The organism is Clostridium sp. KNHs205 (assembly GCF_000702945.1).
Classification (GTDB): Bacteria; Bacillota; Clostridia; order Lachnospirales; family Lachnospiraceae; genus Anaerocolumna.
On record NZ_JNLE01000003.1, the window covers coordinates 2,419,288 to 2,476,958 of the forward strand.

The 57,671-nt window shown below is 40.3% G+C and carries 17 protein-coding genes (1 of these 17 running past the window's edge); all 17 read left to right on the forward strand.

Annotated elements, in window-relative coordinates:
* The first annotated feature begins 238 nt into the window (after positions 1-238).
* Positions 239-988 carry a 4'-phosphopantetheinyl transferase superfamily protein gene (locus tag BR73_RS0110385; RefSeq protein WP_033165467.1) on the forward strand — a complete coding sequence of 250 codons (750 nt, stop codon included), beginning with the start codon at positions 239-241 and terminating at the stop codon, positions 986-988.
* A 23-nt stretch (positions 989-1,011) separates the two neighbouring features.
* On the forward strand, positions 1,012-3,336 hold the full coding sequence (gene fabD, locus BR73_RS0110390; RefSeq protein WP_033165468.1) for an ACP S-malonyltransferase: 2,325 nt from the start codon (positions 1,012-1,014) through the stop codon (positions 3,334-3,336).
* Between the two features lie 17 nt (positions 3,337-3,353).
* Positions 3,354-3,599, forward strand: coding sequence for an acyl carrier protein (locus tag BR73_RS0110395; protein WP_033165469.1), 246 nt, complete (start codon positions 3,354-3,356; stop codon positions 3,597-3,599).
* Positions 3,596-4,909, forward strand: coding sequence for a beta-ketoacyl synthase N-terminal-like domain-containing protein (locus BR73_RS0110400; protein ID WP_051685115.1), 1,314 nt, complete (start codon positions 3,596-3,598; stop codon positions 4,907-4,909). The genes BR73_RS0110395 and BR73_RS0110400 overlap by 4 nt, the downstream gene beginning before the upstream one ends.
* 559 nt (positions 4,910-5,468) lie before the next feature.
* The gene (locus BR73_RS0110405; RefSeq protein ID WP_033165470.1) at positions 5,469-10,670 is read left to right on the forward strand and encodes a beta-ketoacyl synthase N-terminal-like domain-containing protein; all 5,202 of its coding nucleotides are present in this window, start codon (positions 5,469-5,471) and stop codon (positions 10,668-10,670) included.
* A gap of 26 nt (positions 10,671-10,696) precedes the next feature.
* A complete protein-coding gene (locus tag BR73_RS27330) occupies positions 10,697-15,298 on the forward strand; it encodes a type I polyketide synthase (RefSeq protein ID WP_051685116.1) in 4,602 nt (1,533 codons plus the stop codon).
* Between the two features lie 96 nt (positions 15,299-15,394).
* A complete protein-coding gene (locus BR73_RS26760) occupies positions 15,395-24,187 on the forward strand; it encodes an SDR family NAD(P)-dependent oxidoreductase (protein WP_051685117.1) in 8,793 nt (2,930 codons plus the stop codon).
* Entirely contained in the window at positions 24,180-29,663 is a 5,484-nt protein-coding gene (locus tag BR73_RS0110415; protein WP_051685118.1) for an SDR family NAD(P)-dependent oxidoreductase, read from the forward strand. Before BR73_RS26760 ends, BR73_RS0110415 begins: the two co-directional genes overlap by 8 nt.
* Positions 29,664-29,688: 25 nt before the next feature.
* Positions 29,689-40,131 (forward strand): SDR family NAD(P)-dependent oxidoreductase, encoded by a 10,443-nt coding sequence (locus BR73_RS0110420; protein ID WP_033165471.1) that lies wholly within the window; start codon positions 29,689-29,691, stop codon positions 40,129-40,131.
* Positions 40,132-40,178: 47 nt separating this feature from the next.
* Positions 40,179-43,283, forward strand: a complete 3,105-nt coding sequence (locus tag BR73_RS27335; RefSeq protein ID WP_051685119.1) for a beta-ketoacyl synthase N-terminal-like domain-containing protein — start codon at positions 40,179-40,181, stop codon at positions 43,281-43,283.
* A gap of 101 nt (positions 43,284-43,384) precedes the next feature.
* Positions 43,385-52,330 (forward strand): SDR family NAD(P)-dependent oxidoreductase, encoded by an 8,946-nt coding sequence (locus BR73_RS0110430; protein WP_033165472.1) that lies wholly within the window; start codon positions 43,385-43,387, stop codon positions 52,328-52,330.
* Between the two features lie 143 nt (positions 52,331-52,473).
* A complete protein-coding gene (locus tag BR73_RS0110435) occupies positions 52,474-53,367 on the forward strand; it encodes a hypothetical protein (RefSeq protein ID WP_033165473.1) in 894 nt (297 codons plus the stop codon).
* Positions 53,361-54,617 carry a 2-phospho-L-lactate transferase CofD family protein gene (locus BR73_RS0110440; protein ID WP_033165474.1) on the forward strand — a complete coding sequence of 419 codons (1,257 nt, stop codon included), beginning with the start codon at positions 53,361-53,363 and terminating at the stop codon, positions 54,615-54,617. The genes BR73_RS0110435 and BR73_RS0110440 overlap by 7 nt, the downstream gene beginning before the upstream one ends.
* The gene (locus tag BR73_RS0110445; RefSeq protein WP_033165475.1) at positions 54,598-55,248 is read left to right on the forward strand and encodes an HAD family phosphatase; all 651 of its coding nucleotides are present in this window, start codon (positions 54,598-54,600) and stop codon (positions 55,246-55,248) included. The genes BR73_RS0110440 and BR73_RS0110445 overlap by 20 nt, the downstream gene beginning before the upstream one ends.
* 144 nt (positions 55,249-55,392) lie before the next feature.
* The gene (locus tag BR73_RS0110450; protein WP_033165476.1) at positions 55,393-56,685 is read left to right on the forward strand and encodes a glycosyltransferase; all 1,293 of its coding nucleotides are present in this window, start codon (positions 55,393-55,395) and stop codon (positions 56,683-56,685) included.
* On the forward strand, positions 56,651-57,412 hold the full coding sequence (locus BR73_RS0110455) for an enoyl-CoA hydratase/isomerase (protein ID WP_033165477.1): 762 nt from the start codon (positions 56,651-56,653) through the stop codon (positions 57,410-57,412). The genes BR73_RS0110450 and BR73_RS0110455 overlap by 35 nt, the downstream gene beginning before the upstream one ends.
* Positions 57,413-57,546: 134 nt before the next feature.
* Positions 57,547-57,671: the 5' portion of a hydroxymethylglutaryl-CoA synthase family protein gene (locus BR73_RS0110460; RefSeq protein ID WP_033165478.1), read on the forward strand. 1,135 nt of this gene lie beyond the right edge of the window; 125 of the gene's 1,260 nt are visible here — the first part of the coding sequence; its start codon is at positions 57,547-57,549; its stop codon lies beyond the right edge, outside the window.

The following is a 57,671-nucleotide window of genomic DNA, read 5'->3' on the forward strand; positions in this document are numbered from 1 at the left end:
GCTGCCTTCTATCACAATTAGAAGAAATACTGTTAGTTATTATCAAAGGCTATCAAAAAGAGATGAAAAATATCAATCTATGTTTCGGCTAGTTGATATTAAAATCTTTGTATAAGAAGAATGGGGATATTAAAAATATCCATGGCGAAGCTATGTCTTTCACCAAAAGGCATGAAACTGCCAGTAAGCTAAATAAAACAATTGGTAAGCAATCCTTGAAAGAAGGGTTGTTTTTATTTTGACCCGGGAGGTGAAAACAATCAATGGGAAGAAGGACTTTTCTGTAAATTATTATTTGGAAGGAAAAGCTCAGGAACGCAGATATGAGGTCGTTTTAAATCTTACATATATGAACGGGAACGAGAGCCATCAGCTTATTCCATTTTTAACTTCCGAAGAACAGGATTACTTGAAATTTATCAAAAGTGATAAAAGGCTTAAAAGTTACCTGTACGGAAGGTATTCATTAAAAAAAGCAGTTTCTCAGTATAGTAAGGAAGTTCAGTTTAAAAATATTAATATTAAAAATGGTATTTTCGGGCAACCGGTAATAGAATTGGAAGCTTTAAGAAGTCCGGGGGGAAGTCTTTCTCATTGTGAAACCTGCGCAGCCTCCCTGGTTTACGATGAAACGCTTATTATGGGAATTGACATTGAGGAAGTAAATCGAAATGTAAAAAAAGTATTGGAAAATAATATAACAGCCCATGAAGCTTCTCTGATAAAAAATCAGGCAATGCAGGAAGCCTTAGCTTTTGTTATTTTATGGACTGCCAAGGAAGCCCTGGCTAAATGCCTGAAGACCGGGCTGACGGTTCCGCTGGAATTATATGAAGTGGAAAAGATAGAGAATCAGGATAAGTATTTTAAGCTTTCCTTTACCCATTTTATGCAGTATTCGGCATTCACCTTTGTTTTTGATACTTATGTCTGTTCCATAACCTATCCAAAGTTAATTGAGCTATCGTTAGATATTACAAATATATAAGATTAGTAGAAAGAAGGTAAAATATGAAGGCATATGTATTTCCAGGTCAAGGCGCTCAGTATAAGGGCATGGGAAAAGAGTTATTTGAAGAATTCCCGGAGCTTGTATCCCGCGGGGATAAAATATTAGGCTATTCCATAAAGGAACTGTGTCTGGAGGATCCTGAGTCGAAATTAGGTTTTACAGAATATACACAGCCGGCTTTGTATACGGTAAATGCTCTGACCTATCTTAAGAAACGAAAGGAAACACAGGAAAGCCCTGATTTTGTAGCCGGACATAGTCTGGGGGAATACAATGCCCTCCATGCAGCGGGAGCCTTTGATTTTGAAACCGGCTTAAAACTCGTTAAAAAAAGAGGAGAATTAATGGGCCAGGCAAGGGGCGGTGGAATGGCAGCGGTTATCGGTCTGAAGGAAAAAGAAATATCCCATATATTGCAAGCAGAAGGTCTAAGTCAGATTGATATTGCAAATTATAATTGCCCCTCACAAATCGTGATATCAGGTCCAAAAGAAGCTATTCTTCAGGCGAAAACTGTTTTTGAGGGCAACTCAGAGGTTAAGTTATTTTCAATACTGAATGTCAGCGGAGCTTTTCATTCCAGGTATATGAAAGACTCAGGGGAACTGTTTGAACAGTTCCTGAAAGATTTTGAATTTGGAGAGTTAAAAGTACCGGTAATATCCAATGTATCTGCCAGACCTTATAAGCAAAACGAGCTTAAAGCTAATTTAATCAAGCAGATAACCCACTCCGTTCGGTGGACAGATACAATCCGGTTGCTGCTGGGGTTAGGTGAGATAGCTTTTGAAGAAATCGGAATCGGCAGAACCCTTACCGGACTTATCAGACATATAAAGGCAGAAGCAGAGCCTATTAGGATTGACCGTGATGAATATAAGGAATATTTTATGCAGAAGGAGACAGATAAGAAAGACGAGAATTTCAGCAATGAATGTTCTGATACAGGCAAGGATAACGGTGAAAACAAGTCAGCTACAGATATCACCTATGCTTCTCTGGGCAGCGAGGAGTTTAAGCGGGATTACAATCTGCGTTATGCATATGTTACCGGTGCTATGTATCGAGGTGTTTCTTCAAAAGATATGGTAGTCAGAATGGGAAAAGCCGGGATGTTAGGATTTTTGGGCACTGGTGGTTTATCACTGGAAGAGGTTGAGGCTTCCATAAATTATATTCAGAAAAATTTAAGTCAGGGACAGGCTTATGGTATGAATTTTCTATATGATCCCAATAACCCGGAAAAAGAAGAAAGGATCATCGATTTATATTTTAAATATCAGGTGAAAGTAATTGAAGCTTCGGCCTTTATGGGAATTACGCCTGCTCTTGTACGATACAAAGCGAAAGGCCTGTTAAGGAATGAAAAGGGAGATATCGAAAGTACCAATAAGATTATTGCAAAGATATCAAGGCCAGAAGTAGCAGAGGCTTTTATGAGTCCGGCACCGGTTCGAATTATTGACAGGTTATTAAATGAAGGAAAGATTACTGCTTCCGAGGCTGAAATGCTTCAAAGTGTACCTGTTGCCAATGACCTGTGCGTGGAAGCAGATTCAGGAGGGCATACGGATTGCGGAGTAACCTATACCCTTCTTCCTGCCATTATTAAACTCAGAGATGAAATGATGGAGAAGTTCCGTTATAAAAGAAAAATCCACATTGGAGCAGCCGGCGGTATCGGTACCCCGGAGGCAGCAGGAGCCTCCTTTATTCTGGGTGCAGATTTTATTGTTACCGGCTCCATTAATCAATGTACGGTAGAAGCAGGCACCAGTGAAGCGGTAAAGGAGTTGTTGCAGCAGATGAACGTTCAGGATACGGACTATGCTCCTGCGGGAGATATGTTTGAATTCGGAGCGAAAGTGCAGGTACTTAAAAAAGGCCTGTTTTTCCCTGCAAGAGCCAATAAGCTCTATGATTTATACCGTCAGTTCAATTCCATTGATGAAATTGATAGCAAAACCAAGGACCAGATACAGGAAAGATACTTTAAGCGCAGCTTTGACAGTATCTATGAGGAGCTGAAAAACTATTATTCTCCGGAAGAAATAAGCAAAGCAGAAAAAAATCCCAAAAATAAAATGGCAATGATTTTTAAATGGTATTTTCATTACAGCACAAAAAGTGCCTTAGCCGGAGATGCTGATTCCAAAGTAGATTATCAGGTACACTGCGGACCCGCCCTGGGAGCTTTTAATCAATGGATAAAGGGTACCAAATACGAGCCCTGGAAGAACCGGCATGTGGATGAGATAGCTTTGCTGATGCTTGGAGAAACTGCTGCATTTCTAAACAATCGTTTTCGATTATTGAAAGCATAAAATAAAGGGAGAATCTTATGGATAAGAGTGAAATTTTTATGATAATGAAAGAAATAATAGCTGAAATATTGCCGGAGGTTTACCCCGGTCAAATTACCATAGAAGACAGTTTAAAGGAGCTTGGAGCAAATTCGGTAGACCGGATGGATATTATTATCGAGCTGATGGAAAGACTGGGGGTAAAAATTCCTCTTGTGGAATTCGGGCAGCTTAAAAATATCCAAGGTATTGTTGATCTGGTATATTCAAAAAAAGTGTCATGATACCGGGAGGGGAAATTCTTATAGATCATGGAAAGAAAGAACCTGTCTATGTAACCGGTATGGGAGTGGTAAATGCGATTGCAGACTCAATTCCTGAATTTGAACATGGTTTAAGAAACGGTCACCAGGGCTTTCGGTATCTTGAAGGTAAAAAGGTTAATAATGTAAGTATCATAGGAGCTGATATTAATTCCTTTTCTTTTGACAATAGAATGGATTATTATGGGGCTTCAGCCAGCGTACCCACGGCTTTTATTGATAGAGCCGGAAAAACTGCCCGCAGAGCTCCTCTTACCATGAAAGCAGCATTATCCTGTGTTCTGGAGGCATATTGTCAGGCTGAGCTTTTTAATAGAGCTATTTCCGGTGACAGAATTGCGATTATAGTGACAGGCAGTAATCTTACATACAGTGTCAGAGAGGGTTATTTTGATAAGTTTCAAAAGGATCCGGAATATCTGACACCCCAATATGCCCTGCAGTTTATGGATACGGACTATATCGGCACCTTAAGTGAACTTTTTGGTATCTTCGGTGAAGGGTTTACGGTAGGAGGAGCCTCAGCCAGCGGGAATGCAGGTATTATTAAGGCCTGGCAGTTACTGCAGCTGGGGCTTGCTGATGCCTGTGTGGTAGTGGGGGCATTAACGGAGCTGACGAATATGGAACTTCAGGGCTTTTATAATATAGGAGCCATGGGCGGAAGAAAGTATTACTGCGAGCCTGAGAAGGCCTGCCGTCCATTTGATGAAGAACATGAAGGATTTCTCTATGGGCAGGCTTCCGGCTGCTTGATTTTAGAATCCGGAAGGTCGGCAGAACAAAGAGCTGTAAGACCTCTTGCCGAAATTCTTGGAGGCGTGATAAATCTTGATGGTAACAGGTCCAGTAATCCAAGTCTTGCCGGTGAAATAAAAGCAATGGCAAGGACCCTGGAGACAGCGGGAATAAAACCGGAGGAAGTGGATTATATCAATGCACACGGAAGTTCTTCTCCTCTGGGGGATGATACGGAACTAGAGGCTATAAAAGGAGTTTATAAAGAGAATATTTCCAGGATAATAATCAACTCTACAAAAGGGTTAACCGGTCACTGTTTATTTTCAGCCGGAGTTGTGGAAGCTATAGCTGTTATCCTCCAAATGAATTCCGGTTTTATTCATCCAAATGCTAATTTAGAGAAACCCAGCTGCCACGAGTTCTTATTTGCAGGAAAAATAGCGGTGCCAGCTTCTATAAGGCTGGCTATGAGTAATTCCTTTGGTTTTGGGGGGATTAATACGAGTATCTTAATAAAGGGTGTGAGATGAAACTTCAAAAGGAAGTTTTTCACAAGGGGACGGCAATGTGCGCAAAACCGAAAGACTCATACTTCAATTTCAAGGTATAAGAAGTCCTGGTTCTATGAATATTTTGTGCTTGACATCTTATAAACCAGATAACTCGCTGCGCTCAAACAATCTGCTTTATAAGATAGCACAAAATTTTCATAGAAAGGACTTCTAAATACCTTTCAATAGGCGTATTCGTTCTTTCGGTTTTGCGCAAATTGCCTGATACGTTTAATGAAAGAATCATGATGGATGGATGCTGGAATGATCCAAGCAGATCCAAGCAGGCTGCACCGAAATGTATCACTGGAAAGGGAATACCAGGGATAGGCTTTTAAAATAGGATTTTTCTTTTGGGTGATGTTATTTACCTGGATATATAAGATAGCTTAGAGAGTGTTTATAGAATGCTTGTGCCGTGCTGGGTGGTTGGAACGGACAAGCATTTTTCAAATTATTTCATAGGTTTGTAAGGCTAGTCATTGTAACTGTTTAGAATGCAAAGGGTTTTTAAGATATATCGGTAAGGAGGGAAGTCATGATAGAAAATCAATCAGATAACATGAATATTCTTGGGGTTAGAACTTCAGATATTGCAATAATAGGTATGGCTTGCCGCTTTCCGGAGGCTGATAATTACAATGAATTTTGGAGTCACCTGGAAAAGGGTGATAACTTAATCAAAGAAATTGATGAAAAGCGGTGGGATATCAAACAGTATTATTCTTCTCTTATGGAAGCGGATAAAAGCATCAGTAAATGGTGTGGAAGAGTGGAACGAATGGAGTATTTTGATAATCATTTTTTTAAAATATCACCCCGTGAAGCCGTTGTGATGGACCCCCATCAGAGACAACTACTGGAAATAGCCTGGCAATGTATAGAAGATGCCGGTTTAAATATAAAACAACTGCAAAGAGGTAAGGCCGCTGTTTATATGAATGCTTCCCATAATGATTATGGGCTTAGGGCATATGCGGTTGACAAGGCTGTTGACAGCTATACGAATTTAGGAAATTACCAATGTATTTCTGCAAACAGGATATCTTATGCCTTTGGACTGACGGGACAAAGTCTGTCGGTAGAGGCTGCCTGTGCTGCCTCTTTAGTTGCTGTTAACGAAGCGGTAAGAGTATTAAAGAGCGGTGAATGTGATTATGTTCTGGTAGGAAGTGCTAATTATGTTTTGCACCAGGGACGCTATATTTCTTATTCAAAGGCAAGGATGCTAAGTCCGGAGGGACAATGTAAAACCTTTGATGCCAATGCGGATGGTTATGTTCCGGGAGAGGGAGCAGGAGTCTTGCTTTTGCAGCGTTTGGAAGATGCCGTTGCGCAAAGAAATCATATCCATGCTGTTATCAAGGCTGTCAAAGCAAGTCATATCGGAGAGCATATTTCAATCACAGCCCCTAAGGTAAGCGAACAGAAAAAATTAATTTTATCAGCATATTCAGAAGCCGGGTTTACCCCGGAGACAGTAAGTTATGTAGAAGCTCACGGTACCGGCACTCCCCTGGGAGATCCTATTGAGGTGGAGGGGCTGACCAGAGCTTTCAGGGAATACACAAAGGCCTCCGGGTATTGTAAAATCGGCTCTGTTAAAACCAATATCGGTCATTTGGAAGGGACTTCGGGGCTTGCAGGTTTGATAAAAACTGTGCTTATGATGAAGAATCATAAAATAGCTAAAACTCTAAATATCAAACAACTGAATCCTATTATAGATTTTAAGGCGACTCCTTTTACTCCGGCGGATAACTTAAGTGACTGGAAGCGTTTAGAGGAAACAATACCTTTACGTGCAGGAATAAGTTCATATGGATTCGGCGGTGCCGGCTGTCACGTTCTGTTAGAGGAATATCAGACAGAGAAAAAGGCAGAAGCTTCAGGGAATATCAATGTATTTTTATTATCGGCAAAAAGTTCAAAAAGCCTTGCAATGCTTATGGATAGCTGGAGAAGCTTTGTTACCACCCGGGAATTTCAGGCTTTAAGCTTTTATGATATTCTTGGAACTGCAAAGGCAAGCCGTTCCGGTTTCCGTTTTCGTTATGGAATAAAGGTTAAGAATAAAAAAGAGCTTATAGAAAGTTTAAAGGAACCGGTCTTAAAACCTAATGTAGTAAGCTTTGATAAACGGTTATTGCACCTGTGTGATTTGAAGCTGACAGGGTTTGGCGATTTTAAAAAGTTATATGAAAAACAACCAGGCTTTCACACTTGCCTGGAAGGTTTTAGAAAGTTTATGAAAGCCGGGGAGTGGAATGGCCTGCTTAAGAGAAAATGGAAAGAGGCTGATAAAAAGCTGTATTCCTTTATGGTATCCTATTCTTTTGCGGTAACTTTACAAGAACTGGGCATTCAGTTTGATTCCATTTCTTATAGCGGTATGGGATTCTGGGCTGCACTTGGAGTTAGCGGAATATTAGAACCGGAAGATATCCTTCATTATCTTATGGGAAAAAGTGAAAGCAGCAGCTTAAGCTTTCACAGACCCAGTGTTACTTTCCTTTATTACACGGGGGACCTTGATTATAGGGCAGAGCAAAATCTTTTGCAAGAGATTTTGCCATATCAAATCACAGGAAGAAATATAAAAAAATTAGTGGATGGTATACAGATAGAATTTAGCGGCTTTATCAAATACCTGCAAAAAGCAAGGGTCTTGTATCATAGTGTTCCTTCTTTTCGCAAGTTATTAGAGGAATGGAATAATGCGTTAACACAAACCGGTATGAGTATAGAAGAACTTTTATTTTCTGAGTATCGTGATTTTCAAAGATCAAAAGAGCAATTGCTGGCGATTGTTCTTATTAGCAGTTCTCTTAGAAGGTTAAACCAGAAATGGGATTTAAGGATGGAAGAGCTTAATTGTACCCGTCAATTAACAGAGCTTCTTAATTTAGTAGAGGATAATCTGGTTAGAAAAGAAGAACTTGTTCAGTTGTTCGGAGCCCATGAACCGGATTTCGAAACAATTGCAGGGAATATCAGCAAGAGACTTCAAGGTGCAGGGAAAAGATATGAATTAACTGAAGTAATTAATCATGAACTGTCTGAGATTAAAGATTATGAAACCTGGCTGAAGCTTGGAGATGCCATTGAATCTGCCAATGTAAAAGAACCAGAAGAAAATGCAGAATATATTCTTGTAGAACCAGAAGAACAAAAAGAACTGAGTGAGCTTCTTACAGATCTGGTACTTAAAGCCTGGCTTAAGGGAGCTGATATTAATTGGGAGAAGGTATTTCCGGAAGAAATGTATTATAAAGTTCCGTTACCGGTATATGAATTTGATCAAAGTCCATTTTTATTACCTTTGAACGGAAAAAAACTCGTAATTGATAAAACAGAGCCTTTAAGAGTTAAATCTACAGGCTTTGAAATGAAAGATATGAAAGTTTCAGAAATTAAAACAGCAGAGATGTCAGTATTTACAGATACACCTATCATTTTAACGACTGAAGATACCATAATCAGAGATCATATAATCACCGGCAAAAACCTTATCCCCGGAGCTTTTATGCTCGAACTCCTTGTGGATAAGCTTAAAACGGAAACGCAGAAATCTATCATAACACTTAAGAATATATATTTTACGAAGCCTGGCATTGTTATTAATAAAAAAGCAGTAATCCCCCAGTTAGAGAATAACCGGTTTCGACTTGTTTCGGAGGAGGAAGTATTGTCAAAAGGGGAATATTTGGTGATAGATTATGTTCCTCAGATACCGGTTAATATAACATCTATTGATTCCTATCCCAAAATAGATTTTAAAGAACTCTACCCTTTTTTATTCTCCAGGGGATATCAATACGGAGAGAGTTTACAAGTTATTCAGAAGATTTGGAAGATAAACAATGGTTATTTTATCAACTTAATGGAACAGAAAGCCAGGAAAAGCAGGCAGCTAAGTGCAGAACTTTTAGATGGAGTAATACAATCAGTATTGGCAGTGGAATATCTGGAAGGAAATTTAAACTTAACGAATACCATCTGCATTCCTTTTAAAATATCTAAAATAACCATTATGGGTGAGCTGAAAGGAACCTGTTACGCTGCAATTGATAAAATAAATATTCGTAAACAAGACGGGAATATCATCGCTTCCTTAGAAGTATTTAATGGGGTGGGAGTTCCTGTTATTTCTATTGAGGGTCTCTGTTTAAAAGCTTGCCCTAAAGATTTTATGCATAAAGCAGTCAATTATAAAAAAGATGTATCCGCCTTATATCATTACAAACCTGTCTGGGTTGAAGAAAAACTGGAAGTTGATGCGGAAGATACAGGCAGGAATCGCAAATGTGCTGTAATCTTTGCTAATGATGAGATGATAATTAATGGAACTAACAGAACAATAGGAATTTTAGAGAAAAGCTATGAAAAGGTGTATTTTATTTTTAAAGGAAGCTGTTTGAAGGAACAGGATAATGTATTTAGCATTAACCTTAAGCTGCAAAGTGATTATATTGCCTTATTGGAATCCCTGGAAAATCATTCTTATGGTACTTTGGATTACGATATGTATTATCTGTGGGGAAACCAAAAGGATGGAATAACTGAATACAATACCTCTCCCAATAGATTAGAGAAAACAGAAGAAGAGCATATACAGGGAATATTTAACTTGCTCCAAGCCCTGTTAAAAAGAAAATCCGGTAAAATTACCAACCTTATAATTGGCGTAAAAGACAGTAAGATTGTAGTTAACAAGGATAAAGGAAATAATTTTATCTACGGTGGTCTTGAAGCCCTGGTACGGTCAATAAGTCAGGAAATGCCAAGATTATCTGTTACCATCGTTGATTTTGAGACGGAAATAAACAAAACAGAGCCTGATATGGTTTCAGATATGTTTATGGAACTTAAAAACAAGCATAAAGACATAATGGTGGCCTATCGGGGTAATAACAGGTATACCAAAGGCCTCGTATCAGAAACTATTATAAGTTACTCAAACCTTCCTCTCTTAGAAGACGGAGATACCTATCTGATTATCGGAGGTTTAGGGGGAGTAGGCAGCAAGCTGGTTCAAAAAATCAGTGAGCTGGTAAAAGCCAATATACTAATTGTTGGTTCATCCTCCTTTTATTCTGTAAAAAAGGAACAATTATTAGCCTTAAACCATAATAAGTCAAATGCCTTTGTGGACTATTATGAGTGTGATATAGCAAATGCAAGGGAAGCGGAAGAACTAATAAATAAAATAAAACATAAATATAAAAATATCCAGGGAGTTATTCATTGTGGAGGAAAAAATAATGATAAGCTTCTGATCAGCAAAGGGTGGAAGGATTTTAAAGAGGTATTAAAGCCAAAGACCATAGGTACATATATCCTGAATGAAGCTACGGCTAAGGAACCTTTAAAGTTTTTTGTGGCTTTCTCTTCTGTCGTTTCTATCACTGGAAATGTGGGACAGGCCGATTATGCCTATGCAAACGGAGTCCTTGATGCCTTTATGGATTATCGCAGGCAAAATTCCTACCCTGGAAGGTGTATCAGTATTAATTGGACATTATGGGAGAATACCGGAATGGGTAAATCCAGTGCTGCCATTCATAATTTTGAAAACAAGACAGGTTTGATTTCATCAGAAGCCGGTACGGAGGATTTCATACACATATTGCAAAGTGAATTAAATCAAGTAATCGTAGTGGCTGATGAAAAAAAATTTGAAGGTTTCCTGTCTAAGAATCATATCAACTGTTATAAAAACAATATCGAACAGATTTAAAATCATAAGATTATAAGGGAGGCAATATGAGAGGGAAAGGGAACACAGAAATTTCAAGGGAAACTCTGACAGAGGGTGAAAAAAATGTGGAAAAACTGCTTGTTGCCATGCTTGCAGAGTTATTATGTATAGAGGAAAAGGAAATAGATGAGAATACGGATTTGCGTGAATTCGGCCTGGATTCCGTTGCACTCAATGAATTCACCGATATGATCAATACCCGTTTGGATACTGACATTGACTCAACTTTGCTGTTTGAGTATTCCACTATGAAGGAAATTGGAAATTACTTAAATGAGAAATATATGCACTCTGTTATGCAATACCGGGAACCTGCCCCTGAATATATAGATTCCTCCCTTGAAAGCCAGCCGAAGATAATAGAGAGTTTGCCAGAGCAAATAACAAATAAGTCAAAGCAAACCGAAAGCCTGTCAGAGCAAATAACAAATAAGTCAAAGCAAACTGAAAGTCTGCCAGAGCAAATAAAATATCAGCCGATGATGACAGAAGGCGGGTGGGAGCAAGTAGAAAGAAGCCCGGGACCTATAAGGGAGTTATCTGAATTATTTACAGAAAGTACCACCGCCTATAATAAAATGAGTAACATAACGCCAGCAGCCACAGATGATATCGCCATAATAGGAATGAGCGGACGATTGCCCCAATCAGAGAATTTATCTGAATTCTGGGAGCATTTAGTTAACCAGGAGGATCTGGTAACAGAAATTCCAATGGATCGTTGGGACAAAGAGGAATATTACGGAGATCCCCATAAAGGCAATAAAGCAAATAATAAATGCGGTGGTTTCTTAAAGGATATAAAAGGTTTCGATGCACAATTTTTTAATATCTCTCCCAGAGAAGCTGAATTAATGGATCCTCAGCAGCGTATTTTGCTGGAGGAGGTATGGAGGGTGTTCGAGGACGCAGGCTATAAAGCTTCGACTGTAGCAGGTTCGAATACTGGTATTTTTATTGGTGTAGGGAATGATGATTATAATCAGCTGATTGCAGAAAGTGATATAAACTTAGACATTTATGCGGCCACGGGGTCGTATTTTTGTATTATTGCAAACCGGATCTCCTATCTTTTGAATCTGCATGGGCCAAGCACTGTGGTAGATACTGCGTGTTCCAGCTCCCTTGTGGCAATCCACCAGGCAGTGAAGGCAATCCAAAACGGAGAATGTGTGATGGCGGTTGCCGGCGGTGTTAATCTTATGTGCACCCCCCGTCCCTATTTATCCTTCAGTCATGCAGGAATGCTCTCCAAAGACGGCAGGTGCAAGACCTTTGATATGTCTGCCAATGGATATGTCAGAGCGGAAGGAGTGGGAGCGATCCTGTTGAAACCTCTTAGCAAAGCAATTGAGGAGGGGAATCAAATACATGGAGTAATAAAAGGAACTGCCGTAAACCATTGCGGTCTTACCAACTCACTAACAGCCCCAAGTCCGAATGCACAGGCGGAAGCAGTGCTTACTGCCTTGGAAAAAGGTAATATAACACCTGATACCATATCCTACATAGAAGCCCATGGAACAGGAACCAGCCTGGGAGATCCCATTGAAGTAAACGGGCTAAAAAAAGCCTTTGAAGAAGCTGCAAAAGCAAAAGGAATTGTTCTGAAAGACAACTATTGCGGAATCGGTTCTGTTAAATCCAATATAGGACACCTGGAGGTTGCGTCGGGGATTGCCGGTGTTTTTAAAGTATTGTTATCCATGAAAAACAAAATGATTCCCGGAAATCTTCATTTTCAGAAACTTAACGATAAGATTCGTCTAGAGGGAAGTCCTTTTTATGTCATAGACTCCAATAAGCCCTGGGAGGCTCTCGTTGATGTACACGGAGCTCCGTTACCCAGGAGGGCAGGTATCAGTTCCTTTGGCTTTGGCGGTGCCAATGCCCATATTGTAATTGAAGAATATACACAGACGGAGAGAGCAGCAGACAAGGCTTACACTTTTCCTAAAAGTATTATATTGCTGTCTGCAAAAACGGAAGAACGGCTAAAAGTCTATGCAGAAAATTTCATAGAGTTTCTGAGAAAGGAAGGCACAGCCAATCACAAACTTACTGACATAGCCTATACCTTGCAATTCGGACGTGAAACCATGCCGGAAAGAGTAGCCATTCTGGCGGATTCTATACAGGATCTTACAGAAAAACTGGAGTTATACCTAAAAGGAAAAGAACAAAAGGAAGTCTTTTATGGTAATGTTAAGACCCATAAAAAAACCATAGCAATATTTGAGGATGACCAGGAATTCAAAGAGACCTTGAGCAACTGGGCTAAAAATAGTAAATACGAGAAAATACTTGATTTGTGGACAAAGGGATTATCCTTTGACTGGAAGCTTCTTTATGGGAAGGAGAAACCAAAAATTATCAGCCTGCCTACCTACCCCTTTAAAAAAGAAAACTATTGGTTTACCGAGACTCATAAGGATAAATCCAATACCGGGTCCGGTAAGATATCAATTCTTCACCCCCTGCTTCATGAAAATATATCTGATTTTACTGAACAGAAATACCGGACTATATTAACCGGAAATGAATTCTTTTTAAAAGCCCATGTCATTCATGGTCAGAAGATCTTACCGGGGGTTGCCTATCTGGAAATGGCATTAGCAGCTATAAAAGCCTCAATAGATCGCAAGGAAGAGGATACCATATTCCAGTTAAATAATATCATTTGGGCCAAGGCTGTTGTAGTAAATGAGAAACCAGTACCAATTAGAATATCCTTATATCTGGAGAATGATGAACAGATCAACTACCAGATAACCGGGGAGAATTCTGGTATACATGTCGAAGGTTCAGCAAGCTTAAGACTTACTGAAAAACCATATGAAATAGATATCAGTATCAAACAGCAGAATTGTAATACAAGAGAAATTTTACAGGAGGAGTGCTATAAAGCCTTTGAACAGATAGGCTTTCATTATGGCAGGGAACAAAGGGGGATTAAAAGGCTCTATCTGGGAAAAGATGAAATCCTGGCAAGCCTTGAACTTCCCGAAGAAATCAAAGGTACAAGAAAGGACTATACCCTCCATCCAAGTATTCTGGATTCTGCCATTCAGGCGACCATGGGCCTTATGATGGAAAATGGAACTATGGGGGCTTATGTACCCTTTGCATTGCAGACCCTTATGGTAATTGATCAGAATTCGGAAATTAAATGGGCTTATATAAGGTCAATTAACGCAGAGAACAGCAGAAATAATCTTAGAAAGTTTGATATTGATCTATGCAGTGATACCGGTAAAGTATGTCTTCAAATGAAAGGATTAACCTTAAAGAAGTTTGAAAGGTCAATAGTCAATCAGAATCAGGGGGAGCTGCTTTTACTGGCACCGGAATGGAAAGAGGCGCCTGCTATAAAGGAGGAGACAGTACAATATGATAACCATCTGATAATTCTGTGTGAAGTGCCGGAAATAAACGGTGGGCAATTAGCGGAAGCTTTGACTGGGAACACTGTAAATTTCAGCTTTATGGAACTTGAGGATACCAATAGTGACATAGGGCTAAGGTATAGAACCTATACCGGTCAAATATTCGAGGAAATAAAGAAAGTCCTTTCAGGGAAAAGCAGTAAGAAAAATCTGGTACAGCTTATTATACGTAATAACCATGAGGAAAAGCTGTATGGAGCCTTAAGCGGTCTGCTAAAGACAGCAGAACAGGAAAACCCCGGAATAAATGGTCAGATCATTGAAATTGGACAGGGAGAATCAACAGCGGATCTGGCAGAAAAAATTATTGTTAACAGCAAAAGTCCTGCAGATAAGCAGATTAATTACCGTGAGGGAAAACGTTATGTGAAATACTGGAAGGAATTAACGGGGGTTTTGGGAGAGAAACAACCCTGGAGAGATAACGGAAGATACCTGATAACCGGCGGAGGAGGAGAACTGGGATTAGTTTTTGCAAGAGAGATAGCAGAAAAATCTAAAAATCCAACGATTATATTAACCGGCCGGGGTAAGCTTAAGAAAGAAAAACAGGAGAGCCTCAGGGAGCTTCAAAAACTTGGAGCAACGCTTGTGTATAAGCAGGCTGATGTTACTGATATTACGAGAGTGCAGGAGCTTATTGAAGAAATCAACAAAGAGTATGGAGCTTTACATGGAATTCTCTACTGTGCAGGTATCAACCGTGATAATTATATTTATAAAAAAACCAAGGAAGAACTCCAGACGGTACTGGAACCAAAGGTAAACGGTTTAATAAATCTTGATAAAGCAGCCGGGGATATTTCACTGGACTTTTTTATTTTATTTTCTTCAATTGCAGGATCTCTTGGCAATCCCGGACAGGCGGATTATGCTGCAGCCAACGCATTTATGGATGAGTATGCAGGGTACAGAAATGAGCTGGTAAAGGGCGGCCGGCGTTATGGCAGAACCGTATCCATCAACTGGCCTTTGTGGCAGAATGGAGGTATGCATATGACGGAAGAAGCTGAGAAGCGTCATGCAGTAAAAACCGGAATGGAAGCCTTACAGACGGATAAAGGTCTGGAGGCTTTTTATAAAATATATGGACAGGAGCAGGAACAAGTCATGGTTGCAATGGGAGACGGCAGGAAGATCCGTGAATTTGTGAACAAATAGTACGGTTTCTTTAAACACACTGCAACGATGCACTTGACCGATTCGCACCCAGCTTACTTGAAAACAATTTCATCAAATTGAAAAGGAAAATTGGCTATGAAAGAAAATATAAAAGAGAGGGCAATGCCGTATTTTAAAGAATTGCTGTCGGCGGAACTAAAAGTTCCGGTACATAAAATAGAAGAAGATGTACCCATGGAGGAATATGGAATAGATTCTGTAATGGTCATGCAAATGACCGATAAATTGGAAGAGACCTTTGGGAGCCTGCCTAAGACTTTATTTTTCGAATATCAGACCATTGGGGAACTGACGGAATATTTTATGTCCGAGTACCAGCAGAAATTAAAGGATATTCTGGGGATACAGAAAAAAGGAAGCAATACAGAAATCTCTATTTCTAAAGAAAGTACTGCGTTATATTTTAAAGAGCTGTTATCAGAAGAATTAAAGGTTCCCAGGCATAAAATTGAAGATGATGTGCCTATGGAGGAGTATGGTATTGATTCGGTCATGATTATGCAGATGACAGATAAACTGGAGGAGGCCTTTGGAGTACTTCCGAAAACTCTGTTTTTTGAATACAGGACCATTGAGGAGATTACTGAGTACTTCATGGTGGAACATCAACAAAAACTGCAGGAGATTTTAGGTTCAGCCAGTAACGGAAAACCGGAACTTAGAATAAATACTGATAGTGATAATGGTAAAGGTACCGGCAATGAGGATGAGGTTGATAAGGAAACTTATATAGATATACATCTTAATAAAAACCAGGATAATAATAACCATCGAACCAACGACTTTGATAAGGGTTTTACTTACGAAGAGGAATACATACCCTTTATAACCGGGACTGAGAAAAGAAATCAAAAAAGACGGTTTCCTTCTTTCAAGCAGGAAGAAAAAGAAATAAAACAAGAAAAAAATAAATTCACGGAGATTGCTATCATAGGTCTGGGCGGCAAATATCCTCAGGCAGAGGATCTGAATGAATACTGGGAAAACTTAAAGGCAGGCAGGAACTGCATTACAGAAATTCCGGAGGAACGTTGGGATTACAAGGCATATTATGACAGGGATAAACAGAGAGAGGGGAAGGTAAATTCCAAGTGGGGTGGATTTTTAGATGGTGTTTATCAGTTTGATCCCTTGTTCTTTAATATCTCTCCCCATGAAGCTGAGATAATTGACCCCCAGGAGAGACTCTTCCTTACCTGTGTCCACGAAACTCTGGAGGATGCAGGTTATACAAAAGAAGCCTGCAGCCGTTACAGAGAAAATGGCATGGAGGGGAATATAGGTGTTTTTGTAGGGGCTTTGTTTGAGGAATACCAGCTTTACGGCGCCCAGGAGCAGGCACAGGGGAATATGATTGCTTTGAACGGAAGTCTGTCTTCTATTGCAAACAGAGTATCCTATTACTTTAATTTCCACGGGCCCAGCATGGCTGTGGATACCTTATGCTCCTCTTCCTTAACGGCCATACATCTGGCTTGCCAGAGTCTTCAAAAAGGAGATTGTGAAATGGCTGTTGCCGGTGGTGTCAATGTGACGCTTCATCCCAATAAATATATACTTTTAGGGCAAAATAATTTCCTTTCCAGCAAAGGTTTGTGTGAGAGCTTTGGAGATGGAGGAGACGGTTATGTTCCGGGCGAAGGGGTAGGAGCCATATTGCTGAAACCTCTAGACAAGGCAATAGCTGAGGGGGACCATATATATGGAGTAATTAAAAGCACTGCTATCAATCATGGCGGAAAAACCAATGGCTATACTGTACCAAATCCCAATGCCCAGGCTGAGGTTATACGCAGGGCTTATAAAAAGGCTGATATCAATCCCAGAGCAATAGGATATATAGAAGCTCATGGTACTGGCACGGCTCTTGGAGACCCCATAGAAATCAGTGGTTTAAATAAAGTATTCAGCGAGTATACGGAGGACAGGCAATTCTGCAGAATCGGGTCGGTAAAATCCAATATCGGTCATTGTGAAAGTGCGGCGGGTATTGCAGGAATTACAAAGATATTGTTACAGATGAAATACGGATATCTGGTTCCTTCCCTTCATTCCAGGATATTAAATCCGGGTATTGACTTTAATAACAGCCCATTTAAAGTGCAGCAGGAGCTGGAACCCTGGACACGCTGTACCCTAAGCCTGAATGGTGAGACAAAAGAATACCCCCTGACGGCCGGGATCTCATCCTTTGGCGCAGGCGGTTCCAATGCACATATCGTTATTGAAGAGTATATAAAACCAGCCCTTCCGGTAAACACAGGGAAGCTGTCACAGCAAATATATGTGTTTTCAGCCAGAGATGAGAAAAGATTAAAGGAATATGCGGCGAAACACCAGAGTTATATCGCCACCTGCAATGACAAGGCGGAAGGGGATAGGGACAGCCTGTTTCAGAATATGGCCTATACCCTTCAGGTTGGCCGTGAGGTTATGCAGGAAAGAATTGCGATTGTTGCAGCTGACCTTGAAGAAGTAAAGAAGAAATTGCAGGATTTTATCAACGGGGAAGAATATATACCAAATCTTTATCAGGGAAACACCAAAATGCTTACCCTCAAGGAGGTTTTTGAAGGTGCGGCAAGTGAAGAATTTGTAAAAGCATTAATTAAGAGCAGGGAGTTTGATAAGCTTGCCGGGTTATGGGTAACAGGGGTAGCCATTGACTGGCACTGGTTATACGCTGATGTTAGTTTTCCACAGCTTATTTCCATTCCCACATATCCCTTCGCGAAAGGAGAATATTCCCTGGCAAAACCTGTTGTAGTACATGAAAAGCTTCACGACAGAAAAGAATCCGTCGAACTCGTGACAGAGGCTGATGACTTTTTCTATATTCCCAGGTGGGAACGTATGAAAGCCTCGGAACGAAACACCGACAGCATCATTAAGTCACGGAAAGTTCTTTTCATATTAAATGAGGCATCTGAGGCTATCAGTAATGAGGTTGAGAAATTATATAAAGACCAGGAAGTAATAAAAGCAAAGCTGGATACCTGGGCGGAAAGGATTTCTCCCAAGGAGTACAAGTTAGATTATACTTCCCTGGCTTCTTTCGAAAAATTACTGGCTGAAGCTAAGGATATTGATACCTTTATCTATTTTGGCGGGATTACGGCAGGAGAATTCGATTCCAATGCTTTGGATTATTTAGATCTTGTTCAGGAGCAAAGTGTAATGTCCTTGTACCGGCTTATTAAGGCTATGATAAATAGTGGCTATGAATCCCGCAATATCACCTTTAAGCTGGTTACGAACAATGTACATAAAATATTACCGGAGGATATATGTCTTCCTTATGCAGGCGGTGCATTTGGTTTGATGAAATCAGCAGAGAAAGAATTCCCTAACTGGCAGGTCAGCGGATTTGATATCGACTTGTCCGGAGAAGGTATCTTATCCCAGGAAAAGGAAGCTGCATTACAGTCTGTAGTCTGTGACAACCTGTCAATCAGTAAGTCAGAAATAGTTATCAGAGACAAGGTCAGTTATATTCGCAGAATATACCCGGTGAAGCTGTCGCGTCAGAATGCTGCCGGTTTGAAGGAAAATGGAGCATATGTCATAATTGGCGGAACCGGTGGTATAGGTATGGAGCTGTCGTTGCATATTGCAAAAAAATATCATGGAAAGCTGGTGCTTACCGGCAGGCGGGAAATAAATCAGGAAATAGAAGGAAAAGTAAAGCAAATAGAAGCCCTGGGTGGAAAAGCAGTCTATGTCCGGGGAGATATAACTGACCCAGAGAGTATGAGGGAAGTGTTCAGGGCAGCAAAGGACAGATTCGGGAAAATAAACGGAGTAATCCATTCTGCACTGGTTTTGCAGGATCAATCCCTTCGGAATATGGAGGAGGAGACCCTGAAACGGGTTCTTGCGCCAAAAGTAATGGGAAGTGTAGTTCTTCATAATGTGGTAAAAGAGGAAAATCTGGACTTTTTAATGTATTTTTCATCAGGGCAGACCTTTATCGGAAACCAGGGGCAAAGCAATTATTCGGCGGCTTGTGCCTTTACCGATTCCTTTGCTTTGTATGAAAATGAGGTCTTGGGGTATCCCGTTAAGTTAATCAATTGGGGGTATTGGGGTGAAGTTGGAATCGTAGCAGGGGAAGAATACAGCAGACGGTTATCTGCCAATGGAATATATCCCATCCAGACACAGGAAGGTATTGACGGAATTGAGAAAATCTTAAGTTCGCAAGCCGCTCAGACACTTGCAATAAAAGCAAGTGAAGGGGTTCTTAAAAATATAGGTGTGGACCTGAACCTTAAGGTATCGGCTTACAAACAGGAGGACAATTCTGTAAGTACAGAGATATTAAGGAAAGAGGACCTGCCGGAGTTAGGAAAGGACAGGCTTCTGATAATAGATAAATCCTTTAAGGAACTAAGGAAATTTACAGCTTTAATCTTATTGGATGCCTTTCAGAAAAAAGGAATATTTTCGCAGAAGGAACAGCTTTACAGTCTGGCAGATTTAAAAAAAGAAGTACAGCTTCTTGAAAAATACAACAGGCTGTTTGACAGTATGCTGAACATTTTAGAAAAGGATGGAGTTATTATTCGGACGGAAAGTGATATCTTAAGAGTATCCGAAAGGATAGAAAATGAAGTCCTGAAAAGCAAGTTACTGCAGATTGAGGAAGAAAAGGTCAGTTTGTCAGAGCTTTATCCTATGGTTATACCCTATTTGGAGTTGCTATGGACCTGTTCCAGACATTTCTGGGAAATCTTAAGCGGAGAATGCCCGGCTACAGATATTGTATTTCCGGGTTCCTCCATGAAACTGGTGGAGCGAATTTATAATGGAAATGAAGTATCGGATTATATGAATGAGATCATTACCTGGGCAGTGAACGCGTATATCGAAAAGCGTTTACAGAGCCTTCGGGGAAATGAAAAAATTAAGATATTGGAAATCGGTGCCGGAACAGGAGGAACAAGCCGTACTGTTTTTAAAGGAATCAGGAAATACGGTGAACGCCTGCAATATGATTTTACAGATATCTCAGAGGCCTTTTTAAAATATGGTAAAGAGTCCTTTGGAGCAGAGAATCCCTATGTCAGATTCAGAACCTTAAATGTTGAGAAAGATATTCTCTCCCAGGGATATGTGCAGGGAGAGTTTGACCTGATTATTGCTACCAATGTTCTGCATGCAACGGCTAATATCAATAATACGGTAAAAAATGCAAAGGTCCTGCTAAAGAACAGCGGGTGGCTGATTTTAAATGAAAATACAAAAGTTGAGGAGGTTGCCACCTTAACCTTTGGACTGCTGGATGGCTGGTGGTTATTTGAAGACGAGAGCAGCCGTATGAAAGGTTCTCCTTTACTGAATAATCCAATGTGGAGAAAGCTCTTACTGGAAGAGGGCTATCGAAATGTAAAACACTTTGGGCAGCCGGATCAGGAAGATATTTATTTGCACCAGAATGTCATTATTTCTGAAAGTGACGGTGAGGTTAAGCTTCCTGTAAAAAAGGAAGCTGTAAAAGGACCGGTAATAAAACCGCTTAAAGAAGTGGAAGAGAATCTGGTAAATCAGTCTCTCCCTTTCAACAACGATCAAAAGGATAACAGGAATACGGAGCAATTTGTAGAAGCTGCCATTCTGGACTGCCTGGCGGTGGTATTAAAGATCAACAAAGAGGAGTTGGATATCAATACACCTTATAAAGAGTATGGTGTGGATTCCATTTTATCGGGACAGATCATAAGTAAAATCAATGAAAAGCTTGGAATTGAGCTTAATTCCACGGCTTTGTTTAATTATCCGACCACATTAAAATTAAAAGAATATATTTTTAAACAATATCATAACCAGATACAGTTGGATTTCAAATTAAATAAATTAGAGGAAGACGAAAGTAATGGTAAGGTAAAAGACTGTAATGGGGAGGACAGCAGAAACAGCGAGAATTTCAGAAACGTCGAGGATTACAGAGACGGTGAGTATAACAGTAACAGCAAAGAATATCTGGGCAGAAACACTAAATTATTAAATGATGTTAATGACATTGATAGGAGAAAAAATCTGGATTCGGAAACTTCAGCCACATACAACTCCGCAATCCATGATCCTTCCATGAATATTGCAATCGTTGGCATGTCCGGTATGTTTCCGGGAGCAGCTACCTTAACTGAGTACTGGGAAAATCTATGCAGTGGTAAAAATTCTGTCACAGAAATTGACCGATGGAAACTGGACAGCTTTTATGATCCCGATCCCCAGGTACCCAACAAGAGCTATATCAAAACATCGGGTATGTTAGCCGATGCAGATAAGTTTGATCCTTTATTCTTTAACATTTCCCCCAGAGAAGCCGAGCTAATGGACCCACAGCAAAGGATATTTTTGCAGGAAGCCTGGAAGGCATTGGAGGATGCGGGATTTTCAGATGAATATCTGGATGAAAGGAAATGCGGAGTATATGTAGGCTGCAATGATAGTTATTATATGCAGCTTATAGAAGAGAGCGGGATTGAGAAAAGCAATTATGTATTTACCGGCAATACCCTTCCTATTTTATCTGCAAGGATCTCCTATTTGCTTAATTTACGAGGCCCCAGCATGGTAGTGACCACTGCCTGTTCCTCCTCCCTGGTGGCACTCCATCAGGCCTGCGCAAGTATTATTTCGGGAGATTCAGAAATAGCAATAGCCGGTGGGGTCAATGTATTCCCTACACCTTATTTCCATACGATCGCAAGCAGCACGGGTATGCTTTCCTATAACGATAAGTGCCGTCCTTTTGACAACAAGGCGGACGGCTTTATTCCTGCGGAGGGAGTCGGAGCAGTAGTGCTTAAGAAGCTTGATAAAGCCCTGGAAGACGGTGACCATATTTACAGCGTCATCCTTGGTACCGGAATTAATCAGGATGGAAAAAGCAACGGAATCACTGCTCCCAGTGCCCCTTCCCAGGCGGCACTGGAATATGAGGTCTATAGTAAATATAAGATTAACCCGGAAAACATCAGCTATATTGAAGCCCATGGTACAGGTACTAAATTAGGTGATCCCATTGAAATAGAAGCACTCAGCGAGTCCTTCCGTAAGTTTACGGATAAAAAACAATTCTGTGCAATCGGTGCGGTAAAGGCAAATATCGGACATGCACTGGAGGCTTCAGGTATGGCAAGTTTAATGAAGGTCCTGTTATGCATGAAATATAAGAAACTTGTCCCCAGTATAAACTATGAGACCGGAAATGAGTTCATCTCATTTAAGGATAGCCCGGTATATGTAAATACAGAATTAAAACCCTGGACCACAACAGATGGAATACCCAGAACTGCTGCAATCAGTGCCTTTGGTATCAGCGGTACCAACAGTCATATGGTAATGAAAGAATATCTGGAAGAGCCAATTAATAAACCGGTGGCCTTACCCTATTATCTCGTGACAGTATCGGCAAAGACAGAAGCAGCATTACGGCTTAAGTTAACCGATATGGCAAACTGGCTGTCAGCAGATGATAATGCTCATTCTCTGGGGGATATAGCATATACACTGCTGCTGGGAAGAAGCCATTTTTCCTACAGGGCAGCTTTTGTTGTTAAATCCATAGCTGAATTGGTTCAGAAACTGAAACTTGCAATAAATCAATCACCGGCTGGTAAAATACTTGTTGGTGATTATATCAGTACGAATTTCAGGCCGGAACCAGGGGAGCAAAAGTCGGGTAATGAATTAGCAGAGGAACTTCGTGTAGCGATACCCGGGGAAGCGGAATATGAGGAGAAGCTTGCACATTTAGGAGTTTTGTATGTAAAGGGCTATTCTCTGGATTGGGGCTTACTCTATGTTTCAAAGAATCATAGGAAAGTTTCCCTGCCCACCTACCCCTTTGCCAAAGAAAGGTATTGGATAGAAAGCAACACAGCTGTACCTGCTGTGAATCGAAATATTTCCCGGGAGCTTCATCCCCTTCTTGGGAATAACACATCAACACTGAAGGAACAAAAATATACAACCTTGTTTGAAGGCGAGGAAGATTTCATAAAAGACCATGAGATAAACGGCAAAAAAATCATGCCAGGTGCAGCGTATATTGAGATGGTCCGTGCAGGCGGTGAAATAGCAGCTGAGTTACCAGTAAAAAGTATAAAAAATATTATATGGGGTATGCCTGTTGTAATTACGGACAACAAAGAAGTTAATCTCGGATTAAGTATAGAAGACAGTGAGGTAGCATTTGAAATCTATACAAAAGATGGGAGAGAACGTTTGACACATGCCCAGGGTGTTCTGGAGTTTGAGGAAAATACATCAGCGGATATTCTTTTAAATCATAAGCTGGAGCTGGAGATGATACAGAGCAGATGTGAAAGAGTTGTAACGGGAGCTTCGTGTTATGATTCTTTTAGGGCAAGGAGTCTTAATTACGGTCAAAGCTTTCAGGTAATACAAGAGCTTTACAGCAATTCAGAGGAGGCGCTGGCATATCTTAAGCTTCCGGCTACCCTTTCCCATAGTTTTTATAAGTATGGAATACATCCCTCCATACTTGACGGTGCTTTACAAACAGCCATTGGGTTAGCCGCTTATCTGGAGTTTGATTCTAAAGCTGCTTTTGTTCCTTTTTTCATTCAGGAAATCCAGCTCTTTAAACCCTTGAAACCGGAGTGTTATGCTCATGTTATTAAAGTAAATGAGTCCATAAAGAATAATTCGTTTACCTTTAACATTTCCATCACAGATAAGAAGGGTGAAATCCTGGCTCTCATCGAGGGCTACAATATAAGGGAGCTTAGGAAGGAAAAAGAGAAGGATAATACACTGGAGCTGCTGGAACAACTGGAAAATGGAACCTTAACCCCAAGGGAAGTGGAAAAATTGATGGAGGAAGCCAATGAGTGAGGAGTATCTTAGCAGAAGTGAAATATTAAAGCTGATAGCAGAGAAGAAAATTACTGCAAAGGAAGGCTTGCGTTTATTGAAGGAAACTAAGCCCTGGAACGAAGTGCAAAATCAGGACTCTCCTTCTGTTACCAAAACCTTTCAGCCATGTTGGGAGAAAAGTGAGATAAGCAATGAGATAAAAAACTCTGAGAACCAGGACAATACGTTATTAAATAATATAATTCTCTTTGATTACAACGGTGATACAAGAAATGCATTCATTGCTGATCCTGAGCTGGAAGCTTCACCTGTTATCCTTGTAACACCCGGGGAAAAATTCTACAAATTCGATGCTTATACTTATGAAATTAATCCATCGGAGAAAGAAGATTATAACCGGTTATTTGAAAATTTACTGGAAGAGGACATATTGCCGGAAAGAATTGTTCATCTCTGGGCAAAAACGCAATTTCCTGCAGCAGAGGTCGGGATTACCCATCAGCTTTTAGTAAGCTTTTACTCTTTACTGTTTATTACCCAGGCGTTATTACAGGTAAAAATAAAAAATCAGCTTAGATTACTCTTTTTTTATGAATCCCAAGGTAAAAATGAACCCCTTTCTGCGGCAATAAGTGGTTTTGCTAAAACAATATATTTAGAAAATCCCAATTATACTTATAAGGTCATTGCAGTTGTTCAGGAAGCAACGGAAGAAGACTCAGTACCACAGAAAGAAAATGATAAGCTGAACGCCAGGCTTAAAATGATAACCAGAGAGCTCATCAGCAGCCAGAAGGAGACAGAGATCAGCTATCATGCCGGAAACAGATATAAAAGGAAGTTCCAGGAAATCCAACTGCCGCCCTTACAGGAAGACCAGCTGCAGATAAAGCAGCAGGGAACCTATCTCATCACAGGAGGTACCGGCGGTATTGGAATGATTATAGCCCGCTATCTGGCAGAGTATTTTCAGGGAAACATTATTCTGACAGGCCGTTCCATATTAAGTGCTTTAAAGAAGCAGGAGTTAGAAGAATTAAAAAGGCTAGGCGCAGACGTTATATATCTTCGAGCCGATGTAAGTAAAAAAGATGATGTCAATTATCTGTTGGAAGCGGGGACTTCCAAATTCGGACCGATAAACGGAATCTTTCATTGTGCCGGGGTATTTCAGGATACTCTGGCACTTAATAAACAGCAGGAAACGATTGAAGAAGTATTTGGCCCTAAAATATATGGCTCCATTTATATCAGCGAAAGGTTAAAAAGTTATCCCGTAGATTTTTTGGTATTCTTTTCCGGATTGGCTGGTACCTTCGGCAATGTCGGTCAAATAGATTATTCCTATGCCAACGCTTTTCTAGATCATTATGCCGGGTATCTTAAGAAGGAGCTTCCAGACACCAGAATCAGAGCCATTAACTGGCCTTTATGGGAAAATGGCGGTATGCAGATTGAACAGCAGCAAAAAGAGTGGTTATGGGAAAACTACGGGCTGCAGGCAATTGGTAATGAAAAAGGGATGGAAGTTTTACTAAGAGCTCTAAACAGCCCTTATGAGCAGATAATTGTAGTCCAGACAGAAAAAGATAAACTTGAAATAATAGACGGTCTTCTAAAGGGAGCAGTGAAGGAAGCAGACTCAGCTAAAACAGACCTTGTAACGACCCCTGCTGATTTGAGTGAAGTTACAGAGAATTATCTGAAAAAGATTCTGTCGGAAGAATTAAAGTTAGCCGAAAGCAGCTTTATTTCCACAGAACCCTGGGAGAAATATGGCATCAATTCCATGTCCATTGTAAAAATGACAAATAAGATTGAGAAGGATTTTGGGCCTGTCTCAAAAACTTTATTTTTTGAATATCAGAATCTTCAGGAATTAGTTCAATACTTTACAGAAAGCTATAAAGAAATCCTTCTGGATAAATTGCTTCCTAATGTGCAGAAAGATTCTAAGCCCTTAGCAGGTTCATCTGAACAGGGAAAAGATACAAAGAAAGAAAAGAGAATTGGGAAGAATCGATTTTTTAATGTATCTGCAAGCAGTGACCCAGAAAGAGCGATTGAGAGTAACTGTGTGCTGGCTAATAAAGCCCCAGACATACCTTCTGTAAGCCCTGCTGTAAACAGCAGAATAATCAATAACCGAAATGCTGATGATATTGCTATTATCGGTATAAGCGGCAAATACCCTATGGCAGAGAATCTGGAGGAATTCTGGGAAAATCTGAAAAAGGGTATGGACTGTATTACGGAAATTCCTCAGGAGCGATGGGATTACCAAAAATATTACAATAAGGAAAAGGGTATAAAAGACAAGGCATACAGTAAATGGGGAGGTTTCTTATCAGATTATGATATGTTTGACCCGCTGTTTTTTGGCATTACCCCAAGGGACGCTGAAATGATGGACCCCCAGGAGCGTTTATTTCTGGAAGTAACCTGGCAGGCAATGGAAGATGCAGGTTATAATCTGGAGAAGCTAAAGGGATATGAGGTCGGTGTTTATGTAGGTGTTATGTATGGTCATTATCAGATGTTCGGTGCGGAGGAGACTCTTTACGGAAACCCTTTGGCTCTAAGCTCTTCTTATGCTTCCATTGCAAACAGGGTATCCTATACCCTTGATTTAACCGGACCCAGTATTGCTATTGATACAATGTGTTCTTCTTCCCTGACTACCATACATTTTGCCTGTGAGAGCATACACAGCGGAGAATGCCAGATGGCTGTTGCCGGCGGAGTGAATCTTACCATACATCCGACCAAGCATCAATATCTATGTGCCAACAACTTTGCTTCCACAGACGGCAGATGCAGAAGCTTTGGAGAAGGAGGAGACGGCTATGTACCAGGGGAGGGGGTTGGCGCTTTAATATTAAAATCTCTAAGTCAGGCGGAAGCTGATGGAGATCATATCTATGCTGTAATAAAGGCAAGTTCCATTAATCATGGCGGAAGAACCAACGGCTATACAGTGCCAAATCCTAAAAGACAGAGTGAGCTTATAGCAAAAACATTAGAAAAGGCAAACATAAATCCAAGAGCAATCAGTTATCTGGAAGCTCATGGGACCGGAACTTCTCTTGGAGATCCTATTGAGATTACAGGACTTACCAAAGCCTTTACAAAATACACCGGAGAGAAACAGTATTGTGCCATCGGATCGGTAAAATCCAATATTGGTCACGGGGAAGCAGCCGCCGGAATAGCCGGTATAACGAAAATAATATTGCAGATGAAGCATAAGCAGCTGGTCCCAACTTTACATAGCGAAGCTACAAATCCTAATATTGATTTTAAAAACACCCCCTTCTACCTACAAAGAGGCTGTTCCCAATGGGCACAGCCAGCAGTTGAAATAGAGGGAGAAGTAAAAAAATGCCCGAGAATAGCCGGAATAAGTGCCTTTGGTGCAGGCGGCTCCAATGCCCATATTATTTTGGAAGAATACACAGAAAAGGAGCCGGCTGATGAAGGTACAGCCAAACCTCAGCTTATTATTTTATCTGCACGTAATAAGGATAGATTGAAACAATATGCAAAAGCCCTGTGTGTTTATATTGAAAATCTCAATGGCAAAACTGAGGATGGAAAGAGCGTTCTAACCCAGGAACGTAACATACATAACCTTATATGCGGACTAACTGCGCAGCTGCTTCAGGTTGAGGCTTTGGAGGTTGAAAAGGTGGGAGCATTTTCGGAGCTTAATTTAGATATTGTTAAACTGAATCTCCTTGTGGAAAGAATCAATCAGAAGCTCAATATCGATGTGACGGTAAGAGAAGTACTGGAAAATCCTACAGTCGACAGCATTGCCGCATACCTTAATGACAGGTATCCGAGCCAGATTAAGAACACCGGATTCTTAGATGAAACGCAGGAAAGTGATGATACCTGGACGCAGCCTGTTAAAATGAGGGAGATAGCATACACCTTACAGACAGGGCGGGAGGAAAAAGATTACCGGCTTGCTGTTATTGCAACAGATACAAAGGAATTACACCAAAAATTAATCGATTTCCTGAAGGACAGGAATGAAAATTATAGTTTTGTAACAGGCAGTATCACGGAGAAGAAGGATATTTCAAATAAGGCTTTCAATGCTGCCCATATAGAAGAAGGCTTTCAAAAGGAAGATTACATGGAATTAGCACAACGATGGGTAACGGGAGCAAAGATAGACTGGAATTTATTTTATGCAGACAAAAAACCAAAAGCGCTGTCTCTACCGACCTATCCCTTTGAGAAGAAAAGATACTGGTATAACAGTTTTCAAAAAAAGCCGGAAACGAAGGAGAGAATTCCTGATGAAAGAATTCTTCAGGAGAGAACACCTGCTGATAGAATTTCTTTTGAGAGAATTCTTCAAGAGAGAACACCTGCCGATGGAATTCCTTTTGAGAGAATTCTTCAAGAGAGAACACCTGCCGATGGAATTCCTGCCGAGAGATTACTCCAAGAGAGAGTTCCCAAAGAAAGCAGCCAGGTCGCAAATGCCAATACTCATAATGAAATTGTTTCCAACGGGTTTGAACAAGAGCTGGATTTTGGGTATGCGGAAAGCAATTATAAAGGAAACGAAGTATCCTTACAAATAATAGAGGAATCCATAGCCTTAATAACCATGCAGGACGAAAAAAACAGGAATATGTTTGCTGAAAATCTTGTCTTGGGATTAATGGCTAAATTTGCTCAGATTAAAAAGGATTCCAGAATAAAAGCAATCATTGTTACCGGCTATGAGAATATATTCAGTATGGGCGGGACCCAGGAACAGCTGTTAAATATTGCAGATCAGAAGAACAGTTTTACGGATGCACCCTTTTTGTACCGGGGACTTTTAGAAGCACCTGTTCCTGTTATTACGGCTATACAGGGACATGCAGCCGGCGGCGGCTTACTCTTTGGTTTATTCGGTGATCTTGTAATAATGGCAAAAGAAGGTATTTACAGCGCCGTATTTGCAAAATATGGATTTACTCCCGGTATGGGAGCTACCTATATATTAAAGGAGAAATTCGGCATCAATCTGTCTTCGGAAATGATGTACACAGCCAAGTCTTACTCCGGGGAGGAATTATACCAAAAGGGAGCAAGGGTTACTTTTACAAAGAGCAGGGATGTTTTAAAAGAAGCCTTAAATATTGCAAGATCCTTATCGGAAAAACCCTTAATTACCTTAAAGACCTTAAAGAGTGATCTGGCAGGAAAGATATTAAAGGAATTACCGGAGTATATCAGGCAGGAAAATCTCATGCACCGGCAAACCTTTACCAAACCGGAAGTAAAGGAAAGAATCCGTCATTTTTATCTGGAGGATAAAGCTTTTCATACTGCCTTAAAACCGGAGGGTGACAGGATGGAAGCTGAAGAGAAAAAATCAGACTTTACAGCAGACCTGGGTAAAATGCTGGAAGCCTTAGAAGCAGGAAAGATTACACCGGAGGAGGCAGTTTTGTTCCGGCACAGGGTTGAAAGAATAAGGGAATAAAAATGAAATACTAAGGGGGTATTAGATGTCTGGGAATAATTATACGGAAAAAGAAATATATCAAATGTTATTTAACCATGAGATAACAAAAGAGAAGGCTCTTTCTTTGCTGTCGGCTGCCCCTCAAAGTGTAGCAGCTGAGGCAGCCCTAAAGGAAAGTCATGTTCACATCCTGGAGGAAGCCGGCGGCAAGGCTCATCAGGCAGAGGATATATTGGATGAAATTATTAAAATAGTAGCCGGTAATCTGCATATGTCAGAGGATGAGTTAGCCTATGAAATGAGCTTTAAGGACCTTGGTGTGGATTCTATAAACGGGATTGAAATAATCCGTGATGTAAACAGGTTTTATGGTTTAAATCTTGATGCCGTAGTGATTTATGACCATGCCAATGTAAAGAAACTAAGTGAATTAGTCTTAAAAGAACTAAATAAGAACCATATCACTTTAACCCAGACAGGTGTGAATACCCCCGATAAAGAATCTGCCAGAGAAGAATACACAGGTGATATTGATTCTGCAGAACCCGGTATTGAGGAAGAAGAGGTATATTTAATCCTATCTGATATTATTTCTTCCAATCTGCATCTTCCCAAAGAAGAACTTCGATACGAAGTAAGTTTTAAAGAACTTGGTGTTGATTCCATCAATGGAATTGAAATTATCAGAGAGGTAAATAAAAGTTTCGGTCTGAATCTTGATGCAGTTATAATCTATGATTATTCCACCATCTCCAAGCTTGCTGATTATGTGGTACAGGAGAAAAACAGAACTGCCAGAACCCTTAAGGCAATTAATCCGGAATATAATCAACCTGACGGATTTCAAACGGGAAATAAAATCAGCATTCGTGAAACTAAGAATAATACTGAAAATGAAAAAATTAGTCTTGCCAGTACAGATAGGAATTATAGTAAAGCCAATAATTTAAAAAATGACGAAGGTAAGCTTAATAATATTATAGGTGATAGTATTAGTCGGGATAGCACTATACGGGATAGTATTAAACAAGGAGATTATAAACGAGAAGATATAAAACTTGAAGATATTAGAAAAGAAGGCATTAAGCAAGTAGATATTAAACAGGAACAGGACATCATCTATAAACAGGAGATTATTAAACCTGATAAAATTAAACTCAGTGATATTAAGCAAGGTAATACACTCCCTGCTACTATCGGACACGGAAATAATCAAGAATTTGATGTGCGGGACAATACTAAGTCCGGATATAATAACGCCGAGGTTCAAAAACCTGCTCCTATACAGCTAATCTCTACAGATCATATTCAGAATGCCATTTCAACAGGTAATAAATTTATGGTAATGAACGCTGCAGATAAGAGCTTAACTGATATTAATAATACCTGGAATACTGCGGATATTAATTTTACTTCTGGGAACTCCACTGGGATTAATCCTGCAAGTATAAATTCTAAATATTCAAATGTAGCAGACAACTTTTCTATAAAGCAAGAAAAGGGTAGCGTGGATGTACCAGGACTTAGATTAACGGGCAAGGAGGAGAACGGGAACTGGTTATATCATTATAAAGAAGAGGACATTGCTGTTATAGGGATATCCGGACGTTTTCCGGGAGCAGAGAATGTGGATGAGTTCTGGAGTAATCTGGAGCAGGAGAAGGATAGCATTATTACCATACCAAAAGAACGCTGGAATTGGGAAGAATACTATGACCCGGATCCCAAAGCACCAGGTAAATCCTATAGTAAAGTGGGAGGGTTTATAAAGGGTATTGATAAATTTGATCCATTATTTTTTAATATATCCCCTGTTGAGGCAGTTTATATGGATCCCCAGCAGAGGCTTTTTCTGGAGGAAGTGTGGAAAGCCCTGGAGGATGCAGGCTGCTCAGACAGAAGCTTGTCGGATAAGAAATGCGGCGTATTCGTCGGAGCCTCTCAAGGGGATTATGTAAAGGCACTAACCAGAAATAACGCTGAAAACAGTGGGGAAGCTTTTACCGGAATGGCTGTGTCCATACTGGCCTCCAGAATATCCTACTTTTTAAATCTGATCGGTCCCTGTATCACGGTGGATACGGCGTGTTCAAGTTCCCTGTCGGCACTCCACCTTGCCTGCCAGAGTATTAGGAATAGAGAAAGCGACATGGCCGTTGTAGGTGGAGTCAGATTAATGGTCACGCCGGACTTGCATATAGCCACCAGTAAAGTAGAGATGCTGTCAAAAGCGGGTAAATGCAGAGCCTTTGACAATTCTGCCGATGGGACCATCATTAGTGAAGGGGTAGGGGCTATCATACTAAAACCCTTGAAAATTGCACTGGAAGAAGGCCATTCCATATACGGAGTAATTAAAAGCTCCGGTATAAACCAGGATGGAAAAACCAATGGAATAACAGCTCCCAGTATGCAGTCACAGATAAGATTGGAAACAGAGGTCTACGAAAGAGCGGACATCAATCCAAGAGAGATTAGTTATATTGAAACTCACGGGACAGGTACCAAATTAGGGGACCCAATTGAGGTAAAAGCCCTGACCAGTGTTTTTGAAAAGTATACCTCCGAAAAGCAATTCTGCATCATCGGTTCTGTAAAATCCAATATTGGACATACAACAACAGCCGCCGGTGTTACCAGTATTATAAAAGTCCTTCTGGCAATGAAACATAAAAAGATACCTGCCACACTTCATTTTCAGGAGCCAAATACGCACCTATCCTTAAAGGAAACTCCTTTTTATGTCAATCATAAAACTGTTGACTGGAGAGTACCTAAGGATAACCCAAGATTAGCGGCTGTCAGTGCCTTTGGTTTTAGCGGAACCAATGCACATATTGTATTGCAGGAATTTAAAGGGGAGAATGAAAATGAGGTAACCCAGGAGTATCCTTATTATTTAATTACCTTATCCGCTAAAACCCGTGAGTCTTATGACCGTAAAATAGTAGACTTGTTGAGCTGGTTGGAGAAACCTGAGAACAACAGTAGTATTGGGGATATTGCCTATACTTTACAGGTTGGCAGAAGCCATTTTAACATCAGAGGAGCATTTGTAGTAGATAGTTGTTCAGAATTAAAAGACAGGCTTAAGGAGTTGGTAGTAACGGGTCAGACAGCAGACTATTTTATGGAAGCCAACAATTCAAAACCTGTAAAAGCCGATGCAAATACAAAAGTCCTCATTCATAAGATTTTTGAGAAACTGAAAGACAGCGTAAGTGCTGAATATAAAGAATATCTGACAGAACTGGCAAGGTTATATGTACAGAACAAAGTAACCGGCTGTGAGTCAATATATACAGGTCATAAGTTTCAATTAATACATCTGCCCACGTATCCTTTTTTCGGAGACCGGTATTGGGTTGAGGAGGATGCAGAATTATATGCAGAAAAAAATTCCACAGCGTTTCTTCACCCTATGATAGACAGAAAACTTTCAGAAACGGAAGAAGCTGCCTATGAGAAATCCTTCCAGGGCACGGAATTTTTTCTAAAGGACCATATTGTACAGAATGAGAAGGTCCTGCCTGCTGTAGCCTATCTGGAAATAGCAAGGGCAGCCGGCAGCATCTTTCGTAGCAGAAAGGTTATGAAAATAACAAATAATTACTGGTTAAATGCTTTAAAAGTAAAAGATTCCTTCCAAAACATAAAGCTTATTTTGCTTCCGGTTAAAACGGACAGTAATGTTATGGAATATGAAGTAATAAGCCATGAGCAGAATGAACAGGAAATATTACATGGCAGAGGTCAGATTGAATATGCAGCCTTAAGCCAGGAAGGCGTAAAGGAATATCTGGATTTAGACACAATAAGATCAAGGTGTCCCAGTCTCATAACCGGACTGGAGTGTTACCAGCTGTTTATAAAAGGAGGTTTAAAGCTTGGAAAAAGTTTTCAGTCAATACAGAAATTGTATTTTAATGAAAATGAAGTACTGGCCTCTATACAGTTACCGGAGCATTTAAAAGAGAACTTTCATGAATATCTGTTGCATCCGACTATAATGGATGGAGCCTTAGAGGCTGTAATAGGAATGGTAAGTGCAAAAGCCAGGAATGGTGGCGTAACATTACCTTATTATATCGGCGAAGTTGAGATACTGGGAGAATTGACAGAAAACTGCTTTTCCTATGCAAGATATACCGGCCGGAAAAAGAATGGATTGCAGGAATCCGATAGTTATGAGGTATTTATCCTGGATGAAGAAGGGAAAGTATTAGTTAAAGTAAAGGATTTTTCCCTATGGACCATCGGAGCTAAAGCAAATGAAATCCAAGCTGCAGCTGATAAGGTTCATTACTATAAGTATATCTGGGAAAAAAGTGATCTCTGTCTGCCTGAAAACCACCCGGAGGCATTAGGAAAGGATCTTTTGATTTTTGATACAGATAGTAGTTTATCAGACTATTTGCGTAAGAAATCAGAAGGTAAATATAACATTATTCTGGTTAAACCCGGGGCGGATTATGTGGAAGCTGGTAATGAATTTACCATTGCTCCGGCTCACAAAGAGGATTATGTAAGACTTATTCAAAGCTTAAAGGAGAAGGAACCTTTTCCTGGAAATATCGTTTATCTATGGTCAAAAGAGCCGGACTATGAATTTGAATCAATTTTAATTCAGGACCCGGAGTATACAATCTATCCGCTTTTGTATCTGTACCAGGCCTTAGAGAATCTGGTACCTGATGAAAGAATCAAACTGAACTATATGTTTCAAGGTGATGGAAAGGTATTTTCACCCTTTAGTGCAGCCTTTGGCGGTTTTGCAAAATCCCTGAGATTAGAGAATGCAAAATATAGCAGTAAATCCATACAGTTTAATGCTGCCTTTTCTTTAGAGGAGGTAAGCAATCTGATACTTTTAGAATTACTGGCTGCAGCAAAGGAGGATGTAGAAATATTACATACTACTGAAGGAAGGTTTGTCAGGACGATACAGGAGTATTTTATAGAAGATAATAGAATGCAGAAAGACAATAGTATACAGAAAGAATATTTTAAAACCAAAGGAATATATCTGATTTCCGGCGGTTTTGGCAAACTTGGGCTGATACTTGCACGCTTTTTGGCGGAAGCTTACCAGGCAAAGCTGTGTTTAACCAGCAGAAGTCCGCTGGATGCAGAAAAAGTCACAGTTATAAAAGAATTGGAGGCTTTGGGCAGTGAAGTATTATTTGTTCAGGGGGATGTGTCAGTCCTTAACGATACGGCTGCAATCATAGAAGCCGTAAAAGAAAGGTTTGGCAGGATCAATGGGATTATTCATTGTGCCGGTATGACCAGAGATGCCTATCTGAGAGACAAAGGAAAAGACGATATGGAACAGGTAATCATACCAAAAGTTCAGGGGACTATTAATCTGGACCTCTTAACAAAGGACGAACCCCTGGACTTTATAATTCTATTCTCTTCCACTGCGGCAGTTACCGGTAATCTGGGACAGGCAGATTATGCGTATGGTAATTGTTTTATGGATTATTTTTCTCAGCTGCGTAATGGACTTGGTAAACAGGGCCTGCGGTATGGAAATACCCTGTCAGTTAACTGGCCTTTATGGAAAGAAGGTGGATTACAGGTAGGTAAGGCTACGGAAGATTTATTTGCCAGTATGGGAATTGCAACCCTTGAGACCACCAATGGAATTCAGTCACTTAAAGATACTTTGAGAGCTGGTGAAGATCAGCTGGTGGTGTTTCAGGGGAATGCACAAAAGCTGCGTAAGCTTTTAGGAATAAAGGATACAGCTGCAAATGCGAATTATAAGCCAATTTATGGACAGAATAAAGCCCAGAATCGCACCCAGGAAAATGCCCAGGAAAATGCCCAGAGTTTTGCCCAGAGTCATGACCAGAATCATGACCAAAATCATGCCCAGAGTAATACGCAAAGTAATATACCAGCTAACACTTTGAATACCTTTCATAAGACCGGTATCCTGGAAGATATCCACCGGGATGTAAAAAATGCGGTAAAGGAAATTTTACGAATTAAAGAAAAAGATATTTTTCTGGAAAAAGACATGAATGAGTATGGTTTTCATTCCCTGACCTTTACGGAACTGGCAAATAAAATCAATAAATTGTATTCCATTCAGATAAACCCCAGTATTTTCTTTGAATACGGGACTTTAGGTGCGCTTTCGGATTACTTGTACAAGGAGCATTATGACAGCATAGCGGCAGTCCATGGGAAAGAAGAAGCTGAACAGATAACGCCGGCTAATCTGGTCAGTGCTGCTTCCGTAGAAGAGGACTTTCCCAATACACTGCCAGGAAAAAGAGAACCTATAGCCATCATAGGAATGGGAGGCATTATGCCTCAATCGGAGGATATGCTCTCATTCTGGAGAAACTTAGAAGAAGCAAGGGATTTGGTAACGGAAATACCTTCTGACCGTTGGAAGATGGAGGACCTGCCGGATAATATTTCAAAATGGGGTGGATTTATGAATGAAATTGATAAATTTGACCCCTTGTTTTTCGGTATTTCACCTATGGAAGCGGAGCTTATGGATCCCCAGCAAAGAATCTTTATGCAGACAGTATGGGAAACCATTGAAGATGCGGGGTATAAGCCCTCTGATTTAGCGGGCTCAAATACCGGCTTATTTGTGGGAGTTTCCACCACGGATTACAGGGATGTATTAAAGGACAGTGAAATAGAAGCTCTGACCTCCACCGGTAATTCTCACTGTATTTTAACGAACCGGATATCCTTCTTGTTAAATCTCCATGGACCCAGCGAGCCCATTGATACCGCGTGTTCTTCTTCCCTGGTGGCAATTCACAGAGGAGTAGAATCCATCTATTGCGGTGATTGCGATATGGCAATCGCAGGCGGTGTAAATGTAATAGCAAGCCCTACCCTGCATATCTCCTTCAGCAAAGCCGGCATGCTCTCACCGGACGGTCGCTGCAAGACCTTTGATGAAAAAGCCAACGGCTATGTGCGCGGAGAAGGAACCGGGGCAATTCTGTTAAAGCCTTTGAGCAAAGCCCTTAAGGATGGGGATAATATTTATGCTTTAATTAAAGGTACAGCAATCAACCATGGCGGACGTGCGGCTTCCCTGACAGCCCCTAATACCAAGGCTCAGGCAGAGGTTATAATGAAAGCTTTTGATAAGGCAGGGTTTGAACCGGAGACCGTCAGCTACATAGAAGCCCATGGAACCGGCACCCAGCTTGGAGATCCCGTGGAAGTGAACGGATTAATAAAGGCATTCAAAGAAGCGGGAAAGAAGGACCTTACAGCTCCCGGAAAGCAAGCCTACTGCGGGATTGGTTCGGTAAAGACCAATATAGGACATCTGGAAACAGCAGCAGGTATTGCCAGTGTTCTAAAAGTATTACTGGCCTTTCAATATAAGACGATTCCAGGAATGGCAAATTTTAGTGTGCAAAACCCGTATATCCAACTGGCAGACAGCCCTTTCTATATTGTAGAAAAAACAAAGGAATGGAAGGCTTTAACGGATAATCACGGTACTGAACTGCCAAGACGAGCAGGAGTTAGTTCCTTTGGCTTTGGCGGTGTGAACGCACATATTGCTCTGGAAGCCTATGAAGGGATGGTCAGGGAAAAGGACAGAACGGACAGCCCCCATATCTTTATTTTATCAGCCAGAAACAAAGAACGGTTATCTGCCTATGCCCGGAAAATGCTGTCTTTTCTTAGGAGAGAAACTGAAAATAATTACGAAGCATTTAATAACCGGTCCCTTACTGACTTTGCATATACACTACAGGCCGGGAGGGAAGAGATGGACGAAAGGCTTGCGATTGTATTTTCAGACTGGAAGGAACTAATTCATAAACTCACGGACTATCTTCAGGAGAAGGACGAAATAGATGGTTTATACCATAATTTATCAAAAAAAAGCAAAGGGAAAGCTGGGGTAAATGAAAGAGATTCAGACACAGCCACAATAAATGAACTTATACAGAAGGGTGAATTCATGAAATTGGCAAGTCTCTGGGTAGCTGGTGCAAAAATTGACTGGAAGCTGCTTTATGGCGGTAAACAATTAAAGCGGATACCTTTACCGACCTATCCCTTTGAAAAGCGAAGAGTGTGGAAAGCAGCTGATAAAATAACTTCAGCGCAAAATGTAAGGGTTAAAGAAAAAAGTTCTCATATATCTACTTCTTTCAATGGAGCAATACCAGAGGACAGCACTGCCTCCATCGAAGATTGTTTTTATCTGCCAACCTGGAAATCGGTACCGCTGCCAGATAAGAAAGAGAGTAGTGGAAACAGCCTGGAAGATAGGAAGGTATTAATTCTTGTACCAATAAATTATGCTGAAATGAGCCGGCAGTTAATTGACTATTACTGTAAGGCTGAAGTCTATGTAATTCTTCTGGGGACAGAAAACAGAAGAATAGGTAGGAATTCCTGGGAAATAAATGTTTCCGATGAAAAGGGTATAGGCGATTGTCTGGCAAGAATAGATTCCTTGGAGCATGTTTATTTTCTGGGAGGAATAACCTCTCAGGACACTGCTTTTAATAATCCGGAAAGCTTGGAAATAACACAGGAAATGGGTGTTATCTCTTTGTTCCGCCTGATTAAAGCTTTCGTTGAGAAAGGGTTGGACAATCAAAAGCTCCATATCAAGATAATCACAAATAATGTCCATGCCATAGATGACGAGGACATAATCCCTTGTGCCGGCAGTATATTAGGCTTTGCAAAATCCATGGCCAAAGAATATCAGTACTGGAAAACTACCTGCATTGATATTGATCTTAAGGATTGGGAAAATGATAAAGAAATACTTACCCGCTTAATAGCAGAGGAACCCGCCGGTAAAAACGGGGAAGAGGTAGTAATCAGGAACAGGCAAAGATATCTTCACAGGATAATACCAACCGGTTTAAGTATAAGTAAAAGTACTTCCTTTAGAAAAGACGGTGTATATCTGATACTGGGTGGCGCAGGAGGTATTGGCCTGGAATTCTGCCGTTATCTGACCCTTAAGATAGGGGCTAAAGCAGCGTTGGTGGGGCGCTCGGATCTGGGTGCAGATAAATTTGAGAAAATCTCATCTATGAAAGCTTCAGGCGCAAAGATACTATATGTGAAAGCTGATGCCACTGATTTAAACAGTATGAAAGCAGCTGTCCTGGAGGTTAAACGGGAATTTGGCAGAATCAATGGAGTGGTTCATTCTGCTATTGTCATGAAAGACAGTGCAATTCGCAATATGTCCGAAAGGGATCTCATCGATTCCCTGGAGCCTAAGGTAAGAGGAAGTATCATCTTATATGAAGCAGTAAAGGAGGAGAAGCTGGATTTTTTCATGTTCTTTTCCTCTATCCAAAGCTTTGTCGGTAATGGTGGACAGGCCAATTATGCGGCTGCCTGCGGATTTAAGGACTCTTTTGCCCTTTATTTAAGGAAGTCAGTGAACCTTCCTGTGAAGCTTATCAATTGGGGATACTGGGGCAGCGTTGGAGTTGCTTCCTCTGAGGAGCATAATAGAATAATGGCTTCAAAAGGTATGCTATCCATTCAACCGGAGGAAGGGATGGAAGCAATTGAAAGAATCCTGTCAGATCAAGCGAGCCAGGTCGTTGTATTAAAAGCCAAACCATTTCTTCTGAAACAGACAGACATTATTGATAACACAAATCCTGGTGCAGTCTCAGAACATGAAGCAGAACAAGTGCCCTCCCTGTTATTTGAAAATAAAGGTGCTGGGAAGGAGCTGCAGGCAATTGCCGGTACCCAGCTGGGAGTATCCTGTAATGGAGACTCTGACAGAGGGCTGAGTAACAACGACCTGCTAAATCATTTAAGGTCACGTATTATACAATGTATCGCAGAGGTGTTAAAGGTGGAAGCAGGAGAAGTTGATAACAGTACCTCCTTTTCCGATTATGGAGTTGATTCCATAACAGGAATGGAATTAATAGAACGTATTAATACAGAGTTCAAGCTTACTCTGAAAACCACTATTTTATTTGACTACAGTAATGTAGATGACTTGGCAGGTTATATAGAAACAGAACTCGGGCATGGGACCGAAAAGCAAATTCAAAGTAATCCTGCATGGAACACAGATAACCGGGAAGACATTGATGTACATCAAACCGTTACGGAAAAACTCATAGATTGCATTACGGAGACTTTGAAAGTAAACCGGGAGGATATTGATTTTACCATGCAGTTCTCTGAATATGGTGTAGATTCCATTACCGGCGTGTCTCTTTTGAAAAATATAAATGAAGCTTTTGGTATAGTCCTTAAAAACACTGTTTTATTTGACTACAGTAATATTCAGGCTTTAAGTGAATATTTGTGCAGGGAATATAACCTGGAAAGGGAAGCAGCCCTGACTTTAATACCTGACACTTTCGATAACAGAAGGGTTTCAGAAGCTGATCCATTGGAGCTTTTAGCAAAAGGTGTTTTGAATGTTGAGGAGGTAATGGAGATGATTTCTGGAATAGGTGCTGAAAATCCGGCATAAGGCTTGGTCAAAAGGGGTATCGATAAGGTGAAGAAGGAGAAAACAATATGGAGCAAGCTGATGTAACAAGAAGGATTAAAGATATTCTGCAAATGGTAAAGGACAATAAGATAACACCAGCAGAAGCCAGGAGAAATATTGAAGAAATTAAAACCAATGCAGGAGCTCCTTCCAGGGAAACTTTATCAGAAGCCAAAGGGGTTGCAGTGATTGGTATATCAGGACGTTTTCCGGGTGCAGTAAACCTGGAGGAGTATTGGAGCAATCTAAGGGACGGGAAAAGTTCCGTGACGGAAGTTCCAAGGGAAAGATGGAATATTGATGAGTACTATGACCCGGATGTTGATAAATTAGATAAGACCAATTCCCGCTGGGGAGGATTCTTAAGTGACATCGATAAGTTTGATCCGGCTTTTTTCAATATATCCGGTATGGAGGCAGAAGTAATGGACCCACAGCAAAGATTATTTCTGGAAGAATGCTGGAAGTCCCTGGAGGATGCAGGTTATGCAAATGAGCTGGCCTCCGGTCTTTCCTGCGGGGTGTATGTGGGGGCCGCGCCAAGAGATTATCTGAATAACATTAGCGAAGGAAAGGCAGATATCACTGCCCAGGCCTTTTGGGGAAATACCGGCTCTGTATTGGCATCCAGAATATCTTACCTGCTGAATCTAAAAGGACCGGCAATGGCCATAGATACTGCCTGCTCCTCCTCTCTGGTTGCGTTGCATCTGGCCTGCCAAAGTATAATTCTGGAGGAAAATGTTATGGCAATAGCAGGGGGTGTGTGGATTTGCAGCACGCCCCACTATTACATCTTTACAAGCAATGCAGGAATGCTGTCTCCTGAAGGGCAGTGTAAATCCTTTGACAATGATGCCAATGGAATTGTTAACGGTGAAGGTGTCGGAGCTGTTGTCTTAAAAAACTTAGCACAGGCAGTAAAAGATGGAGATTATATCTATGGTGTAATCAGAAGCTCCGGCATAAACCAGGATGGCAAAACCAATGGAATAACAGCTCCAAGTTCTCTGTCCCAAACAGCCCTGGAACTGGAGGTATATAAGAAAGGCAATATCAATCCGGAAACAATTACATATCTGGAAACCCATGGAACAGGTACAAAGTTAGGCGATCCCATAGAGGTGGAAGCCTTAAAAAATTCTTTTCAGGAATATACGGATAAGAAGCAGTTTTGCGCTTTGGGATCCGTAAAGACTAACATTGGGCATTCCTCCTTGGCGGCAGGAATTGCAAGCTTTCTAAAAGTGGTGCTGGCACTAAATAATAAAAAAATTCCTCCCTCTCTTAACTTTAACAAGGAAAATGAACATTTGGAGTTAGAGAACAGTCCCTTTTATGTGAATACCAGGCTAAAGGATTGGAGCAATGAGGAAGGGCCTTTAAGAGCGGGAGTCAGTTCCTTTGGATTTGGAGGTACTAATGCACATCTGGTAATAGAAGAATACCTTGAAACCCGGAATACAGGTAAGAACAGGGAGACAGACACGAAACTACCTTACTATCTGGCCGCCTTCTCAGGGAAAACTACGGAGGAACTAAGTCAGCGGCTGAAGGATTTTTTAGTGTGGTCAAAGAAACATAACGGTACCTACAGTCTGGGGGATATATGTTATTCCCTTGGAAACCGGCGAAAACATTTTCATAAGAGGATAGCCTTTGTGGTAAGGGAACAGTCAGAATTAGAGCAAACAATCAATCATTATCTTGTAAAAGGCGAACCAGGCAGTACGGAGATTTTGGATACAGGAAATTTACATAAACTCAGAAACCATAGCAGGTTGTATGAGGAACTGGGCAGTATAGACCTTTCAGCCCAACGCTTTAAAGAAATTCTCCAAAGTTTTTCCCTGGCTTATCAAAACCGGGAAGCGCTGATCTGGAGCAGACTGTATCGAGAAGAGGAGCATTTTAAGATTCCCCTGCCGGTTTATCCTTTTGCAAGGAATAGTTATTGGGTACAGGCAAATGAAACGAAGCTTATGAAACCGGAAATGGTCAGATTACATCCGCTAATTGATGAGAATATATCAAGTTTTAAGGAGCAGAAGTTCCGTACAGAAATAGGTATGGAGAATCTGTTTAAGAAAGACTGCCTATCAGACGGCAGAAGCTATTATCCTTACGCAAACTTCCTTGAAATACTGCGAAAAGCAGGTGAGATTTCAGGTGAAAACAGGGTTATAGCTATGGATAATGTACACTTTGCAGGAAGTGATATATTTAATGGAACGGAATATTTGCTAAACACTAAGGTATATCCGGTGGGGGATCACTGCCAGGCAGAAATCGTGGCAGTTAATGAGGAAGAAGAGTTTATCTGTGCCCAGGCACAGCTGACTTTTGAAACAGAAGTGGCAGCCTCCGCAGTATCTGCTGCTATGCTTAGTAAAGTCAATATTGCAATACATGATGAAACCGATATTGCAATGCGTGATAAAGTCAATATTGCAATTCATGATGAAACCGATATTGCAATGCGTGATAAAGTCAATATTGCAATTCATGATGAAACCGATATTGCAATGTTTGATAAAACCGATACTGCTATAGTTGATAAAACTGGTATTGTTATGCATGTTAAAACCGATACTGTTAACGTTAATAAAAGCGGCATAGTTAATAAAACTGATTCAGTTAAGTTTTATATGGATATGCGGGATATAGATGATTTTAGCATTCTTAGAAATGAGTGTCCGCTTGTGGTATTAAAAGAAGAATTGTACACTTTCTTATATGGTGAGTTCAAATTGTATTATGGAACTAATTTTCAGGTAATCAATAGCTTATCCATATCATCTGAAAAGAATACAGCCTTCGCAGAAATATCTATGAGAGATAACGTATCCTTCCTGCTGCCGGATTTGGTAATAAATACATTCTTTCTTGAGGCCGCTTTTCAAATAGGCCTTTTTTTGATACAGGATAGAAAATTTAGTCATTATTATCTAAGCGGATTTGAGAGGCTTGAAATATTCCAGACATTTTCAGCTGCTTGTTTTGTTCGGATGGTTTTATCCGAGTATGAAGCTGAGGGAGAGGAAGAATCCTGGAAATTTAGTGTTAGCTTTCTTAATAAAGAAGGTGAGGTTGCTGTTAGAATATCCAATTACAATATCATAGGATACTAGGTAAATGGTTCAGGGAGCGTTATCCTGAGCCATTTTACAGGTATATCAGAGTGTGTTTATAAAAATTGCAGGAGTAAAGATTAATATACAGGAGGGGTGATATGTCAGGAAGCAGCAGAAAAGAAGATAGACCATTAAGCAGTGTTCACAGAGCAGAGGATAATAATAACTCTTCTGCCGGACATATGCTGAATTACTATGAAGAGCAATGGAGTGAGACAACGCCTGGGAAAAGTCTTGAGAATAACAAAACAGCAGGAATGGAGGCTATTTTAATCTTTGGGGTGAAGGAACTCCGGGTAAGTATCGACAGTAATATAGCAGATAGAGACCATATCGTCACTGTATACAAAGGAGACAGGTTTCAGAGCCTTAGCGGACAGGAGTATGAAGTTAATCCACACAACCAGGAGGATTATATAAAACTTCTGAACAATATAAAAGAGAGTGGCCTTAAAATAAAGAATATCCTTTATTTCTGGCCATTAGATTCCAGTGGCGTGGATCAGACTGTCATACAAAAGCTTATCGATGGAGAGTCCTCTGTTTTAGATATCGAAACCTCCTGGATGTCGGAAGAGGTAGAGAATCTGTTTCAGGTTCTTAAAAGCATAGTACCGTCAGGAATGAAGCACTTATCTAAAATTCTTGTATTTACCCATAAGGATGAAAGATTCATGAATCCTTTTCATGAGATTATAGCCAATTTTGGAAAATCCACCGGTTTTCTTATGCCGGAATTAGAATTCTCAACGATACATATCAGTGATATACAGAAATTAAATAATATTATAAGTGATGAATTGTCTTATTCATATTCTGAGCCGGAAGTTTTTTATAAGAAGGGCAAGAGGTACATAAAAACCTATAAAAAATCAACGGCTCCTTCCTCTGAAAAGGCGGACATAAGCTCAGGCTCGGCTTTTTTAATCACAGGGGGAGCTGGAAAGCTGGGGATGTTATTTGCCAGATATTTAGTAGAAGAATACAAGGCCAATCTGGTACTGGTCGGACGTTCCGATTTAGATGATAAGAAAAAGGCTATGCTGGAAGAACTTAAAAAAACAGGAAGCCAGGTCTTATATCAAAAAGCAGATGTCACCAGCAAAACACAGATGCAAAAGGTAATCAAGGAAGCAAAGAAGAAGTTTGGCGTACTGAGTGGTGTAATTCATGCCGCAGGTTTGGTAAGTGATAAGCTGATTTCCCAAAAAGGGTATGAGGAATTTAATGCAATTATACAGGTGAAGATGCGTGGAACCATTGTACTGGATGAACTGACAAAAAATGAACCACTGGAATATTTTATTCTTTTTTCCTCCACCTCATCAATTATCGGAGATTTTGGACAATGTGATTATTCCATAGGGAATCGGTTCCTTGACTGCTATAAGGAGCTTAGACAGTCCTTAAAGGAAAACGGCTTACGGTCAGGAAAAACCATAACCATAAACTGGCCCTTATGGGAAAATGGCGGGATGCATCAGGACAAAGACGCAGAAAGTCTATATCTTCAAACTTCGGGGTTAAGTTATCTAAAGGACTCTGACGGTATCAGGGCATTTAACGAAATACTGGCGCTGAACAGGGGACAGGCAATTGTATTCTTTGGGAACTCCGAGAAAGTTGACAAAATCTTAGGGCTTAGTAAGGATATTCACCTAAAAGAAAACCTGAATGCACAAAAGCTGCCAGAACAAAACCATGAACCAATAATAATCCCCACAGAGCCAAAGAATAGAAAAGGCGAGAGGCTGGATACTTATCTGGAAGCTGATATAAGAGCCATTGCAGCAGAGATATTAAAGGTTAATGTAAAGGATATTGAGAGTAATCTTAACTTTGGGGATTATGGTTTTGATTCAATTTCCTTAAAGATATTGGTTAAAAAGCTAGGAGAGAAATATAACCTTGAATTGTCACCAGCCATATTATTTTCTGCCAGTACCATCAAAGGCCTGGCGGATTATTTACGAAATGATTTTTTCAATGTAGTAGCTAAGTATTATGAACGGGCAGGAATGAATGAAGGATGGAAAAAAGTAAAAAACGGAATTGAAACTATCAGAGAAGGAACAAACAGAGAAGGAACAAACAGAGAAGGAATAAACAGAGAAGAAACAAGCAGAGAAAAAACAAGCAGAGAAAAAACAAACGGAGAAGAAACAAACGGAGAAGAAACAAACGGAGAAGAAACAAGAAGAGAAAAAACAAACAAGGGAGAAACAAACAATACAGAAACAAATTTAACAGAAACAAATAGAAAAGAAAAAAGTGCACCGGTAATCTTAAAAAAAGATATCGTGAAAAAGCTCCATACTGAAAATGAGACAAGTATAACAGTAACAAATGAAAAAGGAGCTCTTAGCCATAAACGGTATTTGGTACCTCTGAAACATCATTTTCAGGAGCCTGATAATAATTATGTTACCGGCAATCAAGAGCAGATTCCCTATGAACCTGTTGCAATCATAGGCGCTGAAGGATTATTTCCCGGTTCAAAAGACTTAAACGAATTCTGGGACAATCTAAAGGAGGGCAGGGATCTGATCACAGAGATTCCCCCTGACCGATGGGATTGGAAAGAGTACTACAGTGAGGACCGACTGGCAAAAAACAAATCAACATCCAAATGCGGTGGTTTTATTAAGGAGGTTGATAAGTTCGATGCAGCTTTTTTCAATATTTCACCAATGGAAGCAGAGCTTATGGATCCACAGCAGCGCCTGCTTCTGCAGACGGTATGGAAAGTAACCGAAGATGCGGGTTATAAAGCCTCTGAATTATCCGGAAAATCTGTCGGTGTTTATATTGGTGTTCAATTCAATGATTATCAGGAATTGCTGCAGGAATCGGATGAAATGAAACCTCAGATTGTAACCGGTAATTCTCATGCGGTTTTAGCTAACAGGATATCCTATTACATGAATTTTAAAGGACCCAGTGAAGCTATTGATACTGCCTGCTCCGGCAGCCTTGTTGCAATCCATCATGCGGTTAAGTCCATACAAAGGGGAGAAAGTGAAATGGCCGTAGCCGGTGGTGTTAGTTTGATGCTTTCTCCTAAAACCTTTTTAAGTGCCAGTAAACTAGGGGTCTTATCTCCCGATAACCATTGTAAAACCTTTGATGAAAGTGCCAACGGCTATGTAAGAGGGGAAGGTATCGGTGTCATACTGCTAAAGCCCTTAAAGCAGGCAATAAAGGACCGTGATAACATTTATGCAGTGATTAAGGGCAGTGCCCAAAATCATGGGGGAAGGGCGAACTCCTTAACTGCGCCTAATTCTGATTCCCAGGCGGAAGTCTTAATGGCTGCTTACCGGGATGCCGGAATCGATCCTGCTTCTGTTACTTATATTGAAGCCCATGGAACCGGAACGGAACTTGGAGACCCGGTGGAAATAGAAGGCTTAAAGAAAGCCTTTAAAGCGTTAAGTATAGATAACCGGAGGACCATAAGTGAACCCAAGTGCGGCCTGGGATCAGTAAAAACGAATATCGGTCATCTGGAACCGGCAGCAGGAATTGCCGGAATTATTAAAGTCATCCTGGCTATGCGTAATCATACCATACCGGCAAGTATTAACTTTCATAAACTTAATCCTTATATAAATTTTGAGAACAGTCCATTTTATATCGTCTCAGAAACCAAAGACTGGCTTCCCTTAGAAGACCTGCAGGGAAACAGAATACCCCGCCGTGGAGGTGTTAGCTCCTTTGGATTTGGGGGTGCCAATGCACATATTGTACTGGAGGAATATAATAGGGAAGAATTCCCGGAGGCAGCAGAGGAGTCCCAGCTTATTGTTTTATCCGCAAGAAGTGATGAAAATTTAAAAGAATATGCCATGAATTTATTAAAGGCTCTACATACTTACGGCAACGATAACATTCTCTTTTCCTTAGATCAGGTAGCTGTGGCAGACCTTGAGAAATCCCTCAAAGGAAATCCAGAGCCCTGCCCCGGTAAGAAGTATAGCCTTGAAAATATTGCATTTACCCTTCAGTCAGGCAGGGAGGAAATGAATGAAAGGCTGGCTTTTGTTGTAAATAACCTGGAGGAATTACGAAACTCCTTAAAACAATATGTAAACGGAGAAAAGTCAAAGCACCTGTTATCCGGCAATATTAAAAAGGCACGGGAAAGTTATGAGCTGTTAGGCGGGGATGAAGATGCCGCTGCAATGGTAGAGCAGTGGATAAGCAAAGGAAAATTAACTCAGCTGGCAAAGCTATGGATCACAGGCTATGAAATTAACTGGAAACTGCTTCATAATCCGGATACCGTTCAGAGAATCTCCTTACCTACCTATCCTTTTACAAAGGAAAGCTATTGGTTACCGGCAAGTTCTAAAACTGTAAAGAACAAAGAAATAGCTGCCTTAATTGATAAAACAGAGTATCTTATGAGTTTTGATGGAGAAATAGTATTTAGTAAAGAATTAAAGCTCCAGGAAACAATTGTTAAAGATCATATCATCAACGGGCAGAATATATTTCCGGGTGTTGGATATATGGAAATGGCCTACCAGGCAGCAAGGATTATTTTTAACAGTAAGGAAATCGAGATTTGCAAGCTCTTCTGGTTAAGTCCTCTAATAATGAATAAATCTTCTGCCAAGCTTGTTATTTCTTTAAAAAAGGAAGAGGAGATATTATATTTTGAGATCAAAGAAGCTGCTAATGGTTCCAATGCTCTTGTCTATGCCAGGGGTGAATTACATAAAAAAGCAGAGAAGTCAGCAAGTGGACAGAGTATATCCCTGGAAGATATAAAGCAAAGATGCTCTCGGATAATAAAGGGAGAGGAGCTTTATAAACAATATGAACATGACGGAATCAGCTATGGGACTTATTTTAAGGGTATCAAAGAAGTTTATATGAATGACCGGGAGGTGCTTGGCATTATTCATATACCCGATAACAGTGGTCCTGATTTAAAAACCTATACTCTTCATCCTGCTTTATTGGACAGTGCCTTACAAACAATCAGCTGTATTGCAGGGGCAGAGGGAAAGATAAATCTACCCTTTGCAGTAGAGAGATTTGAATTACTAAAACCTTTAAAACCTGTTATGTATACCTATGCCAGAGCCGCCGGTAATAACAGCTATGAGGTTTCACTGATGAGTGAAACCGGTGAAATCTGTGCCAGATTCCACAAGTATGTGTTAAAGGAAATCCGCAGTAAATTACCAGATATCTATTACCAGCCGGTATGGAGAAATTCACCCATACTCACGGATTCACAAAAGGAAATAAGCAATGAGATTTTATCTTCTCAGGAGACTGCGGTGATAATCTATTCCAAAGAGGGAGCATATGTTGCGGACAGAATAGCCGAAAAGCACGGGAAAGCAATACGAGTATTATTAGGAAAAAATAATACCAGCATATCAGAGGATTACTGGGAAGTAAAGTATGCTGCACCGGATGCTTTAGGTGAGACAGTAAAAAAATTAAAGGATAGAAAGCTAATATACTTTTTGGGAGGAATTCAGCTGAAACCTCTAAAAGAAGATGATCTGGATGCAGTACGTGATGCCCAGGAAAAAGGAGTAATCAGCCTCTTTCGATTAATAAAAGCCCTGGAAAGCAGTAAAGCCGGTAAAAAAACAGTGGACTTAAAAATTCTTACCAATAATATCTACCCTGTTAATAACAGTCCTGTCATTTTACCTGCTGCCTCCAGTATTCACGGATTTGTCAAATCATTGGCGAAAGAATATACCAAATATAGAATTACAACAATGGATGTTGATTTACTAACCGATATGGATAATCTTGATACGGTATTAAGACCTGTATTTTCAGAGGCTTATAATCCCAACGGTGAAACTGTAGTTTTTCGGGAGGGCGAACGTTATGAACGTAGGATAGAGCCACTTCAGATACCACTGGTAAAACAAAGTGTATTAAAGGAAAAGGGTGTTTACGTTATTCTTGGCGGAGCAGGGGGAATTGGCCTTATACTAAGCCGGTATCTTTCAAAAGCCGTAAAAGCAAGGTTGTTTCTAGTCGGCAGAAGCGGTTTAAACGAGAGCAGGATAAATACAATCAAAGAAATTGAGTCACTTGGCGGAACTGTTCATTATTATCAGGCAGATATCACAAATAAAGAGAGCCTGGAGGCAGCAATCAAAGAAGTGAAAGCTGCCTGGGGGAATAAGATTAACGGCGTTTTTCATTCTGCAATGGTATCAGCGGATAAGATGATATATAAGATGACGGAAGAAGATTTTAAAGCAGCCCTTGAGCCAAAGGTATATGGAAGTGTAGCATTATACTCCGTATTTCAAAAGGAGGCTTTGGATTTTATGGCTTTCTTTTCTTCGACCTCCTCACAGATAGGAATGCCAGGACAGAGCAATTACGTAAGCGGATTGAATTTTAAGGATAATTTCGCCAGCTATATACAGGATAAGTTATCCTGTCCGGTAAAAATATTTAACTGGGGGTATTGGGGAATTGGTTCCGGTGAGCAGGAAGAATTCAGGGAAAAAATGAGGAAAACCGGTATACAGGCAATAGAACCCAGAGAAGGTATGGAAATTGTTGAGCGGGTACTGAATGCCAATGAGAGTCAAGTCTTTATTCTCAAAGCCGAAAACAAAGTTCTAAAGCAGATGGGAATAACATCTGGTAAAGCTAATTCAGATGCTGCTGCCAATCAGATTTTCCAAGGAGAAATTAGAAATTCTAACGGTACTGTAGCAGGAACAGAAATTTCTGTACATAGTAAGCAGATAGCAGAGGAGTATCCGAATAAGGAGGATATACTAGCTGTAAAAGAGTTCATCCGTGATTATCTTACAGGAATTATAGCAAATAATCTGAAATGTGAGAAGAAAAGTATAGAAAACCATACAAGCTTCCAGGAGTATGGTATCGACTCTATTTTAGGTTTTCAGATATATGGGGATTTAGAAGAGAGTTTTGGTGATATCCCTACAACCCTGTTTCTGGATAACGATAATATTGAGGAACTTGTTGCTTATTTCATGCAATATAAACAGGACAGAGTCCATCAATTGTTTTATGCAAGCAACGGCGGACAAAGCAACGGCAGGCAAAGTGATGGCACGCTAAGTAACGGCAGGCAAAGCGATGGCATGCAAAGTGATGGCATGCAAAGTGATGAAAGGCAAAACAGTGGCAGACAAAGTGATGACATACATAGTGATGGCAGACAAAACAATGATGAACAGAGTAATGACGTTCAGAACAATGAGTTACAGGAGAATATATGGAAGAACACTGCTTCAGGCAATACTGAATCTGTCAAAGTAGTGAACCGGGAGATTGTTAAAAGTAAACTGATTTATTTTTTACAGGAGACAATCGCTGAAATTCTTAAATGTAATAAAAACAGTATAGAAGCCCAGCTAAGTTTCGAAGAATTTGGTATCGATTCCATCTTAGGGTTTCAGCTTCTGGCAGCTTTAGAAGCCAGTTTTGATGATTTACCGGCTACTTTATTCTTAGATAATGCGAACTTAGAGGAGCTCTCAGAGTATTTACTTCTTCATTATTCCCAGAAAGTCAAATCTATGTTTAGGGAAGATATTAATAAGTCAGAAACAGAAGCAGCAACTGCCAGAATTCAAATAATTGATTCAGAAGATCCTGCCAGCAGGAAATCAACGGTTGAAACTAAAGATATGTCCGGTAGTAAGCTAAGAGGTGAATCTGAAGATATGCCTCCCAGAAAGTTAAAGCTCCAATCAGAAGATATGACCGATAGGAAGCTAATAGCTGAATCAGAAGATACAGCCGGTTGGAAAACAATAGCTGAATCAGAAGATACAACCGGTAGGAAGCCGATAGCTGAATCGGAAGATACAGCCGGTAGGAAGCCGATAGCTGAATCAGAAGATACAACCAGTTGGAAACCAATAGCTGAATCGGAAGATACAGCCGGTAGGAAGCCGATAGCTGAATCAGAAGATACAGCCAGTTGGAAACCAATAGCTGAATCAGAAGATACAGCCGATAGGAAACCAATAGCTGAATCAGAAGATACAGCCGGTAGGAAGCCAAAAGCTGAATCGGAAGATACAACAGGTTGGAAACCAATAGCTGAATCAGAAGATACAGCCGATAGGAAGCCAATAGCTGAATCGGAAGATACAGCCGGTAAGAAACCAACATCTGAATCAGCAGAAATCAAAGTGAAGAAGCTGGCTGAAAACGAAGAAGTCAAAGAACTCCGGTTCTCAGATTTAGTCAAAGAAAAAACAAAGGATATCAAACTACCTATTGATCTGGAAAGCTTTCTGGTAGAGGTTGAGGATAACACTAAAATTGAGGTAAGCATTAAGGGGAAAGGTGAGCCGATTTTGATTATTCCGGGTCTGGCAGTAACTACAGTGATCAGTTCCTATCAATTTATAGAATTATCCTCCAAATATCAGGTCATAGGAATCAACCTGCCAGGCCATGGAAGAAGTGACGGAACAGAGGATCTTTCCTTTAAAGGTATCAGTGAGATCCTTATAAAAGTCCTTGATAAATTGGAGGTCCATCAGCAGTTACATGTAGTGGGAGGCTCTTACGGTGGAATCATAGCACAAAACATTGCACTGGAATATCCCGAGCGGGTTAAGACTTTGACCCTTATCGGAAGCATTACCGCTACCAAGTTCGAAGGAGTAGCTCAGGTATTCTCTTTTACGGAAGCTGTAACGAAAGATTTTGAAGCCGTCAAACGAAATGCCAGGTCTTCTGATGTAATTCAAAATATTGATTACTATTTTGATTTATATAAGCACAGCCAATCCACCAATAGCCCCGTGTTACTAAAATATCTGGAATTAATGAAAGTAAGAATGACCACCAGAGAGGTGCTGGAACAGATAACGGTACCTACTTTAGTAATCGTAGGTGCGGTAGACACGGTAGTAGAGACGGAGGAATCCAGGCTTATTCATTCAAAAGTCAGAGACTCCAAATACATAGAGATTGCAGATGGAGGTCATTTTATACATCTTACCCATCATGAGCTCGTAAGCAACGCAATCCTTGAATTTCTGAAAAATTATTAATAGAGTAATTCCTTGAATTCCTGAAAAATTATTAATAATGCAATTCCTTAAATTTCTGGAAAATTATTAATAATCCAATTACAGGATTTTAGAAAATAACAAGGAAGGTAATCAACATAGTAACAACTGTAAGGAGGTGGGTTATGTCTGTTGAAGTGGTTAAGGATAACTGGGATAAGTTATGGAAAGAGGGGTTAATACACTATTACCCAAAGGAGAACAAAGAGATTACTTTACTCAGTGAAAGCTTTCCTTTAACCCTTGAATATGCACCGGAAAGGGCTAAGCGGTTTCAGGGGGGGGAAAATCAAGAGCTTCCATTGGGTACCGAAATCTGGAAGAGGAAGGATTGTTTATATGAATTTGATAATCTGGTGCTGTTGGCAAACAACAGGCCGGTAACGAGGTATCACAGTATTTTATGTTCCAGAGAATATCACCCTCAAAATGAATTAGCTTATGAGGAAATCTATGAAGTAACCAGCTTGGTGGAACGCCATGGCTTCAGGGCTTTCTTAAATCTCGTTGGAACCGCAGCTACCTTAAATCATTTTCATACCCAGGTACTGTTTGACCCCTTTCATCTTGAGAAATTACCTTATGAGCTCATGGACAATAATATCGGAACTATCCCGGACTATCCGGGAGGAAACCTGCTTATTACCGGTAAGGCAGAGCAAAGGTGCAAGCTGTTATTCGACCTTATGAAGGAGCTTACCAATTCAGAAACCCTTATAACAATTAAAAAAAATGGAATGTTAAGCGAAACACCTCTGTTTTCGCTTCTTTTTTGGGAAGATAAAATTTTATTTGTACCCAGGAGAAAGGAAGTATCTGTAACAATAGATTCCATGGTGGGGGGGTTGGAGCTAAGCGGCCATTTTTTGATTACAGCACCCCTTACTCCGGATAATCCCTTTGAAGGGGTTCAGTATGAATCCTTATTAAGCATAATCGAGGAAGTAACCTATAGCCAAAATGATATTAATAACTTTTTACAAATCAATTCACAATTTAAAGGAGGATTATTATGTTAAAGGTAGCTGTATTTTCAGGAGGCAGAGGATCTAACACATTAGTAAAGGAGTTGGTAAAGGACGAAACCTTAAGGCTTTCACTGATTGTTAATGCATACGATGACGGGAAATCCACCGGTGAGATCCGGGATTTTTTTAATATGCTGGGTCCCTCCGATATAAGAAAGAATCAAGAGAACCTTATGTCACCTAATTTTGAAAATTACAAGATTTGGTCTGAAATATTTAAATATCGTTTTCCAGAAGATATTAAACATGAACAATGTATTCATATCTTAAGTTCATTTGTTAACGGGAACAGTAACAGAATTGATAATATTATGATCAATGACAGTAACCTTGAGTGTCTGATCAAAAAGCTGTTAAGCCAGTTTTTGACCTCACTTGAGATATATGAGAAAGTACAGGGCAGGGAATTTAACTTCTCCGACTGTTCGTTATCCAACTGCTTATATGCAGGTGCTTATGAAATCCTGGATAAAGACTTTAATAAAACCATCAATCTGTTTAATCTGCTTCTCCATGTACGTGGTGATGTTGTACCAACTAATCTGGAAAACAAAAAATTGGTGGGTATCAGGGAAAATGGTATTATCTGCTATGATGAAGCCGAAATTGTAGAACTTCGTTCCAGTGACAGAATCAAGGATATCTTCCTGATTGATGAATATCTGGATAAAGAACTGATAGAAAGCAAATTTACAACAACCAGAGAAAAGATGGATTATCTTTCCCGGATACAGAGCTATGTATATGGAACGCCTGAAGCAATACAGACAATTAACAATGCCGACATTATTATTTATGCGCCGGGGACCCAACACTCTTCCCTCTTCCCAAGCTATATGACAATGGGAATACCGGAAGCCATCTATTCCAATACCAAGGCACTGAAAGTGTTTATCTGTAATATCGGTGAGGATTATGAAACGCCTGATTATACTGCCAGTGAATTCCTGACCAGTGCATACCGATATCTGACCAGAAATGCCAAACTAAAACTTCCTCTTTCTGATTTTATCCATGTAGCTCTGGTAAATACCTCACGATCTGATACAAAAGAGGAAATTCGCTATGTGGAGAATGATTTTCCGAAACTGGAAAAATTACCGATTAATATCGTTTATGGTAATTATGAATCCCCTACGGATTTGGGCAAGCACGATGCCGTAAGCACAGTTGCAACCATTAAAGATATCTACTACAACCGGTTTTTTAAGGAATTAACCTATGAAATTAAAGTGGGATGATAGAAAGTATGTTATTTTTGATTTTGACGGTACCATAGCCGATACAAACCGCCTGCACAGTGCTGCTTTTGAGGAGGTATTGACCCCCCTGGGGATATCTGATTTTCATTATGATTTCTATATGGGCAGGAAGACCAGGGAAGTATTTAAGGAGTTCTTCCGGTCAAAGGCCATCTCCTATTCTGAAAAAGAAATAGAGGACTTCACAGACAGGAAGCAAAAGCTGGTCAGGAAGTTAATCACTCAGAAATTAGAGGCTTTTGAAGGGGCGATACCGTTTATCAGACTCTTGAGAAATAAGGGAAAGATACTGTCGGTAGCTACTTCCTCTTCCAGAGCAGGAGTAACCTTAGCCCTGAACAAATTAGGGTTATATGAGGATTTTCAATACATTATAACCGGGGATGACGTTGAAAAAGCAAAACCTTCACCAGAAATCTATCTGAAGGCTTTACAACTGGCAAATATGCAGCCTGGTGAATCCATCGTTATTGAAGACTCTCTTAGTGGCTCTCTGGCAGCAAGGCAGGCGGAGCTGGATGTGATAATTGTGAATAACAAAAAATTAAGCAATCTGTATTATTGCACTGATTTTCCATTTCTGGTTCGGGATTTTGAAGAGGCAGAATAAATGTAAAGCAGAATAATAGCAAAGAAGAATAATTACAAAGCAGAATAGAATATTCCATGATAGGCCTTACAGAACGGTTTAATAAGATTTCAGATTCACCTTATGATTAATAAAAATTAAAAAGATGGAAAGAAGGAAATTTGTATGGGAAAAATAGCAATCACAGTTGTGGGTACACACGGTGAAGTACGCCCCTTACTAGCCCTGGCAATTGAGCTGCAAAATGCCGGTCACGAAGTAATCCTGTGTGCTCCCCCAAATGAAAAGGCCTGGATTACCGGCTATGGTTTAAATTTCTGCTCCTCCGGCTGTGATATTAATAGTCTGATCGGCAATTTAAACGGATACATGGGACACCCTGTCCGCCTGTTAAAAGCAGTTAAGAAAACCCTGCATGATATTATCGGCGGACAGTTTGAATTAGAAAACAGTATAAAAGACATGGATCTGATTGTTGGAAGCGGTGAACCTTTTGCAGTTCCTTCAATTGCAGAAAAATATGGGATACCTTTTGTGTTCCTTAACCTGGTGACACAGTTTATGCCCTCCTCAAACTATCCGCCTACAGTAATTCCCTGGCAGAATTTACCCAAATGGGTAAATAAGGCGTTATGGCGTATTGTTAACTCCTTTATCAATTTATCCCTGGTCGGTATTATAAATAAACAGAGGGATATGCTTGGACTAAAACCCATCAAGGATATTTATGACCATATAATCGGCAGCTTTAAAACCTGTATTATTGCGGTAAATGAGCTGCTGGATAAAGTACCGGAGTACAGGTTTGATTATATCCAGACCGGCCTGTGGCATGTACCGGAAGTAATAGAAGAAGAGATGGAACCGGGATTAATTGAATTTCTGGAAAGCGGTCCTCCGCCGGTATACATAGGCTTTGGCAGTATGACTGATTCAAATCCCAAGGAAACCAGCAGGATAATAGAAGAAACCATCAATACCTTAGGCGTAAGAGCCATTATATCAAAAGGCTGGGCAGAGCTTTGTACTAACGTTGACAGGAAGAACACTTATATGATTGGATATGTACCCCATTATAAGCTGTTTCCCAAAGTGGCTGCCGTAGTCCATCATGGGGGAGCCGGTACGGTATATACAGCGGCCTGGGCCGGTGTACCCCAGGTATTAATCCCTCATATGCTGGACCATTATTATCAGGGAGCATTATTATACAAAAAGCATTTAATACCAAAGGCAGTAAGCCGTTCCAAATTAACAAGCAAAAAATTAGCCGCAGCTATTAAAGAAGCTATAAGTAATAAAGAGATTATTAATAATTGTGCCTGGATTGGCAGAGAATTAAGGCAAATTGACCGGGAGGGAATAAAGAAAGCAGTAGAAACTATTGAAGAAGTATTACATAATACCATTGCAGGAGGAGTATATGACATATCAGACACTCAGAGTGCAATGGAATGATAAGCGCTGTTTTATCCAGTTATACAGGCCAGATGCAAAAAATGCCATAAGCACACAGATGGTGGAGGAATTATATGAGGTGCTGGCACAGTGTGAAGACAGGGTCAATATTATTGTATTGGAGGGGCTGCCTGAGGTGTTTTGCTTGGGAGCGGATTTTGCGGAGATTTCTTCTGAAGGTAATAGCAATACCAGCAGGAACAATTCAGAAAAACTGTATGAAGTATGGGTTAAGCTGGCAACAGGCCCTTATATAACCATAGCCCATGTCAGAGGAAAGGTTAATGCCGGTGGTATTGGTTTTGTTGCTGCCAGTGATATCGTTTTGGCGGATGCTACTGCTGAATTTAGTTTGTCAGAGCTGCTATTCGGTCTCTTTCCTGCCTGTGTACTGCCTTTTTTGATACGGCGTATCGGTTTTCAAAAGGCACATTATCTTACTATCATGACACAGCCGGTTTCTGTCTCCAAAGCTTTAGAATGGGGGTTGGTAGATGTTTATGAAGAAAAGAGTGATTCCATCCTGCGCAGGCATTTACTACGGCTGGAACGGCTGCCAAAGTCAGGAATTACGGAATATAAAAGATATATGAACCAATTGTATAACAAGCTTTCAGCGGATAAGGACTCTGCCGTCGCAGCCAATCATAAGATGTTCCTGGATCCTCAAAATCTTGACTGGATCTATCAATTTGCCACAAAGGGGAAGTTCCCCTGTGAGAATTAGAATAAGTGGGGGAATATCAGCACCACTGTAATACAAGCCGACAGAGCACGCAGAAGAAAGTTAATAAAGAAATTTTTTAAATAGAAATAAAGAAATATCAAACGAAAGATTTGATATTTACGAAAGGGGTTAAAATGACAAGTGTCGGAATAGAAGCAATTAATTTTTATAGCGGACTTGCTTATCTCAATGTCAAGGAATTAGCCGAATATCGCAAGCTGGACACTACCAGATTTGAAAACCTGCTGATGGAAGAAAA

Bases quoted from the DNA above. Each gene is read 5' to 3' on its own strand.
- BR73_RS27335 (WP_051685119.1), top strand. From the start codon at position 40,179: ATGGAGCAAGCTGATGTAACAAGAAGGATTAAAGATATTCTGCAAATG.
- BR73_RS0110395 (WP_033165469.1), top strand. From the start codon at position 3,354: ATGGATAAGAGTGAAATTTTTATGATAATGAAAGAAATAATAGCTGAA.
- BR73_RS0110430 (WP_033165472.1), top strand. From the start codon at position 43,385: ATGTCAGGAAGCAGCAGAAAAGAAGATAGACCATTAAGCAGTGTTCAC.
- BR73_RS0110420 (WP_033165471.1), top strand. From the start codon at position 29,689: ATGTCTGGGAATAATTATACGGAAAAAGAAATATATCAAATGTTATTT.
- BR73_RS27330 (WP_051685116.1), top strand. From the start codon at position 10,697: ATGAGAGGGAAAGGGAACACAGAAATTTCAAGGGAAACTCTGACAGAG.
- BR73_RS0110455 (WP_033165477.1), top strand. From the start codon at position 56,651: ATGACATATCAGACACTCAGAGTGCAATGGAATGATAAGCGCTGTTTT.
- BR73_RS0110400 (WP_051685115.1), top strand. From the start codon at position 3,596: ATGATACCGGGAGGGGAAATTCTTATAGATCATGGAAAGAAAGAACCT.
- BR73_RS0110415 (WP_051685118.1), top strand. From the start codon at position 24,180: ATGAGTGAGGAGTATCTTAGCAGAAGTGAAATATTAAAGCTGATAGCA.
- BR73_RS0110445 (WP_033165475.1), top strand. From the start codon at position 54,598: ATGAAATTAAAGTGGGATGATAGAAAGTATGTTATTTTTGATTTTGAC.
- BR73_RS0110450 (WP_033165476.1), top strand. From the start codon at position 55,393: ATGGGAAAAATAGCAATCACAGTTGTGGGTACACACGGTGAAGTACGC.
- fabD (WP_033165468.1), top strand. From the start codon at position 1,012: ATGAAGGCATATGTATTTCCAGGTCAAGGCGCTCAGTATAAGGGCATG.
- BR73_RS26760 (WP_051685117.1), top strand. From the start codon at position 15,395: ATGAAAGAAAATATAAAAGAGAGGGCAATGCCGTATTTTAAAGAATTG.
- BR73_RS0110440 (WP_033165474.1), top strand. From the start codon at position 53,361: ATGTTAAAGGTAGCTGTATTTTCAGGAGGCAGAGGATCTAACACATTA.
- BR73_RS0110435 (WP_033165473.1), top strand. From the start codon at position 52,474: ATGTCTGTTGAAGTGGTTAAGGATAACTGGGATAAGTTATGGAAAGAG.
- BR73_RS0110405 (WP_033165470.1), top strand. From the start codon at position 5,469: ATGATAGAAAATCAATCAGATAACATGAATATTCTTGGGGTTAGAACT.